This is a genomic window from Massilia alkalitolerans DSM 17462 (assembly GCF_000427785.1).
Lineage (GTDB): Bacteria > Pseudomonadota > Gammaproteobacteria > Burkholderiales > Burkholderiaceae_D > Telluria > Telluria alkalitolerans.
This window is the reverse complement of sequence record NZ_ATYR01000012.1, coordinates 57672-114871: the sequence shown is the minus strand read 5'-3', so window position 1 is coordinate 114871 and position 57200 is coordinate 57672. Positions and strand designations below refer to the sequence as shown.

At 64.7% G+C, this 57200-nt stretch carries 50 protein-coding genes (2 of these 50 cut by a window edge); 25 read left to right on the top strand and 25 right to left on the bottom strand.

All coding sequences use genetic code 11. The features are described 5' to 3' along the window. The 7 genes from YWC_RS0114215 to uraH all read right to left on the bottom strand — a co-directional run. On the bottom strand, window positions 1-644 hold the 5' portion of the coding sequence (locus YWC_RS0114215) for a type II secretion system F family protein (protein ID WP_027865983.1). Its footprint begins 592 nt before the window's first position; only the first 644 of its 1236 coding nucleotides appear in the window; its start codon is at window positions 642-644; the stop codon falls past the left edge of the window. Between the two features lie 13 nt (window positions 645-657). Then, window positions 658-2385 (bottom strand): type IV-A pilus assembly ATPase PilB, encoded by a 1728-nt coding sequence (gene pilB / locus YWC_RS0114210; protein WP_036214386.1) that lies wholly within the window; start codon window positions 2383-2385, stop codon window positions 658-660. 263 nt (window positions 2386-2648) lie between these two features. Further along, entirely contained in the window at window positions 2649-4211 is a 1563-nt protein-coding gene (locus tag YWC_RS0114205; protein ID WP_027865981.1) for a methyl-accepting chemotaxis protein, read from the bottom strand. Window positions 4212-4285: 74 nt separating this feature from the next. Then, complete coding sequence (locus tag YWC_RS0114200) at window positions 4286-4693, bottom strand: hypothetical protein (RefSeq protein WP_027865980.1); 408 nt, start codon at window positions 4691-4693, stop codon at window positions 4286-4288. A 10-nt stretch (window positions 4694-4703) separates the two neighbouring features. Further along, a complete protein-coding gene (locus YWC_RS0114195) occupies window positions 4704-5960 on the bottom strand; it encodes a hypothetical protein (protein WP_027865979.1) in 1257 nt (418 codons plus the stop codon). Window positions 5961-6150: 190 nt separating this feature from the next. Continuing rightward, window positions 6151-6708: an ATP-dependent Clp protease proteolytic subunit gene (locus tag YWC_RS0114190; RefSeq protein WP_027865978.1), complete on the bottom strand. Its 558-nt coding sequence runs from the start codon at window positions 6706-6708 to the stop codon at window positions 6151-6153. Between the two features lie 62 nt (window positions 6709-6770). Beyond that, a complete protein-coding gene (uraH, locus tag YWC_RS0114185; protein WP_027865977.1) occupies window positions 6771-7124 on the bottom strand; it encodes a hydroxyisourate hydrolase in 354 nt (117 codons plus the stop codon). 93 nt (window positions 7125-7217) lie between these two features. Between uraH and puuE the strand changes: the two genes are divergently transcribed. The 10 genes from puuE to YWC_RS0114135 all read left to right on the top strand — a co-directional run bounded on the left by puuE (window position 7218) and on the right by YWC_RS0114135 (window position 24024). Continuing rightward, window positions 7218-8159 carry an allantoinase PuuE gene (gene puuE / locus YWC_RS0114180; protein WP_027865976.1) on the top strand — a complete coding sequence of 314 codons (942 nt, stop codon included), beginning with the start codon at window positions 7218-7220 and terminating at the stop codon, window positions 8157-8159. 126 nt (window positions 8160-8285) lie between these two features. Beyond that, window positions 8286-9764, top strand: coding sequence for a xanthine dehydrogenase small subunit (gene xdhA, locus YWC_RS0114175; RefSeq protein WP_027865975.1), 1479 nt, complete (start codon window positions 8286-8288; stop codon window positions 9762-9764). Between the two features lie 13 nt (window positions 9765-9777). After that, window positions 9778-12108 carry a xanthine dehydrogenase molybdopterin binding subunit gene (gene xdhB, locus YWC_RS0114170; protein ID WP_027865974.1) on the top strand — a complete coding sequence of 777 codons (2331 nt, stop codon included), beginning with the start codon at window positions 9778-9780 and terminating at the stop codon, window positions 12106-12108. Next, a complete protein-coding gene (gene xdhC, locus YWC_RS0114165; protein WP_036214384.1) occupies window positions 12108-13196 on the top strand; it encodes a xanthine dehydrogenase accessory protein XdhC in 1089 nt (362 codons plus the stop codon). The genes xdhB and xdhC overlap by 1 nt, the downstream gene beginning before the upstream one ends. Then, on the top strand, window positions 13196-14506 hold the full coding sequence (gene guaD, locus YWC_RS0114160) for a guanine deaminase (protein WP_027865972.1): 1311 nt from the start codon (window positions 13196-13198) through the stop codon (window positions 14504-14506). Before xdhC ends, guaD begins: the two co-directional genes overlap by 1 nt. 111 nt (window positions 14507-14617) lie before the next feature. After that, complete coding sequence (locus tag YWC_RS0114155; RefSeq protein ID WP_027865971.1) at window positions 14618-16120, top strand: amidohydrolase family protein; 1503 nt, start codon at window positions 14618-14620, stop codon at window positions 16118-16120. 540 nt (window positions 16121-16660) lie between these two features. Next, entirely contained in the window at window positions 16661-20071 is a 3411-nt protein-coding gene (locus YWC_RS0114150; RefSeq protein WP_027865970.1) for a TonB-dependent receptor, read from the top strand. Between the two features lie 166 nt (window positions 20072-20237). Next, window positions 20238-21932: a bifunctional metallophosphatase/5'-nucleotidase gene (locus YWC_RS0114145; protein ID WP_027865969.1), complete on the top strand. Its 1695-nt coding sequence runs from the start codon at window positions 20238-20240 to the stop codon at window positions 21930-21932. 26 nt (window positions 21933-21958) lie between these two features. Next, window positions 21959-23020, top strand: a complete 1062-nt coding sequence (locus YWC_RS0114140) for a S1/P1 nuclease (protein WP_027865968.1) — start codon at window positions 21959-21961, stop codon at window positions 23018-23020. A 137-nt stretch (window positions 23021-23157) separates the two neighbouring features. After that, a complete protein-coding gene (locus tag YWC_RS0114135; RefSeq protein ID WP_027865967.1) occupies window positions 23158-24024 on the top strand; it encodes a MipA/OmpV family protein in 867 nt (288 codons plus the stop codon). A gap of 73 nt (window positions 24025-24097) precedes the next feature. Here YWC_RS0114135 and YWC_RS32815 read toward each other — a convergent pair whose 3' ends face one another. The 7 genes from YWC_RS32815 to YWC_RS0114100 form a co-directional block, all read right to left on the bottom strand. After that, window positions 24098-24451 (bottom strand): hypothetical protein, encoded by a 354-nt coding sequence (locus YWC_RS32815; RefSeq protein WP_051306457.1) that lies wholly within the window; start codon window positions 24449-24451, stop codon window positions 24098-24100. Window positions 24452-24654: 203 nt separating this feature from the next. Further along, window positions 24655-25620 carry an ABC transporter permease gene (locus YWC_RS0114125; protein WP_027865966.1) on the bottom strand — a complete coding sequence of 322 codons (966 nt, stop codon included), beginning with the start codon at window positions 25618-25620 and terminating at the stop codon, window positions 24655-24657. A gap of 3 nt (window positions 25621-25623) precedes the next feature. After that, window positions 25624-26709 carry an ABC transporter permease gene (locus tag YWC_RS0114120; RefSeq protein ID WP_027865965.1) on the bottom strand — a complete coding sequence of 362 codons (1086 nt, stop codon included), beginning with the start codon at window positions 26707-26709 and terminating at the stop codon, window positions 25624-25626. A gap of 1 nt (window position 26710) precedes the next feature. Further along, on the bottom strand, window positions 26711-28240 hold the full coding sequence (locus YWC_RS0114115) for an ABC transporter ATP-binding protein (protein WP_027865964.1): 1530 nt from the start codon (window positions 28238-28240) through the stop codon (window positions 26711-26713). A 96-nt stretch (window positions 28241-28336) separates the two neighbouring features. Then, complete coding sequence (locus tag YWC_RS0114110) at window positions 28337-29347, bottom strand: BMP family lipoprotein (protein WP_027865963.1); 1011 nt, start codon at window positions 29345-29347, stop codon at window positions 28337-28339. 387 nt (window positions 29348-29734) lie between these two features. After that, window positions 29735-30700, bottom strand: a complete 966-nt coding sequence (locus YWC_RS29390; protein WP_084416429.1) for an alpha/beta hydrolase — start codon at window positions 30698-30700, stop codon at window positions 29735-29737. Window positions 30701-30831: 131 nt separating this feature from the next. Further along, on the bottom strand, window positions 30832-31365 hold the full coding sequence (locus tag YWC_RS0114100; protein ID WP_027865962.1) for a DUF2231 domain-containing protein: 534 nt from the start codon (window positions 31363-31365) through the stop codon (window positions 30832-30834). Between the two features lie 138 nt (window positions 31366-31503). On the opposite strand from YWC_RS0114100, the gene YWC_RS0114095 reads away from it, so the two are divergent. From YWC_RS0114095 to pcp, 4 genes are all read left to right on the top strand, one after another. Next, window positions 31504-31806, top strand: coding sequence for a YciI-like protein (locus YWC_RS0114095; RefSeq protein ID WP_027865961.1), 303 nt, complete (start codon window positions 31504-31506; stop codon window positions 31804-31806). A 67-nt stretch (window positions 31807-31873) separates the two neighbouring features. Further along, complete coding sequence (locus YWC_RS0114090; protein WP_027865960.1) at window positions 31874-32578, top strand: DUF969 domain-containing protein; 705 nt, start codon at window positions 31874-31876, stop codon at window positions 32576-32578. Beyond that, window positions 32575-33528, top strand: coding sequence for a DUF979 domain-containing protein (locus tag YWC_RS0114085; RefSeq protein WP_027865959.1), 954 nt, complete (start codon window positions 32575-32577; stop codon window positions 33526-33528). Before YWC_RS0114090 ends, YWC_RS0114085 begins: the two co-directional genes overlap by 4 nt. After that, window positions 33528-34172, top strand: coding sequence for a pyroglutamyl-peptidase I (gene pcp, locus YWC_RS0114080; RefSeq protein ID WP_036214406.1), 645 nt, complete (start codon window positions 33528-33530; stop codon window positions 34170-34172). Before YWC_RS0114085 ends, pcp begins: the two co-directional genes overlap by 1 nt. Before the next feature lie 46 nt (window positions 34173-34218). Here the strand turns inward: pcp and YWC_RS0114075 are convergent, their stop codons facing one another. Next, a complete protein-coding gene (locus YWC_RS0114075; RefSeq protein ID WP_229413101.1) occupies window positions 34219-34593 on the bottom strand; it encodes a hypothetical protein in 375 nt (124 codons plus the stop codon). Between the two features lie 205 nt (window positions 34594-34798). On the opposite strand from YWC_RS0114075, the gene YWC_RS0114070 reads away from it, so the two are divergent. Beyond that, window positions 34799-35008 (top strand): hypothetical protein, encoded by a 210-nt coding sequence (locus tag YWC_RS0114070; protein ID WP_027865956.1) that lies wholly within the window; start codon window positions 34799-34801, stop codon window positions 35006-35008. Here the strand turns inward: YWC_RS0114070 and YWC_RS0114065 are convergent. From YWC_RS0114065 to YWC_RS29385, 3 genes are read right to left on the bottom strand one after another with little or no spacing between them, the layout of a single operon-like run. Then, window positions 34995-35906 (bottom strand): LysR family transcriptional regulator, encoded by a 912-nt coding sequence (locus tag YWC_RS0114065; RefSeq protein WP_027865955.1) that lies wholly within the window; start codon window positions 35904-35906, stop codon window positions 34995-34997. The genes YWC_RS0114070 and YWC_RS0114065 overlap by 14 nt on opposite strands. A 13-nt stretch (window positions 35907-35919) precedes the next feature. Next, window positions 35920-36828 carry a pseudouridine-5'-phosphate glycosidase gene (locus tag YWC_RS0114060; RefSeq protein WP_027865954.1) on the bottom strand — a complete coding sequence of 303 codons (909 nt, stop codon included), beginning with the start codon at window positions 36826-36828 and terminating at the stop codon, window positions 35920-35922. A 2-nt stretch (window positions 36829-36830) separates the two neighbouring features. After that, a complete protein-coding gene (locus YWC_RS29385; RefSeq protein ID WP_051306456.1) occupies window positions 36831-37952 on the bottom strand; it encodes a carbohydrate kinase in 1122 nt (373 codons plus the stop codon). Window positions 37953-38211: 259 nt separating this feature from the next. Between YWC_RS29385 and xapA the strand changes: the two genes are divergently transcribed. The 9 genes from xapA to YWC_RS32805 all read left to right on the top strand — a co-directional run bounded on the left by xapA (window position 38212) and on the right by YWC_RS32805 (window position 50807). After that, the gene (gene xapA, locus YWC_RS0114050; RefSeq protein WP_027865953.1) at window positions 38212-39054 is read left to right on the top strand and encodes a xanthosine phosphorylase; all 843 of its coding nucleotides are present in this window, start codon (window positions 38212-38214) and stop codon (window positions 39052-39054) included. A 23-nt stretch (window positions 39055-39077) separates the two neighbouring features. After that, window positions 39078-40271, top strand: a complete 1194-nt coding sequence (locus YWC_RS0114045; protein WP_027865952.1) for a phosphopentomutase — start codon at window positions 39078-39080, stop codon at window positions 40269-40271. After that, window positions 40268-41224: a deoxyribose-phosphate aldolase gene (gene deoC, locus YWC_RS0114040; protein WP_027865951.1), complete on the top strand. Its 957-nt coding sequence runs from the start codon at window positions 40268-40270 to the stop codon at window positions 41222-41224. The genes YWC_RS0114045 and deoC overlap by 4 nt, the downstream gene beginning before the upstream one ends. Before the next feature lie 18 nt (window positions 41225-41242). Further along, window positions 41243-43621: an aldehyde dehydrogenase family protein gene (locus YWC_RS0114035; RefSeq protein WP_371846334.1), complete on the top strand. Its 2379-nt coding sequence runs from the start codon at window positions 41243-41245 to the stop codon at window positions 43619-43621. A gap of 127 nt (window positions 43622-43748) precedes the next feature. Then, window positions 43749-45071: a thymidine phosphorylase gene (deoA, locus tag YWC_RS0114030; RefSeq protein WP_027865949.1), complete on the top strand. Its 1323-nt coding sequence runs from the start codon at window positions 43749-43751 to the stop codon at window positions 45069-45071. Window positions 45072-45081: 10 nt separating this feature from the next. Continuing rightward, window positions 45082-45486 (top strand): cytidine deaminase, encoded by a 405-nt coding sequence (locus YWC_RS0114025; protein ID WP_027865948.1) that lies wholly within the window; start codon window positions 45082-45084, stop codon window positions 45484-45486. A 159-nt stretch (window positions 45487-45645) separates the two neighbouring features. Further along, complete coding sequence (locus YWC_RS0114020) at window positions 45646-48552, top strand: type VI secretion system Vgr family protein (RefSeq protein ID WP_036214401.1); 2907 nt, start codon at window positions 45646-45648, stop codon at window positions 48550-48552. Window positions 48553-48610: 58 nt separating this feature from the next. After that, window positions 48611-50002, top strand: a complete 1392-nt coding sequence (locus YWC_RS32810) for a hypothetical protein (protein WP_156923673.1) — start codon at window positions 48611-48613, stop codon at window positions 50000-50002. Next, entirely contained in the window at window positions 49980-50807 is an 828-nt protein-coding gene (locus YWC_RS32805) for a hypothetical protein (RefSeq protein ID WP_156923671.1), read from the top strand. The genes YWC_RS32810 and YWC_RS32805 overlap by 23 nt, the downstream gene beginning before the upstream one ends. A gap of 5 nt (window positions 50808-50812) precedes the next feature. On the opposite strand, the gene YWC_RS33345 is transcribed toward YWC_RS32805, so the two are convergent. Continuing rightward, window positions 50813-50974, bottom strand: coding sequence for a hypothetical protein (locus tag YWC_RS33345; RefSeq protein WP_169728116.1), 162 nt, complete (start codon window positions 50972-50974; stop codon window positions 50813-50815). Between YWC_RS33345 and YWC_RS0114010 the strand changes: the two genes are divergently transcribed. Further along, entirely contained in the window at window positions 50973-51641 is a 669-nt protein-coding gene (locus YWC_RS0114010) for a DUF2076 family protein (RefSeq protein ID WP_027865946.1), read from the top strand. The genes YWC_RS33345 and YWC_RS0114010 overlap by 2 nt on opposite strands. 20 nt (window positions 51642-51661) lie before the next feature. Here YWC_RS0114010 and YWC_RS0114005 read toward each other — a convergent pair whose 3' ends face one another. The 6 genes from YWC_RS0114005 to YWC_RS0113980 all read right to left on the bottom strand — a co-directional run. Beyond that, the gene (locus YWC_RS0114005; RefSeq protein ID WP_027865945.1) at window positions 51662-52432 is read right to left on the bottom strand and encodes a LytR/AlgR family response regulator transcription factor; all 771 of its coding nucleotides are present in this window, start codon (window positions 52430-52432) and stop codon (window positions 51662-51664) included. Continuing rightward, window positions 52432-53322, bottom strand: coding sequence for a sensor histidine kinase (locus tag YWC_RS0114000; RefSeq protein ID WP_027865944.1), 891 nt, complete (start codon window positions 53320-53322; stop codon window positions 52432-52434). The genes YWC_RS0114005 and YWC_RS0114000 overlap by 1 nt, the downstream gene beginning before the upstream one ends. 3 nt (window positions 53323-53325) lie before the next feature. Then, a complete protein-coding gene (locus YWC_RS0113995; protein WP_027865943.1) occupies window positions 53326-53550 on the bottom strand; it encodes a hypothetical protein in 225 nt (74 codons plus the stop codon). A 156-nt stretch (window positions 53551-53706) separates the two neighbouring features. Beyond that, on the bottom strand, window positions 53707-54285 hold the full coding sequence (locus tag YWC_RS0113990; protein WP_027865942.1) for a GNAT family N-acetyltransferase: 579 nt from the start codon (window positions 54283-54285) through the stop codon (window positions 53707-53709). A gap of 82 nt (window positions 54286-54367) precedes the next feature. Further along, on the bottom strand, window positions 54368-56776 hold the full coding sequence (locus YWC_RS0113985) for an FG-GAP-like repeat-containing protein (RefSeq protein WP_027865941.1): 2409 nt from the start codon (window positions 56774-56776) through the stop codon (window positions 54368-54370). 81 nt (window positions 56777-56857) lie between these two features. Then, window positions 56858-57200 carry the 3' portion of a TetR/AcrR family transcriptional regulator gene (locus tag YWC_RS0113980; RefSeq protein WP_036214378.1) on the bottom strand. Its footprint extends 290 nt past the window's final position, so the window shows 343 of its 633 coding nt (coding positions 291-633); the start codon falls outside the window, past its right edge — the gene reads right to left on this strand; it ends in the stop codon at window positions 56858-56860.

The window sequence follows — 57200 nt, the reverse complement described above, 5'->3', positions numbered from 1 at the left end:
GCGGGCAGGTCGGCGCCGAAGGTCTTGAACACTTCCTTGAAGGCGGGGACCACCCAGATCATGATGATCGCGGTGACGACGAAGGCGATCGCGATGATCGAGATCGGGTACATCAGGGCCGACTTGATCTTGCCCTTGATCGCCAGCGTCTTTTCCTTGTAGATCGCCAGGCGGGTCAGGAGGTCTTCCAGGATGCCGGCCTGTTCGCCAGCGCCCACCAGGTTGCAGAACAGCGGGTCGAAGTAGACCGGGTACTTGCGGAAGGCATTGTTCAGGCTGGTGCCGGTCTCGACGTCGTTGCGCAGGTCCATGATCAGCTTGGACATGGACGGGTTGGCGTGGCCCTTGCCGACGATGTCGAAGGCCTGCAGCAGCGGCACGCCGGCCCTCATCATGGTGGCCAGCTGGCGCGTGAACAGGGTCAGGTCCTTGTCGGTGATCTTGCGTCCGCTGCGGTAGGCCTTCTTCTTGACCTTGGTGACCAGGATGCCCTGGCGGCGCAGCGTGACGTTGACGATCGCCTCGCCGCCGGCGCGCAGTTCGCCGCGCACGGTCTTGCCGGTCTTGTCCTTGCCTTCCCAGGCGTAGACCGCTTCCTTGACCTGCGCTGCGGTGCGGCTCCGGGGTTGTAGGGAGGTTGCCATATGTTCTTGTCGCCTATTCGTTGGTGCAGCCGAGCACTTCTTCGAGACTGGTGAGTCCTTGTTTTACCTTCATCAGGCCGGAGCGGCGCAGCGAGTTCACGCCTTCCTTCTCGGCCTGCTCGGCGATCTGCATCGAATTGCCGTGCGCGAGGATCAGGGCCTCGATGGCCGGGGTGATCGGCATGAGCTGGTAGATGCCGACGCGGCCCTTGTAGCCGGAGCCGAGGCAGCGGTCGCAGCCCACCGGGCCATAGGGCTTCCAGCCGCCTTCCAGGTCGCTGTCGCGGTAGCCGGCCGCGACCAGCACCTCGCGCGAGGTCTCGAGCGGCTGCTTGCAGCTGCACAGGCGGCGCGCCAGGCGCTGCGCCGTGATCAGGATGACCGAGGAGGCGATATTGAAAGGCGCCACGCCCATGTTCATCAGGCGGGTCAGGGTCGAGGGCGCGTCGTTGGTGTGCAGGGTCGAGAACACCATGTGGCCGGTCTGGGCGGCCTTGATCGCGATGTCGGCGGTTTCCAGGTCGCGGATCTCGCCGACCATGATGATATCCGGATCCTGGCGGAGAAAAGACTTCAGCGCCACCGGGAAAGTCAGGCCGGCCTTGTCGTTGACGTTCACCTGGTTCACGCCGGGCAGGTTGATCTCGGCCGGGTCTTCGGCGGTCGAGATGTTGATGCCGGGCTTGTTCAATACGTTCAGGCAGGTGTACAGCGATACCGTCTTGCCGGAGCCGGTTGGGCCGGTGACCAGCACCATGCCGTAGGGGCGCGAGATCGCGTCCAGCAGCAGCGCCTTTTGTTCGGGATCGTAGCCGAGCGCGTCGATGCCCATCTGCGCCTGGGTGGCGTCGAGGATACGCATGACGGTCTTTTCGCCGAACAGCGTGGGCAGGGTACTGACACGGAAGTCGATGCTGCGGGTCGGGCCGACGATCAGGCGCATGCGGCCGTCCTGCGGCACGCGCTTTTCCGAGATGTCGAGCTTGGCCAGCACCTTGATGCGCGAGACCAGCTTCTCGCGGATCGACAGCGGCGGATTGGCATGGTCGCGCAGCACGCCGTCGACGCGCATGCGGATGCGGTAGTACTTCTCGTAGGGCTCGAAGTGGATGTCGGAGGCGCCCAGCTGGAGCGCGTCCATCAGGATCTTGTTCAGGAAGCGCACGATCGGCGCATCCTCGACATCGCTCGCCGGGTCCGGCAGCGCGGCCGCCTGCGCTTCTTCCTCGGCGAATTCGATCTCGGCATCGTCGCCGACCAGCTCGTTCAGGCTGGCTTCGGTGCTCTTGGCCAGCTTGTCCAGCAGCTTGAGCAGGACATCGTGGGCCACGATCACCGGCTCCACCGAGGCCTCGCTCTGGAACTTGATCTGGTCCAGGGCCTGGATATTGGTCGGGTCGGACAGCGCCACCGACATCTTGTTGCCACGCTTGGCCAGCGCGATGACGCGCTGCGCCTGCATCAGCTTGGCGTCGATGGCGGTCGCCGGGAGGGATTCGGGCGCGAAGCAGGACAGGTCGAGCAAAGGGTAGCCGAAGGTCTCGGCGCAGAAGCTGGCCAGGGCGGCCGGCTCGATGATGCCGCTCTCGAGCAGGGCGTCGATGAAGGCGGTCTTGTCGGCGGCGGCTTTCTTGTGCAGCCCATCCGCCTGTCCCGGGCTCAGGCGGCCGGCCTGCACGAGCGCCCGCGCCAGGCCCGACAGGGGCGCACCGGTGATCGTGTTGGGAAGGACTGCTGCCATAAGAGAAGGGCTGAAAGGACGGAGTTTTACCCGGGATGGATTCTTTGATGATGCCTACAGGCATCAAATTTGTAAAGCTTGCCGTGCCCCGGGAGATGCGTACGCGCCACGTATATGGTGCAGCCAATAACGCTTGTGGTTGGGTCGACAAGCATTATGGTTGAGGTGGCAAGGGAATGCCTTGATGCGGCGCGCGCGGGCGCAAAAAAGCCGGCATGGCGCCGATAACGCCATGCCGGCCCGCAAGCGCGACGATCGACGGCTTACTTGAGCGCCAGCCGCCTGGCAGGCGAACCGAGCCCCGGCGTTGCCGTCTCCAGCTTGAACACCGACAGTGCGCTGGTGAGCTGCGTGGTCTGCTCCGAGAGCGACTCCGCCGCCGCCGAGGCTTCCTCCACCAGCGCCGAGTTCTGCTGGGTCATCTCGTCGATGCTGCCGATCGCGCGGCCGATGTCGTCGATGCCGGCGCTCTGGCGCGCGCCCGCGGCGCTGATCTCGGCCATGATGGTCTGCACCTTGCGCACCGATTCCACGATCTGGCCCATGGTCACGCCGGCTTCATCGACCAGCGCGCTGCCGGCGCTCACTTTGGACACCGAGTCGCCGATCAGTTCCTTGATCTCCTTGGCCGCCGCCGCCGAACGCTGCGCCAGGTTGCGCACCTCGCCCGCCACCACCGCGAAGCCGCGGCCCTGTTCGCCGGCGCGCGCCGCTTCCACTGCCGCATTCAGCGCCAGGATATTGGTCTGGAAGGCGATGCCGTCGATGACCGAGATGATCTCCACGATCTTGTTCGCCGAGCTGTTGATGTCGCCCATGGTGCTCACCACGCCGCCCACGACCTGGCCGCCGCGGGTCGCGATGCTGGTCGCGCTCTCGACCAGGGCATTGGCCTGGCTGGCGGCGCTCGCGTTCTCGCGCACGGCGCCGGTGAGTTCTTCCATCGAGCGGGTGGTACGGTCCAGGCTCTCGGCCTGCGATTCGGTGCGGCGCGCCAGGTCGGCATTGCCGCTCGCGATTTCCGAGCTGGCCAGGGCGATGGTGTCGGCCGACAGCTTGATCTCGGCGACCAGGGTCGCCAGGCGGCCGCGCATTTCCTTCAGTGCCACCAGCAGGCTGCCCTTGTCGCCGGCTTCCAGGCGGATCTCGGTCGACAGGTCGCCGCTGGCCACGGCCTGGGCGATCTCGCGGGCGTATTCCGGTTCGCCGCCCAGTTGCTGCCAGATGGTGCGCACCACGAACCACGAGACCAGCGCCAGGCTGGCGATCACGATCAGCGCGGTCACGATCATCGAGATCACGACCTCGTTCACGCTGTTCTTGCTGGCTTCGATGCCGGCCGCAAACTGTCGCTGGGCCGCCTCGTTGACCTTGGCCAGGTCGCCGTTCAGCACGGCGAGGGCCGATTGCATCTTGCCGACGACAAGCTGCGGATCGCCTTGCTCCATGTCGAGCATGATGCGCGCGGCCGACAGGGCCGGCGCGTAATAGGCGTCGAATTCCTTGCCCAGGCGCGTGCCGGCTTCCAGCTGCCCCGGGATCTGCTTGAACTTTTCGAGCTTGGCGCGCAGCTTGTCGGCCTGCTCGCCGACCTGGCCGATCTTGTCCTTGTCGCCTTCGGCGACCGCGTCCTGCAGGCCGTCGGTGACGGCTGCGACGTCGAGAATGAGTGCCTTGGAAGCATCGAGCACCGGATAGTCGACGCTCGCGGTCGTGGTAATCGAGGTCAGCGCGCCGTTCGCGATCATCGCGCTGGCGCCGGCGCCAAGGCCGAAAATAATGGCGGAAATGACGGGCAGTGCCCAGATCCTGCGCTTGATGCTCATGGTGAAGTCTCCAGAATGCATAAACCGCCGGCGGCGCATGGCCGGCGGCGGGTGCTACGTAAGGGTGTTGCCTCTTACTGTGCCGAGTAGACGACCTTGACGCTGCCGTCGACGGCGCTCTTGTCGATGTAGCCGATGGCCTTCGGGTTGGCGGCGACGGCGGCCTTCACGGCGGCGTTGTCGGCGACTTCCTTCGGCATCGTGGCCTTGCCGGTGAAGACCAGCTTCGACCACAGGGCCTTGGCCTGGGCGGCGTCTTTTTCCGCGACCTTCTTGTAGAACTCGGCGCGGACCGGGCTCGCATCGGCCTGGTCGATCGGGGTCATGGCGCTGGATTTACCCAGGAAGAACTGGGCCACCTGCTCCCTGGTCATCGAGGCTTCGGCGGCCTTCGGGTTCACCACCACGACCACTTCGGCCATCGCGGGAGCGGCTGCAAGGAGGGCGGCTGCAGCGAACAGCTTTGCAATCATCTTGTGCATGGTCCGCTCCTTAGAACACGAAGTCGAGGGCCACGGCGCCGACGACGACGTCGCCCTTGAAGCCCGGCTGGGCGTTCACGAACAGGCCGCTGCCGTTCTTCGGCTTGACGCGGTCGATCTGCGCTTTCAGGGCGACCGAGCTGGCGAAGTCCCAGCGGAAACCGAAGCTGCTGGTCGACTGCTCGCCCTGGCCGACGCCGGTGTTCGGCAGGCGGCGTACGCCGGCGCCGAGCTGCTGCATGGTCGGGGTGCAGGCGGCCGGGTAGCCGGCCGGGCAGGCTGCCGGCACGGTGTTGACGACGGCGCTGTCGATCTTCAGCACGGCGTGGCTGACGTAAGGCATGAACTTGCCGATGCGGTAGCCGCCCATCACGTACCAGGCGCTGGTGTCGTTGATGTAGGCCTTGGTCTTGCGCTTGGCGTACTCGGTCTGGACGACGATGTCGCTCCAGTCCATGGCCAGGCCCAGCGAGCTGAAGGTCGCACGCTTTTCGTTGGCCTGGATCTCATCGGCGAGGGTGAGCAGTTGCGGGAAGCGATAGCCGGCGCCGGCAGCGCGCAGGCCGCCCACCAGGGTGTTCAGCGAGGCCGAGTCGTCGACCGTGACCTTGGCGGTGGCGTGGCCGGCGCGGACGGTGAAGGGGCCGTGTTCGGCGCTGATGTTCAAGGCGGCAATCTGCTTGCCCTTGGCGTGCATGCCGCCGGCCAGCGGCGACTTCACGTTGCCGTAGGCCACCTGGGTGGTCAGGCTGGTGTCGCCGAAGCCGTGCTGCCAGGTGACATCCAGGCCGTCGATGCTGTTGAAGGGCACCTGCGAATAGACTTCCGCCGGCGGACGCACGGTGTGGTTGGCGTAGCCGACGTTGCGGTAGTCGGAGATCATGAACACCGGCAGGCCGACGCGGCCGACGCGCACGCTCAGCTCGTCCGAGATGCGGGCCTTGGCGAAGGCCCAGGTCAGCTCGGCGCCGTAGCTCGCTTCGGCATCCTTGCGCACCAGGCCCTGGGCGGTCAGCGACAGCCAGCTGTTGACCGGCATGTCGGCCTGCAGGCCGAGGTTGGAGTCGATGCCGGTGCGGAAACCGCGCGCCGAACCTTCAGCCTGGTTCGGGCGTGCGAATTCGGCGTGGCGGGTGTCGGCATAGGTCAGGGCGCCGGTGCCGAAGCCGCTGATTTTTACGGAAGGGAAGCCGGCGCCATCCTGCGCAAAGGCGGCCGGGACTGCCAGCGGAAGCGCCAGCAGGGTAGCAATTACACTTTTTTTCATCATCGTTCTTGTTGCAAAAGCTGCTCGAAAAGGCGGCGCTGAAAAGGCAGCAAGCAGGCAGCGCCGTGAAACTCTGGAAATTATTCTATCCAGCGAGCAATTTTTGATGCAACTCAAAAGACGACAATTGGTGACATTTCATTCCGAAATGTCATTACGTGTTGTGCAATTGAAACAGCGTGTTGTCAGATCAATTCCACCAATGGCATGTGGACCCGGCTGCCGGCAGCTGCGCCTGCACGGCGCGGTGGACGATGCCGGCCTTCACCGCCCCGTCGGCGTCGAAGATGCGCGCATTGCCGGTCAGGTTGCTGCGGATGTCGGTGGGGGAGCCGGCGGCGGTCGTGGCCTCGAGGAAGATGCTGGCATAGCGCTCGGCGTCGAAGTCGAGGCAGTCACGCCATTCGGAGACACGCGAGTGGTCGGCCGCAACCAGGCTGCCGAAACCCCAGTGCAGCGGGTGGATCAGGAAGCGGGTGCCGGGGCAGGCATAGCGTTTTTGCCCGGCCAGGAAGATGACCACGGCCACCGATTCCACGCTGCCGATATTGTGGGTGGTAAGCGGCACCGGCAGCGACTTCAGGAAGAAATACAGGGCGAAGCCGGCCGTCATGTTGCCGCCCTCGCTGGACATGTGCAGTTCGATCTCGGTCGCGCCGTTTTGCAGCGCCTGCAAGCAATTGTTGCGAATGCTGCTGGCGGAATGGTGGTTGATCGGTCCGATGAAATGAACGATATGCAATGCCATGGGTGCTCCCAACGCGATGAGGTCGAGCATAGCAAGTTTCAGGCGCCGGCCGCGTCCGGATGCTAGCTGCCCCGGTAGGTGGAATACGACCAGGGTGTCATTACCAGCGGCACATGGTAGTTCTGATCCAGCTCGAAGATGCCGAACGCGATGACGATCCGGTCCAGAAAGCGGGGCGAGGGCAAATCGACCCCCATCCCGGCAAAGTAATCACCTGCAAAAAACACGAGTTCGTATTGGCCTCGCTGCAGGAAGATTCCCTCGAGTAAGGCTTCGTCGCAGCGGCCATCCTGGTTGGTGACGGCAGTTTTAACCAGGCTGCGCCCGTCGGCGTGTACGGCATACAGCTCGATCTTGACCCCCGCGCCGGGGCGGCCGTGGGCGGTATCGAGCACGTGGGTGGAGAGTTTGCCCATATCAGCAGAATGAGTGGAAGTATGCGGGCAATCATATACCGTTGTGCTTCCTGCAATATATGATCCCCGATATACCTGCCTCTTTCCGAGCCCATGGACACCTACTCGACTTATCCGCGCGACCTGGTCGGCTACGGCCGCAATCCGCCGCATGCGCGCTGGCCCGGCGGCGCGCGCGTGGCCCTGCAGTTCGTGCTGAACTACGAGGAGGGCGGCGAGAACTGCGTGCTGCACGGCGACCCGGCCTCCGAAACCTTCCTGTCCGAGATCATCGGGGCGCAAGCCTTCCCAATGCGCCACATGAGCATGGAGTCGCTCTACGAATACGGTTCGCGCGCCGGCCTGTGGCGGGTGCTGCGCCTGTTCGAGGAACGCGGCCTGCCGCTGACGGTGTTCGCCGTGGCGATGGCGCTCAGGCGCCATCCCGAGGCGGCCAGCGCCTTCCGCGAACTGGGCCACGAGATCGCCTGCCACGGGCTGCGCTGGATCTCGTACCAGAACGTCGACGAAGCGACTGAGCGCGCCCACATGCTGGAAGCGGTGCAGATCCTGCGCGAGCTGACCGGCGAAGCGCCGCTCGGCTGGTATACCGGGCGCGACTCGCCCAACACGCGCCGGCTGGTGGTCGAGCACGGCGGCTTCGCCTACGACGCCGACCATTACGGCGACGACCTGCCGTTCTGGCAACAGGTCGAGACCAGCGACGGCCGGCGGGTGCCGCACCTGGTGGTGCCGTATACGCTCGACACCAACGACATGCGTTTCGCCGCCCTGCAGGGTTTTAACTCGGGCACCCAGTTCTTCGACTACCTGAAAGACGCCTTCAACGTGCTGTATGCCGAGGGCGACCCGAACGGCCTGGACCGCCCGAAGATGCTGTCGATCGGCCTGCATTGCCGGCTGGTGGGGCGGCCGGCGCGCGCCGCGGCACTGGCGCGCTTCCTCGACTATGTCCAGGGGCATGATAAGGTCTGGATCACGCGCCGCATCGACATCGCGAACCACTGGAAAACGCTGCATCCTTTCCTAAAATGAAAGGGCAGGGCGATTCATAAGATATACGAATATATTGATAATTAATATATAGATTATCTTATAAGTGGTGTGCATCCGGGTGGTAGCCTTCCGCCCTTGCCGCTTTTGCAGCCAAGAGAGAACAGAATGCCAGAGCCGATCCGCTTCTTTTACCGCGGCGCCGTCCACGAAGTACGTGACGCGCAGCCGACGCAGACCATCCTGCAGCACTTGCGGGAGGACCTGCATTGCACCGGCACCAAGGAAGGTTGTGCCGAGGGCGATTGCGGCGCCTGCACGGTGGTGATCGGCTCGCTGGAAGACGGCGAATTGCAGCTCAAGGCGGTCAATTCCTGCATCCAGTTCACGCCCACGCTCGACGGCAAGGCCTTGTTCACGGTCGAAGACCTGCAGCAGCCCGACGGCAGCCTGCACCCGGTCCAGCAGGCCCTGGTCGAGTGCCACGGTTCGCAGTGCGGTTTCTGCACCCCGGGCTTCGCCATGTCGCTGTGGGGCATGTACCTGAAGCAGGAAAGCCAAGGGCTTTCCGGACGCCGGCCTTCGCGCTGCCAGATCGACGATGCGCTCTCGGGCAACCTGTGCCGCTGCACCGGCTATCGCCCGATCATCGATGCGGCCCGCCGCATGGTCGAGCTGCCGCCCGCAAGCTTTGACCGCGCCGCGCTGGCCGAGCGCCTGCGCGTGCTGCAGCGCACCCATGGCTTCACGTATGAAGCGCAAGGCGGGCGCTTCCACGTCCCGCGCACGCTCTCCGAACTGGTGCAGCTGCGCAGCGAATTCCCGCAGGCCCTGATGCTGGCCGGCTCGACCGACGTCGGCCTCTGGGTCACCAAGCAGATGCGCGAGCTGAGCGACATCATCTACCTGGGCCAGGTGGACGAACTCAAGACACTGGCCGAATCCGGCGACACCCTGGAGATCGGCGCGGGCGTGAGCCTGAACGATGCCTACGCGGCCATCTGCCGCCACTATCCGGATGCGTTGACGGAGATGTGGCAGCGCTTCGCCTCGCTCCCGATCCGCAATGCCGGCACGCTGGGCGGCAACGTTGCCAACGGCTCGCCGATCGGCGACTCGATGCCCTGGCTGATCGCCCTGGGCAGCCAGGTGGTGCTGCGCGGCGCGGCGGGCGAGCGGGTGCTGGCGCTGGAAGATTTTTATCTCGGCTACCAGCAGAAAGACCTGCAGCCGGGCGAGTTCGTGCAGGCAGTACGCGTGCCGTTGCCAGGCGTCGGCCTGCGTTTCCGCACCTATAAACTGGCCAAGCGCTTCGACCAGGACATATCAAGCGTGTGCGCGGCCTTTGCCGTCACGCTCGACGGCGACACCGTGGCCGCCGCACGCATCGCCTTTGGCGGCATGGCGGCCACGCCCAAGCGCGCCGCCAGGGCCGAAGCGCTTCTCATCGGCCAGCCGTGGAACGAGGCCGCGCTGCGCGCCGCCATGAGCGCGCTGGCCCAGGATTACGCGCCGCTGAGCGACATGCGCGCCTCCAGCGCCTACCGCATGCTGGCTGCGCAAAACCTGCTGCGCCGCTTCTGGTTCGAGACCCGCCTCGACAATCCGCTGCCGGTCAGCGCGGTCAATGCCTTCGCGGCCGCTTGAGAGGAGAACGGACATGAACGACGCAGGCACTCCCATCCTCGACGCGGCCCAGTGGACCGAAGTCGGGCGCGCGCGCCCGCACGAATCCGCCGTGCTGCACGTGCTCGGCCAGGCCACCTATACCGACGATATCCGCGAAACCGCCGGCACCCTGCATGCGGCGCTCGGCCTGTCCGGCCGCGCCCATGCGCGCATCCTGGGTATCGACCTGGAACAGGTAGCAGCCAGCCGCGGCGTGGTGGCGGTGCTTACCGCGCAGGACATTCCGGGGCTGAACGACTGCGGCCCCATCATCCATGACGACCCGATCCTGGCCGACGGCCTGGTCCAGTACGTGGGCCAGCCGGTCTTCATCGTCGTCGCCGACAGCCACGACAACGCGCGCCGGGCCGCCAGGCTGGCCAGGATCGACTACGAAGACCTGCCGGCGATTCTCACGCCGCAGGAAGCGCGCGCCGCCCAGTCCTATGTGCTGCCGCCGATGCGCCTGGCGCGCGGCGACGCGCAAAGCGCCTTTGCCGGGGCGCCGCACCGCGTGAAAGGCGAACTGCTCGTGGGCGGCCAGGAACAGTTCTACCTCGAAGGCCAGATCGCCTACGCCATCCCCGGCGAAGACCACGGCATGCACGTCTACTGCTCGACCCAGCACCCGAGCGAGATGCAGCACGTGGTGGCACATGCGCTCGGCCTGCATTCGCACCACGTGACGGTCGAGTGCCGCCGCATGGGCGGCGGCTTCGGCGGCAAGGAATCGCAGTCGGCGCTGTGGGCGGCAGCTGCGGCGATTGCCGCGGTGCGCACGCGCCGCCCGGTCAAGCTGCGCGCCGACCGCGACGACGACATGCTGGTCACCGGCAAGCGCCACTGCTTCCATTACGAATACGAAGTCGGCTACGACGAAGAAGGGCGCATCCTCGCCGCGAAGGTCGACATGGTCACGCGCGCCGGCTTCTCGGCCGACCTGTCCGGTCCGGTGGCGACGCGCGCCGTCTGCCACTTCGACAATACCTATTACCTGTCCGACGTCGAGATCCGCGCTGCCTGCGGCAAGACCAATACCCAGTCGAACACCGCCTTCCGCGGCTTCGGCGGACCGCAGGGTGCGATCGCCATCGAATACGTGATCGACGAGATCGCGCGCAATCTCGGCCGCGACCCGCTCGACATCCGCCGCCTGAACTTCTACGGTAGGACCGAGCGCAACGTCACGCCTTACGGCCAGGCCATCGTCGACAACGTCATCCACGAGCTGGTGGCGGAGCTCGAGCAGACCAGCGAGTACCGCGCGCGCCGTGTGGCGATCGCGGACTTCAACCGCGCCAGCCCCGTGCTCAAGAAGGGCCTGGCGCTCACCCCCGTCAAATTCGGCATCGCCTTCAACGTCACCCACCTGAACCAGGCGGGCGCGCTGGTGCACGTCTACGTGGACGGCTCGATCCTGGTGAACCACGGCGGCACCGAGATGGGGCAGGGCATCAACACCAAGGTGATGCAGGTGGTGGCGCACGAACTGGGCGTGGACCTGGCGCGCGTGCGCGCCACCGCCACCAATACCAGCAAGGTCGCCAACACATCGGCCACCGCCGCCTCGACCGGCGCGGACCTGAACGGCAAGGCCGCGCAGGACGCCGCGCGCAAGATCCGCGACCGGCTGGCCGCCTTCGTCGCAGCGGAGTTCGGCGCCAGTGCTTCTGAAGTCCATTTTGCCGACGACACCGTGTTCGTGAACGGAGAAGCGCTGCGCTTCAGCGAAGTGGTGGCCAAGGCCTACCTGGCCCGGGTGCAGCTGTGGTCCGACGGCTTCTATGCCACCCCCGGCCTGCACTGGGACCCGAAGACCATGAACGGCCATCCCTTCTCCTACTTCGCCTATGGCGCCGCGGTGTCGGAAGTGGTGGTGGACACGCTCACCGGCGAATGGAAGCTGCTGCGCGCCGACGCCCTCTACGACGCCGGCAATTCGCTCAACCCGGCGATCGACATCGGCCAGGTCGAAGGCGCCTTCATCCAGGGCATGGGCTGGCTCACCACTGAAGAGTTGTGGTGGAACCCGGCGGGCAAGTTGATGACGCATGCGCCCTCGACCTACAAGATCCCTGGCGTTTCCGACTGCCCGGAAGACTTCCGCGTGCGCCTGTTCAGGAACCGCAACGTCGAGGACAGCATCCACCGCTCCAAGGCCGTGGGCGAGCCGCCGCTGTTGCTGCCGTTCTCGGTGTTCTTCGCGATCCGTGACGCCATCTCCGCGGTCGGCGGGCACCGGGTGCATCCGCCGCTGAACGCGCCGGCCACCTGCGAAGAGATCCTGAAGGCGGTGGCAGCCGTCGAAGCGGCGAGCGCTTGATGAGCGATTGGCTGCAAGACTGGTTGTCAAATGAGGAGCTGCACGCGCCGGCAGTGCTGGTGACGGTCGCCCGCGTCGAGGGCTCCGTCCCGCGCGAGCCGGGCGCGCGCATGCTGGTGGATGCGCAGGGCTTTCGCGGCACCATCGGCGGCGGGCATCTGGAGCACCGGGCGCTGGAGATGGCGCGGGCGATGCTGGAGCAGGGCGGGGGGCAGGCGCATGTCGAACGCTTTCCGCTGGGGCCCAAGCTGGGGCAGTGTTGCGGCGGGATTGCGTGGCTGGCTTTCGAGATGGCGGATGCAGAGCAGATTGCATTGCTCAACAGGCGACGTAACGAAGATACGTGGCGCGTGGTTTTTGTAGGGTGGACGGCTTCGCCGTCCGCGCGTTCAACTAACGGATGCGTAGCCGAGACTTCATCGCAAGTTGAACGCGCGGACGGCAGAGCCGTCCACCCTACGTCCTTGTTCGACGGGAGTGGGCGACTGCTTGCCGGCCGGGACGCTCCCGCATTCGACCGCGCTGCCGGCACCCACATCTTTCAGGACGCCGACAACCGCCTCTGGCTGGCCGACGCCGTCCTCGCCCCGCGCGCCCACCTGATGCTGTTCGGCGCCGGCCACGTCGGCGCCGCCATCGTCCGCGCACTGGCCGAACTGCCCTGCCGCGTCACCTGGGTCGACGAGCGCGACGAGCTGTTCTCGGCCTCGATCCCGGCCAACGTGACGGTCGAAGCCACCGACACCCCGGAGGCGCTTGTTGAAAAAGCACCACACGGCACCACCTTCCTGGTCATGACCCACAGCCACGCACTTGACCTGCAGCTGTCCCACGCGATACTGTCCCGCCCCGGCGCAGGGGATTGGTTCGGCCTGATCGGTTCAAGCACCAAGCGCCGCCAGTTCGAGCACCGCCTGCGCGAACGCGGCATCGATGCCGCGCGCCTCGACGCGATGGTCTGCCCCGTCGGCCTACCCGGCATCGAGGGCAAGGCCCCGGCCGTGATCGCGGCCTCCGTGGCGGCCCAACTGCTCCTCGTGTGGGAAGCAGCCGCCCGCCAGCCAGACGTTTCAACGGAATTTATCTAATGTCCACCGCACCCAATAACGTGCAAGCCTACCGTGCGAGCTTGCTGCATTTTCACGCCGACCCGGCTTTCGACAGCGACGCCTATGCCTGGCACGAGGACGGCCTGCTGGTCGTCGAAGACGGCCGCGTCAAGGCGGCAGGCGATTACGCCGCCCTGGTCGGCACGCTGCCGCCAGGCGTGGCCCCGCACGACTACCGCGGCCAGCTGATTACGCCGGGCTTCATCGACACCCACCTGCATTACCCGCAGACCGACATGATCGCCTCGCCGAGCCCGGGCCTGCTGCCCTGGCTGGAGACCTATACCTTCCCGACCGAGCGCCGCTTCGAGGATCCGGCGCATGCGCGCGCCACCGCCGAGTTCTTCCTCGACGAGCTGCTGCGCTGCGGGACCACGACCGCCGTGGTGTACTGCACCGTGCATCCGCAATCGGTGGACGCCTTTTTCGAGGCTAGCGAGGCGCGCAACTTGCGCATGGTGGCCGGCAAGGTGCTGATGGACCGGCATTGCCCGGACTTCCTGCGCGACCTCGAGGGCGGCGTCGGCACCAGCGCGGACCTGATCGAGAAGTGGCACAAGCGCGGCCGCCAGCTGTATGCGATCACCCCGCGCTTCGCGCCCACCTCGACCGACGCCCAGCTGCGTGCGACGGCCGAACTGGCCAAGGCCTATCCGGACACCTTCATCCAGACCCACGTCTCGGAAAACAGGGACGAGTGCAAGTGGGTGGGCGAGCTGCATCCGCAGGCGCGCAGCTACCTGGACGTCTACGAGCGCTTCGGCCTGATGCGCCCGCGCGCCCTGTTCGGCCACTGCATCTGGCTGGACGACGAGGACTTCGCGCGCATGGCGGCCACCGGTTCGGCCGCGGCGGTGTGCCCGACCTCCAACCTGTTCCTTGGCAGCGGCCTGTTCGACTTCGAGAAGGCCGACGGCGCGCGCACGCTGCTCTCGCTCGGCACCGACGTCGGCGCCGGCACCTCGTTCTCGATGCTGCAGACCATGAACGAGGCCTACAAGGTGGCGCGCCTGAAGGGCAGCTACCTGAAGGCAGAGCGCATGTTCTACCTGGCCACGCTGGGCGCGGCCCGCGCCATGGGCCTCGAAGGCACGGTCGGCAACTTCCAGCCGGGCGCGGAAGCGGACTTCGTCGTGCTCGACCCAAGCTGCACGCCACTGCTGGCGCGCAGGACGAAGCAGCTGGACTCGCTGGAAGAGTTGCTGTTCGCGCTGGCATTGCTGGGGGATGACCGGGCCATCCGGGCGACGTACTCGGCCGGCAGGCAGGTCCACGCCCGCGACGCGTGATACCAGTGCGATATTGCCAACGCTAACTCAACCGTATAGAGTTGCGCGGTCCACCGCAGGCGCGAGCCTGCGCGTATTTGCAGCAACCACCGCACCAGAAAGTCCCGATCCATGTACAAACAACTGACCGGCAGCGTCCTGCTCGCCCTGGCCGTCGCCGGCGCCCCGCAGGCCCTGGCCAAGGGCCCGGCCGCAGCGAAAACGAGCGCGAATGAAACCGCGACCGCCCGCCACTACGCCAGCCTGATCGCCGGCGAGCCGAAGACCGCCGAGCTGACCCTGTTCTTCACCCAGATGCCGAAGGGCGGCGACCTGCACCACCATTATTCGGGTTCGGTCTACGCCGAGCAGTACGTCGACTTCCTCGACAAGCAGGGCTACTGCGTCGACAAGCGTACTTACCGCATCGAGACCAGGAAGGACGTGGTGGCCGCCGAGCGCGCCAAGCCGGCGGAGGACCGCAACTGCCTGTCGACCGCCGAGGTCTATGCCGACGACTACACTTACCGCGAGCTGCTGCAGCGCTGGTCGAACAAGGACTTCAGCAACCATGGCGCGATCCAGCCTCCGCCGGACCGCCTGTTCTTCCAGACCTTCGGCTTCTTCGGCCCGGTCTCGAACGCGAACTTCCGCGAAGGCCTGCAGGAACTCAAGAAGCGCGCCATCGCCGAGAATGTCAGCTATATCGAGACCATGTTCAAGATGTCGCCGTTCGTGGTGAACAAGGACTTCGACGCCCAGGCCTGGAACAATGCTCACGATGACAGGGCTTTCGAGGCCCAGATGGGGGCCTGGCTGGCCGTGCTGGAACAGGACGCCGGCTTCAGGAGGCAGACCGAGGACTTCGTGGCGAAAATCCACGAGGCGGCCGAGGGCATCGACGACGAGCGCTTCACCATGCGCTACCAGACCTATGTGCTGCGCCTCCTGAACCCGTCGCAGGTGTTCTCCTCGATGGTCTCGGGCTTCAAGGCCGCGGCCATGAGCGACAAGATCGTGGGCGTCAACATCGTCGGCCAGGAAAGCACCATGGTCTCGATGCGCGACTACACGCTGCACATGAAGATGTTCCGCTTCCTGAAATCGCGCTACCCGGAAGTGAAGGTGGCCATGCACGCCGGCGAGCTGGCGATGGGCGACGTGCCGCCGGAAGGCCTGAAATTCCACATCGACCAGGCCTTGGTGGTCGCCAATGCCAACCGCATCGGCCACGGCCTCGACCTGGCGCACGAGAGCAACGCCCCGGCCATCATGGCCAGGATGCGCAAGGACGACATCCCGGTCGAGATCAACCTGACTTCGAACGCCTTCATCAGCGGCGTCGAAGGTGCGAACCACCCGATCACCCTGTACCGTAAATATGGCGTGCCCTACGTGATCTCGACCGACGACGCCGGCGTCACCCGGCATACGCTGTCGAACGAGTACGTGCTGTTCGCAAGCCGCTACAAACCGGACTACGCGGAGATGAAACGGACCTCGTACAACAGCATCCGCTACGCCTTCCTGCCAGTGGCAGAAAAACAACGTCTGACCCGCCAGCTGGACGAGCGCTTCGCCGCTTTCGAAGCGAAGATTGCAGCCCTGGCAAAGGTGCAGGCTGCAGCAAAGTAAGCCTGTGTACAAGGCGCTTCGCAGCCACCGCGGAGCGCCTTCAGGTCATCCTGAACGAGCGACTTTTTGACACTCGCTTAGCAATAATTCATCTTTTGTGGCCTTCCTGCTACAAAAAATCCTCTTCCTTCCTCGGTTTGGCGAATTTCTTATTAAAAAAATTTCGCCTAGGAATGCCGCCTTTATAATCCCGCCTTGTCATTTTGCTGGGTAGCAAGCCGAGTCTGTGGCGTAGCAACAACGTACTGGTCCGTATTTATACGACAAACGTATGAATGTCGAAGCCAAAACGAATTTGCCGGTTTGATAACGGTCATGCATATTGGAGTTTGATTTCCAAAAGGCATACATCGTTTGACGGGCACCCGTGTGAGGAAACGCGCGGTGTAACTTCGTTGAAATACTTGCACGTTAGACTTGCCGCCGCCAGCTGGCAGGACCGCCGGCGCACCACGCAGCAAACAAAAGATTGCAGTACTTGTAAGAGAGGGCAACCGTCGGCTGCCCGTTATAACTATTAAGTTCTTTTTGGGGTTATCAATGATCACTCAACAACAGATCCGGCTCACCAAACTGGCGCTGGCTTTGTCGGTTGCATTGGCTGCTACGCCGGCCTTCGCGCAGAACACCACCTCGGCCATCGGTGGCCGTATCTCGGCCGCAGACGGCAAGCCGGCCGCCGGCGCCCAGGTGCAGATTGTTCACACCGAGTCCGGTTCTGTCAGCAATGTCACGACCGATGCGGAAGGCCGTTACGTTGCACGTGGCCTGCGCGTAGGCGGTCCTTACACGATCATCATCACCAAGGACGGCGTCACCGAGCGCCGCGAAGGCGTGTTCACCGACCTGGCGGAAACCGCCGCCGTCGACGCCACCCTGGGCCAGCAAATGCAGACCGTCACCGTGACCGGTTCGGCGGCCCGCTCCGAAATCTTCTCGAACCAGTCGATGGGTTCGGTCACCGCGATCAGCCGCGCCGACCTCGAAACCCAGGCATCGATCAACCGCAACCTGCAGGACTTCGCGCGTCTCGATCCGCGCGTCTCGCAGACCGACAAGGACCGCGGCGAAATGTCCGTGGCCGGCCAGAACTCGCGCTACAACTCGATGACCATCGACGGCGTGGCCGTGAACGACACCTTCGGCCTGGAAGCCAACGGCAGCCCGACCGCCCGCCAGCCGATCTCGATGGAAGCGATCGCCTCGGTGCAGGTGAACGTCGCCAACTACGACGTGACCCAGCGCGGCTACACCGGCGCCAACGTCAACGCCGTCACCAAGTCGGGTACCAACGTGTACCACGGCGGCGCCTACTACGTGACCCGCGACGACCGCCTGGTCGGCAAGCGCTATGACACGACCCGCGACGAATACTTCGACGCGCCGGAGTTCAAGGACAACACCAAGGGCCTGTGGGTCAGCGGCCCGCTGATCAAGGACAAGCTGTTCTTCTTCGCCCTGGCTGAAAACTACGAAAGCAGCCGCAGCGGTCCGCAGTACGGCGCCATCGGCACCAATGCCGGCACCACCATCGGCATCAGCCCAGCCCAGATCGCACGTATCACGGATATCGCCAAGAGCCAGTACAACATCGATCTCGGCGGAACCGAAGTGCCGGCCGGCACCAAGATGAAGTCGGAAGAACGCATGTTCAAGCTCGACTGGAACATCAACGACGATCATCGCGCCAGCCTGCGCTACTCGAAGACTGCGCAGAACGAGCCGATCTTCCCTGGCTTCTTCGACGATGCCGTGGCCCTGAGCTCGTACTTCTACAACCAGGACAAGACCATCGAAACCCTGGTCGGACAGGTGTTCTCCGACTGGACGCCGAACCTGTCGACCGAGTTCAAGATCTCGCAGCGCGACTATGACTCGGTGCCGATCACCGCGAGCAAGCTGCCGCGAATGAACTTCTCGTTCACCGGCCCGCTGCCGTCGGATGCACCGGCAGGCACCCGTACCGGAAGCCGTTCCCTGAACACCGGTACCGAGAACAGCCGCCACAACAACGTGCTGGGCACCAAGACCCTGGACGTGTACGCCGGCGCCAACTACCTGTGGGGCGACCACGAATTCAAGGTCGGCGCCGACTACACCCAGAACAAGGTGTACAACGCTTTCCTGCAGAACGTATTCGGCAACTACACCTTCCAGTGCGATAACAACTTCGCATACAGCTTCGGTTCGATCAACTGCTCGACCGCGAGCGCGGCCCAGATCAACGCCGCGATCTACGAGAACTTCTCGCGCGGCCGTCCGTCGTCGTACACGGTGCAGCTGCCGGTGGTCGGCGGCTCGCTGAGCAACGCGATCGCCCAGTTCACGATGAAGAACACCGGCGTGTTCCTGCAGGATAACTGGACCGTCAACAACAACCTGACCATCAGCGCTGGTGTCCGCGTCGACGTGACCGGCGTCGACCGTACTCCGCTGCGCAATACCGCCGTGGCCCAGGCTGTGATCGCCGGCAATGCCGCCACCTTCGCGCGCCAGACCGGCGGCTTCGGTGTCGACAACACCCGTACCTTCGACGGCAACAAGCTGTGGCAGCCGCGCGTCGGCTTCAACTACAAGATCGACGCGGCGCGTCCGACCCAGCTGCGTGGTGGTGTCGGCCTGTTCCAGGGCGCGGCGGCGACCGTGTGGATGTCGAACCCGTTCTCGAACCCGGGCGTGGCTACCCGTACCATCACCTGCTCGGGCAACGGTGCAACCCGCTGCCCTTCGACCGACGGCCTGTTCACGCCTGACGTGAACGCCCAGCGCACCGTCACCGGCTCGACCCCGGCGGCCAACGTCGACATCCTGTCGCCGGACCTGCGCCAGCCGTCGATCTGGAAAGCCAACCTGGCATTCGAGCATGAGCTGCCAGTCGGCGGCCTGGTGTTCGGCGCCGAATTCCTGGCGACCCAGAACAAGAACGCGATCTTCTACCAGAACCTGAACCTGGGCGCACCGACCCGCATCGGCAAGGACGGCCGCGAACTGTACTACAACGCCAACGGTCTGTCGGCGAGCTGCTACACCTTCACCAACAACTCGGCGGGCAACGCAACCGGCTGCCAGAACACCAACAAGGCGCTGTCGAACCTGAGCTACGGCAACGTGCTGCTGGCCAAGGGCACCGATAAGGGCGATGCCCAGGTCCTGACCTTCTCGCTGACGAGCCCGACCCGCAAGGGCTTCGGCTGGTCGGTGGCCTACTCGCACAGCAACGCGAGCGAAGTCTCGCCGCTGACCTCGTCGACCTCGGGCTCGAACTACTCGGGCCGCTCGGTCTTCAACCCGAACGAGGAAGTCGCCGCCAACTCGGCGTACCTGGTGAAAGAGCGTATCAACGCCCGCCTGTCGTGGGAGAAGCGCTTCTTCGGCGAGTACCGCACCCGCCTCGGCGTCTTCTATGAAGGTCGCGAAGGCAAGCCGTACAGCTGGACCATCAACAACGACCTGAATGGTGACGGACTGGCCGGCAACGACCTGATGTACATCCCGTCGAAAGAAGGTTCGGGCGAAGTCGTGTTCTTCGGCGACACCGCGACCAACAAGAGCAACGAGGCGCGCTTCTGGGCCGTGGTCAACGCAAACGAAGTGCTGCGCAACGCCAAGGGCGGCGTGGTCGGCCGTAACACCGACTTCTCGCCGTGGACCAACAGCTTCGACGTGAAGATCACCCAGGAACTGCCGGGCTTCTTCAAGAGCCACAAGGCCAGCTTCGCGCTCGACATCCTCAACTTCGGCAACCTGCTGAACAAGAAGTGGGGTCGTATCGAGGAAGTGGCCTTCCAGGGCAACGGCGGCCAGGCGCGCAGCTTCGTCGACTACGTCGGCCTGGATGCACAGGGTCGCTACGTCTACGGCGTGCGCAACAACGTGGAAGACCAGGTCGTTCGCCAGAACAAGGGCGAATCGCAGTGGGCCATCCAGGCAACCTTCAAGTACGAGTTCTAAGAACTTGACTTGATGCCTGTGAGGTAAGAACGGCCGGTGGCGACACCGGCCGTTTTTCATTGGTTGAAGGCTCCGGTTCCTGGCCCGTAAAGATGGCTGAAGACCGGGACCCCATGTGATAATGCTGAGGGCGCTCATCGCCTCCCTCCTTGATCGAGAACACTCCATGACCGTTTCCCTGCGTGCTCCGGCACCACTCTCGCGCGCCGCATTGGCCGTCGCCGTTTCCCTGACCCTGGCCGGCTGTGCCACCACCGCCAGCCGTGAACCGGTCAGCATCAAGCTGATCGCCATGAATGACTTCCATGGCAACCTCGAACCGAGCCGCTATGTCCCGACCAATCCGGACGGCAGCAAGGCGCCCGCCATCCGCGCCGGCGGCGTCGAGGCCGTGGCCGCTGCGCTGCAGGCCTGGCGCAAGGAAGACAAGGACCTGCTGTTCGTCTCCGCGGGCGACCTGGTGGGCGCCAGCCCGGCCATGTCCTCGCTGTGGGCCGACGAGCCGACCATCGAGGCGATGAACATGCTGGACCTGCGCGTCTCCGCGGTCGGCAACCACGAATTCGACGCTGGCCGCAAGGAACTGCTGCGCCAGCAGAACGGCGGCTGCGATTCGCCGCGTCCGGCCAAGGCCTGCCAGATGGCCAGCAACTATGGCGGCGCCAAGTTCACCTACCTGGCCGGCAACGTGATCGACAAGGCCACCGGCAAGCCCTTCATTCCGGCCTTCAGGATCGAGGAAGTCAAGGGCATCAAGGTGGGCCTGGTCGGCGTAGTGCTGGAAGACACCCGCTCGGTGGTGATGGCATCGGGCATCGCGGGACTGGAGTTCGGCGACGAGGCCGCGGCGATCAACCGCGCCATTCCCGACATGCGCCGTCAGGGCGCGGACGTGATCGTGGCCCTGGTGCACCAGGGCGGCAGTACGCCGGAGAATCCGCTGACGCCCGGCTGCACCCAGCTGAAAGGCCCGATCGTCGACATCGTCAAGCAGCTCGATCCGTCGATCCGCCTGGTCATCACGGGCCACACCCACCAGGGCTACCTGTGCAAGGTCGACGGCCGCACCGTGACCCAGGCCTCGTCCTACGGCCACCTGCTGACCCGCATCTCCATGAAGGTGGAGAAAGGCGTCGGCCAGGTAGGTGAAGTCCAGGTCGAGAACGTCCTGATGAAGGGCGGCGCCTTCCCGGCCGACGAGAAAATGGCCGCCTTCATGGCCAAGGTGAAGGACAGCAGCCGCGCCGCCCTGATGCGCCCGGTGGCGCGCCTGGCGACGGCGCCGGTGCTGCGCAAGCAGAACGCGGCTGGCGAAGCGCCGCTCGGCAACCTGATCGCGGACGCGGTGCTGGCTGCTACCCGCAACGTTGGCGCCCGCATCGGCTTCATGAATGAAGGCGGCATCCGCAAGGACCTGGAAGCCGGTGAGGGCAAGGTCGCCGCCTTCGGCCAGGTGCAGGCCGTGCTCCCGTTCGGGAATACCCTGGTGGTGATGGACCTGACCGGCGCCCAGATCCGCGCGCTGCTCGAGCGCCAGTGGAACAAGGATGGTTCGATGGGCTCGATGCTGCAGGTGTCGAATGGTTTCAGCTATACCTGGGACGAGAAGCGTCCGGTCGGCAGCCGCGTGACCGCCATCAGCCTGGACGGCAAGCCGCTCGAAGACGCTAGGGCCTACCGCATCGTCGCCAACAACTTCCTGGCCGAAGGCGGCGACAACTATCCGGAATTCGGCAAGGGCACGAACCGCCTCGAGACCGGCCTGCTCGACCTCGACGCCTTCGCCGACTACCTGCGCCAGACCGAAGGGCAGGGCGCCGCCCTGGCCCCAAGCGAGCCGCGCATCGTCAAGGCCCAATGAGCCGACCGTTTCAACCAAGGATGACCATGAAAAAACTAGCCTGCGTACTGGCGCTCACCACCGCCTTCGCATCCTTCGACGCCGCGGCCTGGGGCCGCGACGGCCACAAGGCCATCGGCGCCATCGCCGACAAGCTGCTCAAGGGCAGCAGGGCGCAAAAGGAAATCGCCCTGCTGCTCAAACCCGGCGAATCGCTCGAACTGATCGCCAACTGGGCCGACTGCGTCAAGGGCACCTATTGCGGCGAGCAGACTCCGGAGATGATCGAGTACGTCAACGCCAACCCGCAGCACGACAAGTACCACTATACCAACGTGCCCTTTCAGCACGACCACTACGACGACCATGGCGTGGGCAGGACCGGGGTCGACATCGTGCAGACCCTGCGCCAGTGCATCGCGGTCCTGCAGGGCAAGACCGATCCTGAGCTGAATCCGCACAAGTTCACCAAGCGCCAGGCGCTGATCCTGCTGGCCCACTTCGCCGGCGACATCCACCAGCCGCTGCACGTGGGCGCGGCCTATGTCGGCAAGGACGGCAAGTTCGTCGCCCCGAACAGCCAGGAGGAAGTCAACGAAACCGTCATCTTCGATACGCGCGGCAGCAACAACCTGCTGCTGGACGACGCCAGGCTGGCCGAACTGGCGGCGCGCGTGATTCCCGCGGGCGAACCGGCAGTGGTGAAGGAAGGCGTGCCGAAGTCCCTGACGCGGCCCTTCCACTCGTACTGGGACAGCACCACGGTCGACTACGCGTTCCGCCGCCTGCAGACCAAAACCCCGGCGCAGTTCGCGGACAAGGTCGTCAGCGGCAAGGCGCAGCTGCCGCTGATCGAAGGCGATCCGATCACCGTGCCTTACGCCTGGGCCAACCACTCGCTGTTCGTGGCCAAGGAAGCCTTCAGGGAAGTCACGCCCGGCAAGCTGACGCCGCAGACCAGCAAGAAAGGCGAGACCTACTACACCTTTGCCCTCGAAGTGCCGGCCAACTACCCGGTGCCGAGCTCGGAGATCGCCAAGCAGCAGTTGATCCGTGGCGGCTATAACCTCGCGGCGCTGCTGCAGGCAATTTATCCGGAAAAAGGCTGATCGACCGGCTGCAGGCCAGATCAGCAGCAGACACCATCATGGGCGCCAATGGCGCCCATGATGTTTTTGGATGCGTGCGCTCGTCGCCGCCGCGGTCTTGGCATAGAATCCGTTCTCCCCGATCTTATCGAAAAGCCATGACCACTCTTATCAAGGCCGCCTGCGCCGCCTGCGCCGCCTGTTGCCTCCTCCCCCTGGCTGCCACCGCCCAGCCCGCGGACGAACGCAATCTCCCCTTGTGGGAAATCGGCCTCGGCGCCGCCGCCCTGTCCACGCCTTCCTATCCGGCCTCAAGCGGGCGCGAAACGCGCGTGCTGGTCGTGCCGAGCGTGATCTACCGTGGCGAGGTCCTGCGCGCCGACCGTTCCGGCATCAATGCGCGCCTGTTCAGCTCCGACCGGGCCGAACTCGACTTCGGCTTCGCCGGCGCCCTGCCGTCCGATTCGGACGACGTGGACGAACGCGCGGGCATGCCCGACCTCGGCCCGCTGGTCGAAGTCGGTCCGCGCCTGAAACTGCGCCTGGCCGACCTGGGTGGCAACCGGCGCCTGCGCCTCGAGCTGCCGCTGCGCGCCGTGATCGAGGCGCGCGGCGGGCTGCACGGCCGCGGCGCCACCTTCGAGCCGCGCCTGGCCTACGAGATGGCCGGTGAGCGCAGGGCCTGGACGTTTGAAGCCAATGTGTCGGCGGTGCTGGGCGACCGCCGGATCAACCGCCACTTCTACGAAGTCGCGCCGCAGTATGCAACGGCCACGCGGCCAGCGTATGCCGCCGACTCCGGCCTGCTTCTCACGCGCCTCGGCCTGTTCGGCTCGCGCTACGTCAACGAGGATGTACGCCTGTTCGGCTTCCTGCGTTTCGAGAGCTACAAGGGGACGGCGAACCGCGACAGTCCGCTGCATGTGAAGGACAGCGGCGTGTCGGGCGGGGTAGGAGTGTTGTGGACCTTCAAGCGTTCCGCGGCGCGGGCGCGCGGGGCGGAAACGGTTGATCCGAGCATGTAAGGAAGAATGCCGTGCGGGGCCGCACGGCATGGGTGAAACCCGGGCGGCAAGGCCGGCCCGGGCAATGCTGCAATTACTTGGAAGCGTCCTTGCCGTCCTTGTGCTTGGACTTCTTGTCGTGCTTGTCCTGCTTGGCGTCAGCCTTGTCGGTCTTGTCGGCGGTCGATGCCGACGCCGGAGTCGCCGGGGTGGCAGGCGTTGCCGGAGTGGCCGGCGAAGCGGCGGTGGCAGCGGTGGTGCCGGTGCCGCCGGCGGTGGCCGACGAGTCGGTGGTGGCCGAGGTTTCGGTTGCCGGGGTGGTCGGCATTGCCGGGGTGGCGGAGGTTGCCGGGGTTGCCGGAGTAGCCGGGGTTGCCGGGGTGGTGGTCTGGGCGTAGGCCGAGGCAGCGGACAGAGCGACGATCAGGGTAGCAATGGTCTTCTTCATTGGGTAAATCCTTTCTGGTTCGGTTCTGGCGTACGTTTATCGTGTCACCTAGGCATCTAACGGGCCGCCGCCGAGCCCTGTTGACGAGCCTTACAAAGCCTTACGGTAGTCACATTTGCTAACAAGCTGTGCAACAAGCGGTGACCCAGCGCAAAAAAAATGGCCTGCAGAAATGCAGGCCATTTTTGTTGCGTGCGAGCCGATCAGCGTGACTTGACGAAAGGCCTGCCCAGCGCTTTCGGGGCCACCGACTTGGCCATCAGGCCGGCCAGCACCACCACGGTCAGCACATACGGGATCATCTGGATCAGCGCGCCCGGGATACGGCCCACCACCGGCAGGTCCACGCCTTCGATCTGCACTTGCAGCGCGCCGAAGAAGCCGAACATCAGGCAGCCCAGCACCGTGTGCAGCGGGCGCCAGTTACCGAACACCATGGCGGTCAGCGCCAGGTAGCCCGCGCCGGCCGACATGTCGCGCAGGAAGAAACCGCTCTGGACGATCGACAGGTAGGCGCCCGAGAAGGAGCACAGCACGCCTGCGATCAGCATGGCGGTATAGCGGGTCTTCTGCACCGATACGCCGGCGGCGTCGGCCGCATGCGGGTTTTCGCCGCAGGCGCGCAGGCGCAGGCCGAAGCGGCTGTGGTAGAGCACCCAGTGCACCACCGGCAGCAGCAGGAAGGCCAGGTAGACCAGCACGGTATGGCCGCCGATCACGCTGCCGTACAGCCAGCCGATGAAGGGGATATCGGCCAGGGCCGCGGTGCCCGGCAGGACGATGTCGGTCAGGCGCGCTTCGCCCAGGTCCGGCGTGCGGCCGCCTTGCTGGAAGAAGTACTGGGCCACGACAAAGGTCAGGCCGGTCATGGCGATGTTGATCGCCATGCCGGCGACCAGCTGGTTGCCCTTCTGGGTGATCGATACGAAGGCCTGCACCATGGCCAGCATCACGGAGGCCACGATGCCGGCGGCGATGCCGATCCACGGATCCTGGTAGGTATAGGCGACGCCGGCCGAGACGAAGGCCGAGGCGAGGATCTTGCCCTCGAGGCCGAGGTCGATCACGCCGCTGCGCTCGGCGAACAGGCCGGCCATGGCCGCGAAAATCAGGACCGGCGCATTGCGGATCATCGTGACGACGATGCTGGCGAGTTGGAAGTCGTCCATGGCTTATTGACCTTTACGAGCATTGATCAGTTTGAGGACCGCCGGCGCGTACAGGTTCTCCATCGCGCCGCAGAACAGGATGATCAGTCCCTGGATGAAAATGAAAGTCTCCTGCGGGATGTTCGGCTTTTCCAGCGAGAGGTCGAAACCACCCTGGATCAGCGCGCCGAACAGGACCGACGACAGGAAAATGCCCACCGGGTGCTGGCGGCCCATCAGGGCGATCGCGATGCCGATGAAGCCGGCGCCGGCCGGGAAGTTCAGGCTCAGGTAGTGCGTCGAGCCCAGGATCGAGTTGACGGCCGCCAGGCCTGCCAGGGCGCCCGAGATCAGCATCGCGACGATGATCATGCGGCTGATGCGCACGCCCGCGTAGTGGGCGGCGTGCTGGTTCAGGCCCGTGGCCTGCAGCTTGTAGCCCCACGAGGAACGCGACATCACGATGCCGTACACCGCCAGCGCGATCAGCGCCAGGAAGAAGGAGATGTTCAGCGGGGTGTCGCCCAGGACCGGGAACCAGTCGACCAGGCGCGGCATCCACGAGGCTTCGCTGAAGACGCGGCTGGCCGGGTTCTGGTCGCCCTCGGGGATGAGGTACTTCACGATGATGAAGTTCATCAGGCTGGCGGCGATGAAGTTGAACATGATGGTCGTGACCACCACGTGGCTGCCGCGCTTGGCCTGGAGGTAGCCGGGCAGGAAGGCCCAGCCGGCGCCGAAGACGGCGCTGGCAAGCATTGCCAGCGGGATCAGCAGCCACGGCGACAGCGAGGCGTCGAAAGCGAGCATGGCCAGGGTGAGACCCAGGCCGCCCAGGTACATCTGGCCTTCGGCGCCGATGTTGAACAGGCCGGCCTTCATCGCCACCGAGACCGCCAGGCCGGTGAACACGAAGGTGGAGGCGTAGAACAGGGTATAGCTCAGGCCTTCCGGATTGATGACGGCGCTGTTGATCAGGATCTGCAGCGATTCGACCGGGCTTTCGCCCAGCAGGTGGATCACCAGTGCGGCCACCAGCAGCGCGGAGAGCAGGTTCAGGATGGGCAGGACGAAGCTAGATGCCCAGCGTGGGAGTTCAGTCGTTTTCATATCAGTGCTTGTGCATCCCGCCCATCAAGAGGCCAATGCGGGTGGTATCGAATTCGTCGATGTTCAGCTCACCAGTGACGCGGCCACTCGAGACGACCACGATGCGGTCGGCCAGCGCGCGCACTTCTTCCAGCTCGGTCGACACCAAGAGGATCGCCACGCCTTCGTCGCGCAGGCGCAGCAGCTGGGTGTGGATGCTTTCGATGGTGCCGATGTCGACGCCGCGGGTGGGCTGGCCGACCAGCATCAGCTTGGGTGCGGCCGACACTTCGCGTGCGATCACGACCTTCTGCTGGTTGCCGCCCGAGAGCAGGCCGATGCGCAGGTCCGGATTCTTGGGGCGCACGTCGAAAGCCTCCAGCAGGTGCGCGCAGCGCTTGGCGATGGCCTCGAAGTCGAACAGGCCCAGCTTGTTCTTGACGCGGTCCTGGTAGCCGAACACGGTGTTCTGCATGACCGAGAAATCCTTGATGACGCCGTCGCGCAGGCGGTCTTCCGGCACGTGGCCGATGCCCAGCTCGCGGAACGTAGCGGGCAGGCCGTCTGCGTTGGAGCGGCCGGCATAGGGCAGCTCCTTGCCGAGAAACTCGACTTTGCCGGAGCTCGGCAGGCGCATGCCCGACAGGATTTCCATCAGCTCGCTCTGGCCGTTGCCCGACACGCCGGCAATCGCCACGATCTCGCCGGCGCGCACCGTGAGGTCGATGTCGGACAGCAGCTTGACCTTGTTCTTGTCTTCCAGCTGCAGGCCGCTGACCTGCAACACCGGCGCGCCCGGCTGGAAAGGCTTGCGCGGCAGGTTGCCCTCGATCGGCCGGCCGACCATCATGCTGGCCAGCTGTTCTTTTGACGTGTCGCGGGTCGCGACGGCGCCGGCCACGCGGCCCGCGCGCATCACGGTCACCTGGTCGGTGATCTCCATGATCTCGCCCAGCTTGTGGGTGATCAGGATGATGGTCTTGCCCTGTTCCTTGAACAGCCGCAGGATCTTGAACAGCGAGGCGGTTTCCTGGGCGGTCAGGACGGCGGTCGGCTCGTCCAGGATCAGGATCTCGGCGCTGCGGTAGATCTGCTTGAGGATCTCGACGCGCTGCTGCGCGCCCACCGACAGGTCGTGGATGGTGGCCAGCGGGTCGACGTCGAGGCGGTACTTGGCGCAGATTTCGCGCAGCGCGCTTTCCGTCTCCTTGCGCTTGGCAGCCAGCTTGAATCCGCCCTCGGTGCCCAGCATGACGTTGTCGAGCACGGTCATGTTCTCGACCAGCATGAAGTGCTGGTGGACCATGCCGATGCCCAGGTCGATCGCCTCGAGGGACGAGCGGATCTGGCGCTCCTGGCCGTTGATCACGAGCTGGCCGCTGTCGGCATGGTAGTAGCCGTACAGGATGCTCATGAGGGTGGACTTGCCCGCGCCATTCTCGCCGATCACACCGTGGATCGAGCCTTTGGCGATCGAGAAGCTGACGTCAGCGTTCGCCTGCACGGCCCCGAAGGCCTTGCTAATGTTGCGAAATTCTACGGCTGGCTGCATTGCGATCAGTACTTATAAGAGTGGATGCTTCATTCATTCAAAAGCGCGCCGGGCCGGGATGACCGGCGCGGCGCGCTTCGGAATGGGATAGGTGAATCAGACCGGGCAGCTGCCGGCGGCGCGGTAGTCGATGACCTTGATCTTGCCGTTGATGATGTCGGTGCGCACGGCGTTCACGCGCTTTTCCATCTCCGGCGAGACAACCTTGCGGTTGTCCTTGTCCAGGACCCAGTCCACGCCGCCTTCCTTCAGGCCCTTGTAGGTGACGCCCGGTTTCCAGGTGCCGTTCTTCACGGCCATGAAGGAGTCGTAGACGGCGACGTCCACGCGCTTGACCATCGAGGTCAGCATGGTGCCCGGGTGCAGGTAGTTCTGGTTCGAGTCGACGCCAATCGCCAGCTTGCCCTTGGTCTTGGCCATCTGCAGGGCGCCCATGCCGCTGCCGCCGGCCACCGCGAACACCACGTCGGCGCCGCGGTCAAACTGTGCGCGCGCCAGTTCGCCGCCCTTGGCCGGATCGTTCCAGGCCGCGGCGGTGGTGCCGACCATGTTCTGCATGATCTCGACTTTCGGGAACTGCGCTTTCGCGCCCTGGGTGTAGCCGCAGGCGAAGGCGCGGATCAGCGGGATGTCCATGCCGCCGACGAAGCCCAGCTTCTTCGACTTGGAGGCCATGGCGGCGGCGACGCCGACCAGGTAGGAGCCTTCCTGTTCCTTGAACATCACCGAGTTGATGTTGTTACCCTGCGCGATGCTGTCGATCAGCACGAAGCGCACGTTCGGGAATTCCTTGGCGACCTTCTGGACCGCCTGGGTCTGCGAGAAGCCGATCGCCGCGATCAGGTCGACCTTCTTGCGCGCGAGGCCGCGCATCACCTGCTCGGCCTGGGTATCGCTGTTGGCCTGCACTTCGAAGACCTTGATGCCGGTTTCTTTCGTAAAGCGCTGCAGGCCTTCGAAGGCCGACTGGTTGAACGATTTGTCGAACTTGCCGCCCGCATCGTAGACCATGCCGAGCTTCGGTGCCGCGGGCGCTGCAGCCGCGATGCCTGCGCTGCCGGCGACGCACAGCGCCGCAATGGTCATGGTGAGTTGCTTGAGTTTCATGAATGAGGCTCCTGGGAATTTCGATATTGTACCCGGCCCAACAGTGAGACAGGAACGGGCTGCGCAAGCTGCATCGTCAATGGCGACGGGGAGCCGGACAATGCGAAGCGCATTGTGTCAGCCGCACGGCGCCCGTGTGGTGTCGATTTGTATCGCGGTAGTGTTTCTCTCGACAGTGCTTGATACCTGTAGCTCATCTACAACATCAATACGGCTACAAGGACAGGCCTGGAGCCGAAACCAGCCCGCAGCGCCACGCAATGAAGGGAAATCCAGGTGTACGCAGCTCAGCCTGTCAAATATGCATCAAGCGACATATTGATGACAAATACGATTTTACTTGGCAATTTATTCTAAGGAAATATAACTGCTGACAATTTTCAGCAATTATTTTGCTACGGCGCCCATCGTGTCGATGGCCAGCGCCGGCTTGGGGCCGACTTCCTTGCCGACTTCGATCTGGGGCTTTGCAGCCTCTGAAGCGTTCGGCTCGGCCGCCGGCAGCTGGGGAGGGGTGGCCGGCTTGGCGAACTGGCGCGTGAGGAAGCTGGCGATCAGGGCCTGGGTCGCTTCCAGGTAGGGGATGTTCATGTGGTCCGAGCCGGGCACGGTGTCGTCGCCCACCAGCGTGGCCAGCTTGCCCACCAGCTGGTCGGTGTGCGAGTGCGGCACCACGTCGTCGGCGGCGGCGCGCAGGATATAGGTCGGCGCCTTGAGCGAGGGCGCGTACTTGATCGACTCGAAGCGGTGGCGCAGCATGTACTCGATCGGCATCACGCGGAAGCGCCGCTTGGCGATGGCGAGGATGGAGTCGTAGGGCGTGATCAGGACCACCGAGTGCACCGGGCGTTCCTTCGCCACCTGCACCGCCACGCCCGAACCGAGGCTGCGGCCGACCAGGGCGATGCGCGCGGCGTCCACCTGGCCGAGTTCGGCGAGCCAGTCGAACAGGGTGCAGCCGTCGTCGATCATGTGGATCTCGGCCGGCACGCCATGCGACTGGCCGTAGCCGCGGTAGTTCATGGCCAGCACGGTCATGCCGGGGAACAGCTTGCCGGCGTCGCGCGCGACCCAGGACACTTCCTCGGAGCGGCCGCCGAAATACATCACCGCGGGACGTGGGCCCGGAACGAGGGGAGTGAGGAGCCAGCCGCACAGGCGGGTCCCGTCCTTGGCGCGCAGGACGACGGGGCGGGTGCGGTGCCCGCTGCTGCGCGGGCTTTCGCATTCAGGGGTGATGCAGGGATTGAACACCAGGCGACGCTGGTTGGCCGCGACCGCGGCGGTCAGGGTCAGCCACAAAAAGCTGGCAAACCCTGTGATCCCTGCCGCCATTTTCTTTGAAGTGTCCATGGTTCCAGTCTACGCCTGCCGCTGGAACTTGTTCTGTGCGGCACTTCGCTAAGTGGAACGCGATATGGATGCGTAGTGGAACAGTTGGCTTATTACAACAACAAGCTGGGAGGGCCCTGAGGGCCCACGCGTCATTCCGGTGCGTGCAGCGAGGAGGGGCCGGCGGCGACGTATTGCTCGACGTCGGGCGCGCGATGGTCGATGCGCACGTCCTGCCCGTCGGCGTGCACGCCGGCTTCGGCATGCTCGCCAGATTCGCTGTCGCCGCCCATGCGCCTGCCCAGGTATTCCGAGGCCAGCACGCCGGCGGCCGACAGGGCCGTCAGGGCCAGCGAGCCGCCGCGGGCATGGCTGCCCTGGCGGCGCAGCACCAGGTTGGCCGCGCCCACCAGCAGGGCCGCGCCGGTGAGGGCCGCATGCAGCTGGCCTTCGCGCTTGGCTTCGCCCTCGGGCTTGTCGGCCACGTAATCCGCCACACCGGCGGCGCCGGCCGCCAGGCCGCCCACGATGCCGGCCCCCATGCTCAGGTAGGAGGCCTTGGCGTAGTCTTCGTCGCCGGTGGCGCTGTGCATGGCGTCGAGGATGAAACCGAAGGGAATGAGGATGCTTGGGGCCGCGCCCAGGATCGAGTGCAGAGGTTGGCCGGCAATGGTGATCTTGTTCATGGCGTGCTCCTGGCGTTGGTTACTGTCCCGTCAAGTGTGGCATAGGGTGGGGGAGGAGCACGCACGGTTGGGAATGGCCGGATGTTCTAGTAAGATCAATCATTCCGGCCCATGCGCCGCCCTATCATCGGAGACACCGTGCATTACCTGCTCATGTATGACCTCGCCCCCGACTATCTCGAGCGCCGCGCCGAATTCCGCGACGAACACCTGAAGCTGGCCTGGGAGGCGCAGCGGCGTGGCGAGCTGGTGCTTGCCGGCGCGCTGGACAATCCCGCCGACCGCGCGGTGTTGATGTTCAGCTGCGACAGCCCGCAAACGGCCCAGATGTTCGCCGCCAGGGACCCCTACGTCACCCACGGCCTGGTGCGTGCCTTCCACGTGCGCCAGTGGAACACCGTGATCGGCGACGACGCCTTTACCCCTGTCCACCCTGGTTAAAATTCCTGCTGGCAAATCTGCACTGAACAGGTAACATTGCCCGGCTTTCAACTGAGCCGGAGAGTTCATGCATACTGCCGTCAACCTGTGGCCGCTGCTCGGCGTCGCGGTCATCGTCGCCGGGTTCCTGCTGCGCGCGCATCCCGTGCTGGTGGTGGTGGCCGCCTGCGGCGTCACCGGGCTGGCTGCCGCGATGCCGGTGGAAAGCATCCTCGCTTCGCTCGGCACGGCCTTCGTCAAGACCCGCAACCTGCCGCTGATCCTGCTGCTGCCGCTGGCCGCCATCGGCCTGCTGGAGCGCGCCGGCCTGCGCGAGCGCGCCCAGGCCGCGATCGCGCAGGTAGCGTCGGCCACAGCGGGGCGCCTCCTGATCGTCTACCTGTTCGCGCGCGAAACCTCGGCCGCCGCCGGCTTGACCAGCCTGGGCGGCCAGGCCTCGATGGTGCGCCCGCTGGTGGCGCCGATGGCCGAAGCCGCCGCCGAAACGAAGTACGGCAACCTGCCTGAAGCGCTGCGCCACCGCATCCGCGCCATGTCCGCCGCCACCGACAACGTCGGCCTGTTCTTCGGCGAAGACATCTTCGTCGCCTTCGGCGCCATCGTCCTGATGCAGACCATCCTGAACGCCGAGGGCATCGCGGTCGATCCGCTGCACATGGCGCTGTGGGGCATCCCGACCGCCATCACCGCCTTCATCATCCACGCCTGGAATTTGCGCCGGCTCGATGCGCACATTCGCCGCACGATGGGCGAGGCAGGGGTGAAGGCATGATCACGCTCGAGCTGTTCTACCTGCTGGTTGGCCTGCTGTTCGTGGCGGTGGCCGTGATGAACCTGCGTGACCGGACCAACCCGCGCCGCCATACGACCGCGCTGTTCTGGGGGCTGTATGCCTTGCTCTACCTGGCAGGCGAACGGCTGCCCCCCAGCTTTGTCGGTGCACTCATGATCCTGATGGCGCTGGTGGCCGGCTTCAAGGGCGTCACCGCGGGCAAGGCGGCCGTGCTGCCGGAAGAAGAGCGCCGCGCCTCCAGCTCTCGCCTCGGTAACCGGCTGTTCATTCCGGCACTGATCCTGCCGCTGGTGACCATGCTCGGCGCGACAGTGTTCTCAAGCGTGCAGCTCGGCGGCGTACCGCTGCTCGACCCGAAGCACCTGACCCTGGTGAGCCTCGGTGTCGCTGCATTGGTGGCGCTGGGCGCGGCCTGCTGGCTGACGCGCTCGACCCCGCTGCAGGGCGTGCGCGAGGCGCGCCGCCTGGTTGATGCGATGAGCTGGGCCGTTGTGCTGCCGCACATGCTGGCCGTGCTCGGCCTGTTGTTCACCGAGGCCGGCGTGGGCAAGGCGGTGGCGCACGTGACGACTTCGTACATCGACATGGATTCGCGCTTCGTTGCGGTGGCGGTGTTCTGCATCGGCATGGCCCTGTTCACGATCGTGATGGGCAATGGCTTCGCCGCCTTCCCGGTGATGGCGGGCGGCGTCGGCATCCCGGTGCTGGTCGGCGTGTACGGCGCCAACCCGGCCGTGATGGCGGCAATCGGCATGTTCAGCGCGTATTGCGGTACATTGATGACGCCGATGGCGGCGAACTTCAACATCGTGCCGGCCGCGCTGCTCGACCTGCCCGACAAGAACGCCGTCATCCGGGCCCAGATTCCAACGGCGCTGCCGCTGCTGGTGGCGAACATCTTCCTCTTGTACTTCCTGATGAACCGATGATCAAGACCGTACTGCTTACCGGCTTCGAGCCGTTCAACAAGGCGAACGTCAACCCGGCCTGGGAGGCCGTGCGTGCACTGGATGGGTGGAGCGGCGCGGGCTTTCGCGTCGAAGTGCGCCAGCTGCCCTGCGTGTTCGGCGCTGCCAGGGAGGCCCTGGCCGCGCTGATGGAGGAGCTGCATCCGGACATCGTGATCGCCGTCGGCCAGGCCGGCGGGCGCGCGGAGATTTCGGTGGAACGGGTGGCGATCAACGTCGACGACGCCTCCATCCTCGACAACGCCGGCCGCCAGCCGGTGGACCGCCCCATCGTCGAGGACGGGCCGGCAGCTTACTTCAGCACGCTGCCGATCAAGGCGATGGTGGCGGCGATGCGCGACAAGGGCTTGACGGCGGGCGTGTCGCAGACCGCGGGCACCTTCGTGTGCAACCACGTGTTCTACGGGCTGATGCACCACACGGCCGGCAAGCCGACCCGGGCGGGGTTCATCCACGTGCCCTTCCTGCCCGAACAGGCGGAACAACGGCCGGACGATCCGCCGTCGATGGCCCTGGACGACATCATCCTGGGCATCATGACAGCGGTCGAAACGGCCGTGCATGTGGAACGCGACGTGGCGCAGGCCGGCGGGGCGACTCACTGAGTCGCCCTCCGGGCTGCGCCACGCGCTCCGTCAGGCTACTAGGCGATTAACGCTTTTCCTGCAGCTTCTCGCCCGCACGCTCCAGGGCGGCGCCGGTCTTGTCGCCCACCTTGTCCGAGGCTTCGCGCACTTCGGCAGCGGCTTCCTTGGTTTCTTGCTTGACTTCGGCGCCAGCCTGTTCAATGTTCTCGCCAGCGCGTTCGGCGGCGGCGTCCACGCGTGCTGCTGCGTTTTCGGTCGCGTTCTCGACCTTCTGTGCGGCTTCGCGGGTTTCCTGTGCGGCGTTGGCGGCAGCGTTGTCGACGGCTGCGCCGGCTTCCTGCGCCGGGCCCATGTTCGGGTTGTCGTCGGTTTTCTTGCAGCCGGTGGCCATCACGGCGACGGCCAGCATCAGGGCGGTAATGGTAGCGGTGGTTTTCATGGTGTGCTCCTTGTGAAGAGGTTTAAGTTATTCATCTTTTGACAAGAGTTTGCACCAGAGACTTGCTGAGAACGGTGCGCGAAGTAACGCAGAATAAAGAAAAACTTGCTTCTCAAACAAAATTTATGAAAACCGCTGTTGTAATAAGTTTTGTTGAAAGGCGATTGCCTTGGAGTGCGAGCTAGGGGGATGTTAGGATCAGTCAATGGACCGACGAACTGATTACAAGACCGCACTGCTCATCGATTCCGCCATCCACGAGGCGGCCAGCGAAGGGCGTCCGCGTGCCGCCACCGAACTCGCCAAGCTCGGCGTACCGATGGAAATCACGATGCGCGTGCTGACCCGGCCCACCGACCGCCGTCACCAGATCGCCTCGCTCAGCACGGTGGCGGTCGAGCTCAAGCGCCAGTAGGCTGTTCCGGGAACAGGATGTTCAGGAAGGCGCGCACCACCGGCGCATCGCCTTCCACCGGGTAGGCAATGTAGAGGTTCGCCGAGGGCGGATTGCTCTTGATCGGCAGGAAGCGCACGCCCGGCCAGCCGATGCGGCTGGTGGTCTGGGGCAGCAGCGCCACGCCCAGGCCCGCGCCCACCATGGCCAGCAGGGTCTGCGGCTCGGCCGCTTCCTGGAAGATGGTCGGCTGGAAGCCGGCATTGACGCAGCACTGGATCAGGTAGCGCGGTTCGGCCGACTGGTCCAGGTGCAGGGTCAGCATGGGTTCGTGGGCGATGTCGATCAGTTCGATCGCCTCGTTCTGCGCCAGCGGGTGCTTCGCGTTGATCGCCACGCACACGTTCTCTTGAAAACACAGATCCTGGCGCAGGTTGGCCTGCTTCAGCACGTCCCCCTCGATGCGCGGCTCGCGCCAGAAGCCGACGTCGATCTGCCTGGCGCGCAGCGCTTCCCACTGGTCATTCGGGCCCAGTTCGTGGATGGTCCAGGTCACGCGCGGGTACTGGCTCTGGAACTGCTCCAGCAGGGACGGAATCGGCCCCCACATCGCCGAGCCGACGATGCCCACGCGCAGGCGGCCCACTTCGCCGCGGTCGATCTGGCGAATGGTGTCGATCGTCATGCGCATCTTGGCCAGCAGCTCGGCCGCTTCCACCATCAGCGCCTTGCCGGCCACCGTCAGCTCGAAGCTGCGCGTGGTGCGCGTGAACAGGCGCACCCCGAGTTCGCTCTCCAACTTCATGATCTGCTGGCTCAGCGGCGGCTGCGAGATGTGCAGGCGTTCGGCCGCGCGCGAAAAGCTTTTCTCTTCGGCCACGGCCAGGAAGTAGCGCAGCTGTTTCAGGTCGATCGACATGGCGCGTCGTGGGTCAGGCGTTCAAGGCCACGGCCAGGCGTGCGCCGACCAGGGCGTTGTGCTTGACCAGGGCGATGTTGGTCGCCAGGCTGCGGCCTTCGGTCAGCTCCTTGATGCGGGCCAGCAGGAAAGGCGTGACGGCCTTGCCCTTGACGCCTTGCGCCTCCGCTTCGCCCAGCGCCTGCCGGATGATGGCGTCGATTTCCTCGACCGGCATCGCCGATTCGGCGGGGACCGGATTGCTGACCACCACGCCGCCCGCGAGGCCGAGCTGCCACTTGGTGCGGATGAAGGCTGCCTGTTCTTCCGGCGTGTCGAGCTGGAAGTCGGCCTTGAAGCCGCTCTCGCGCGTGAAGAAGGCCGGGAAGCCCGGCTGGCCGACGCTCAGCACCGGCACGCCGTGGGTTTCCAGGTATTCCAGGGTCAGGCCGATGTCGAGGATCGATTTCACGCCGGCGCAGACCACGGCCACGCTGGTGTGGGCCAGTTCCTGCAGGTCGGCCGAGATGTCGAAGCTGGTCTCGGCGCCGCGGTGCACACCGCCGATGCCGCCGGTGACGAACACCTCGATGCCGGCCAGCTGGGCGCAGATCATGGTGGCGGCAACGGTGGTGGCGCCGAGTTTGCCGGTAGAGAGCACATAGGGCAGGTCGCGGCGGCTGACTTTCAGCGCGTCGGGCGAGGCGCCCAGCAGCTCCAGCTGCTCGTCATTCAGGCCGACGCAAATCTTGCCGCCGATGATGGCGATGGTGGCCGGCACCGCGCCGGCGTCGCGGATGATCTGCTCGACTTCGCGTGCGGTCTGCACGTTCTGCGGGTAGGGCATGCCGTGCGAGATGATGGTCGATTCGAGCGCGACGACGGGTTTGCCGGCGGCGCGCGCGCTTGCCACTTCGGGCGAGAACAGGAGGAAGGATTGCATGCTCAGTCCAATACGGATTCGTTGAGGGGGACACCCGCAGGGGTGTCCAGGTGGCCTGGTTCGAGGGCGGGGCAGACGGTCTGCTCGCATTCGATGGTCATGGCGGAGAGTTGCAGGCCGCGGCGGCAGGCCAGGCCGAGGTCGGCTTCGCCGCTGTGCAGCGACCAGCAGACGGCGGCGGCGAAGGCGTCGCCCGCGCCGGTGACGTCGACGACCTCGACCGCCGGAGCGTCGAGGCGCATCACGCCGCCGTCCGACGTATACATGACGCCGCGTGCGCCGCGCGTGACCACCACGTCCTGCACGCCCTGGCTTTGCAGCTCGCGGCAGGCGGCGCCGATGGCGGCGTCGCCGTCGAGCGCGCGGCCAACACGCGTCGCCAGCTCGCCTTCGTTCAGGATCAGGAGGCGCAGGCCGCGCAGCTGCTCCGGCAGGCGCGCCATCTTCGGTTCCGACACCGCCACCAGCACCAGCGACACGCCGTCGCGCGCCGCACCGTCGAGCAGGGCGGCAATCGTGTCGTGGGGGAGATTAAGGTCGGCCACCAGCAATGCGGCGCTGGCGCACTGCTGCTGGCGGGTGGCGAGGAACTCCGGGCTCAGGCGCTCGTTGAGGGCCATGTCGGCCAGCGCCACCACCATCTCGCCATCCTGGCCCAGCACCGCGGTGTAGGTGCCGCTGCTGGCGCCGTCGAGGCGCAGGGCGCCGCGGGTGTCGATGCCGGCATCCTCGGCGTGGGCGAGCAGGGCGCGCCCGGACGCATCGTTGCCGACCGCCGTGATCAGGGCGACCGGCGCGCCCAGGCGCGCCAGGTTCTCGGCGATGTTGCGGGCGACGCCGCCGAAGGATTCGTCCTGGCTGGCCGGATTCGAGGTGCCTAGCACCAGCTTGCCGTTGCTGCGCAGCTTGCGGTCGAGGTTGGAAGCGCCGATGCACAGGATCGGGCGCTGGTCCGGCAGCACGTAGGCACGCCCCAGGATGCGGCGCTCGCGCACCAGGGTGGCGATGTAGTTGGCCACGGCCGAGCGCGACAGCCCGAGCTGGGTCGCCAGGTCCTGCTGCGAAATGAAGGGATTCGCGCGGATCAGCTCGTACAACTGTTCTTTCTTGGGCAGCTCGGTCACGGTAGTGTGTCGGTAGGAATAAACAAATGTTTGACTATAATAGACAAATGTTTGATTGGCGTCAAAGGAAATCGTTTTCTATGTCTATACGTCAACAATACACCCAAACATTTATTTTTTAAACCAATAAATCGGCAAGAAAAATGGTATTTGCCATACATATCGCCCCTCATGCATAGTTATAATATTCCGGCTGGTATGTAGCAAACCCTGTTCCAGCCCCTCCTCACGTCTCCCGAATCCGCACACAAGGACTATCATGTTCAGCAATACCCCATTTGAAGCAGCAGAAGTCATCAAGGCCCGCAAACCCGGTTTCGCACCGCGCGCCGCATTGATCCTGGGTTCGGGACTGGGCGTGCTGGCAGAGCAGATGACGGACGCGGTGTCGATCAGCTATGCCGACCTGCCGGGCTTCCCGATCAGCACCGTGCACGGCCACGCCGGCGAACTGGTGCTGGGCACCCTGGCCGGCGTGCCGGTCGTGTGCATGAAGGGCCGCGGCCACTTCTACGAAGGCTACGGCGCGGCCGTGATGACCTCCGCCGTGCGCACCTTCAAGCTGATCGGCTGCGAGATGCTCCTGGTGACGAATGCCGCCGGTTCGCTGCGTCCCGAGGTCGATGCGGGCAGTGTCGTGGTCCTGAACGACCACATCAACCTGCTGCCGGGCAGCCCGATGGCCGGCCCGAACGACGAGCGTTTCGGCCCGCGCTTCTTCAGCATGGCCAATGCCTACGACGCCGACCTGCGCGCCATGATCAAGGAAACCGCGGCCGCCAAGGGCATCACCCTGCACGAAGGCGTGTACCTGGCCTGCCCGGGCCCGAACTTCGAGACCGCCGCCGAAATCCGCGCGTTCAAGACCATGGGCGCCGACGTGGTCGGCATGTCGGTGGTGCCGGAAGTGATCTCGGCGCGCCACTGCGGCCTGAAGGTCGCCGGCATCTCGGCGATCACCAACCTGGCCGAGGGATTGACCCCGTTCCCGCTGTCGCACGAGCAGACCCTGAAGTACGCCGCGATCGCGGCCAAGGACCTGGTCACCCTGATCCATTCCTTCATCGAGCGCCTGGGCGCGACCCCGCGCGCGGAAGCCTAATTTTTCGAAAGAGCGAGCGATCCATGTCACGCGCATTCATCCTCCTGCTTGACTCGTTCGGCCTGGGCGCCTTGCCCGACGCCGACAAGTACGGCGACGCAGGCGCCAACACCTTCGGCCACATCGCCCAGTGGGCGGCCAATGAGGGCAAGCCGATGGCGCTGCCTCATCTGGAACGTCTCGGCCTGGCGGCGGCCGCGCACAAGGCCAGCGGCGAATGGGCCACGGGCTTCAGCCGGCGCGAAGGCTTTACCGGTGCCTGGGGCGTCGCGCGCGAGCAGTCGACCGGCAAGGACACGCAGAGCGGCCACTGGGAGATCGCCGGCGTGCCGGTGCTGTTCGACTGGGGCTACTTCCCGAAGACGGTGCCGTCCTTCCCGAAGGAGCTGACCGACAAGCTCTTGGCACTGACGGGCGTGCCGGGCTGGCTGGGCAACTGCCACGCCTCGGGCACCACCATCATCGACGAACTGGGCGACGAGCACGTCGCCAGCGGCAAGCCGATCCTGTACACCTCGGCCGACTCGGTGCTGCAGATCGCCGCGCACGAAGAGCACTTCGGCCTCGAGCGCCTGTACGAGGTCTGCGAGGTCGCGTATGAGCTGGTCAAGCCCTACAACATCGGCCGCGTGATCGCGCGTCCTTTCCTGGGCGAGAACGGCAAGTACAAGCGCACCAGCAACCGCCACGACTACGCCGTGCCGCCGACCGCGCCGACCCTGCTCGATCACGTGAAGAACGAGGGCGGCGAAGTCATCGCACTGGGCAAGATCAGCGACATCTTCGCAGCCCAGGGCGTGACCCAGCTGATCAAGGGCGCCGACAACATGGCCCTGTTCGACCGCCTGGTCGAGGTGGCGGACACCGCGCCGTCCAAGTCGCTTACTTTTGTCAACTTCGTCGACTTCGACATGCACTTCGGCCACCGCCGCGACGTCGCCGGCTATGCGAACGCGCTGCACGAGCTGGACGCGCGCCTGCCGGAATTCATGGCCAAGCTGAAGGACGGCGACCTGGTCGTCATCACCGCCGACCATGGCTGCGACCCGACCGCGCCGGGCTCGGACCACACCCGCGAGCACATCCCGATGATCTTCTTCGGCCCGAACGTCGCCCCGCAGGAACTGCCAACCGCGAACACTTTCTCGGATATCGGCGCAACGCTCGCCAAGCACCTTGGCGTCAAACCACTTTCGAACGGAACCGCACTGCTATGACCCAGCCCCTGGATTTCAAACGTAACACCGCCGTCGGCCTGGACCTCGGGCTGGTCAAGCACGTCAAGGTGAACCGCAACGCTGCCGACCGCCGCGCCGCCAGCCTGGCGAACCGCCGCACCGTCAAGAAGGAATACCAGGCTGCCTGGCTGGTGCGCGCCATCGAGTGCATGGACCTGACCACCCTGGGCGGCGACGACACCCCGGGCCGCGTCGAGCGCCTGTGCATGAAGGCGATGCGCCCGCTGCGCGCCGACCTGATGCAGGCCCTGGGCCTGGAAAGTCTGACCACCGGCGCTGTCTGCGTGTACCACGAGATGATTCAACCGGCAGTGAAAGTGCTGCAGGGCCGCCTGCCGATCGCCGCCGTGTCGACCGCTTTCCCGGCCGGCCTGTCGAGCCTGGAAACCAAGCTGCGCGAGATCGAACTCTCCGTGGCCGCCGGCGCGACCGAGATCGACATCGTCATCACCCGCCAGCACGTCCTGACCGGTAACTGGCAAGCCCTGTACGACGAGATGGTGGCGTACCGCCAGGCTTGCGGCGAAGCGCACGTGAAGGCGATCCTCGCCACCGGCGACATCGTCACCCTGGACAACGTGGCCAAGGCCTCGATGGTCTGCATGATGGCCGGCGCCGACTTCATCAAGACCTCGACCGGCAAGGAAGGCGTCAACGCCACCATTCCGGTGTCGCTGGTGATGACCCGCGCGATTCGCGATTACTACGAGCAGACCGGCTTCCAGGTCGGCTACAAGCCGGCCGGCGGCGTCTCCACCGCCAAGGCCGCGCTGCAGTACCTGACCGTCATGAAGGAAGAACTCGGCAACGACTGGCTGCAGCCGCACCTGTTCCGCATCGGCGCTTCTAGCCTGATGACCGACATCGAACGCCAGCTCGAACACTACGTGACCGGCAACTACTCGGCCGCCCATCGCCACGCGCAACCATAAAACAGCATCGGATTCGTCATGCCAACTATTAAAGAGATTCTTCAGACTATGGATTACGGCCCCGCACCAGAAAGCACCAAGGAAGCGAATGCGTGGCTGGACCAGCATGGACGCCGTTTTGGCCTGTTCATCGATGGCGCGTGGACCGAAGCTGCCAGCACCTTCGCCACCAGTAACCCGGCCGATGCCAGCGAACTGGCGCAGGTAACCCAGGCCACCGCGGACGACGTGGAACGCGCCGTGCAGGCCGCGCGCCGCGCCCAGCCGGGCTGGGCGGCCCTGGGCGGTCATGGCCGCGCGCGCGTCATGTACGCGCTGGCGCGCCTGCTGCAGAAGCACTCGCGCCTGTTCGCGGTGCTCGAGACCCTGGATAATGGCAAGACCATCCGCGAAACCCGCGATGCCGACCTGCCGCTGGCCGCGCGCCACTTCTACCACCACGCCGGCTGGGCCCAGCTGCAGTCGGAAGAATTCGCCGACTACCGCGCCGTGGGCGTGGTCGGCCAGATCGTGCCGTGGAACTTCCCGCTGCTGATGCTGGCATGGAAGATCGCCCCGGCCCTGGCCGCCGGTAACACCATCGTGTTCAAGCCGGCCGAGTTCACGCCGCTGACCGCCTTGCTGTTCGCCGAGATCTGCCAGCAGGCCGGCGTCCCGGCCGGCGTGGTCAACATCGTCACCGGCGACGGCGCCGTGGGCGAAGCCATCGTCAATCACCCTGGCATCGACAAGCTGGCCTTCACCGGCTCGACCGAAGTCGGTCGCATCATCCGCAAGGCCACCGCCGGCACCGGCAAGAAACTGTCGCTGGAACTGGGCGGCAAGTCGCCCTTCATCGTGTTCGACGACGCCGACCTCGACGCGGCCGTCGAAGGCCTGGTCGATTCGATCTGGTTCAACCAGGGCCAGGTCTGCTGCGCCGGTTCGCGCCTCTTGGTGCAGGAATCGGTGTACGACCGCTTCATCGCGAAAGTAAAAGCGCGCATGCAGAACCTGCGCGTGGGCTCGCCGCTGGACAAGTCGAACGACATCGGCGCGCTGGTCGATCCGATCCAGCAGCAGCGCATCCACGGCCTGGTGGAATCGGCCCGTGCGGAAGGTTGCGAAATCTGGCAGCCGAGCTGCGAAGCGCCGACCGCGGGTTCGTGGTACCTGCCGACCCTGATCACCGGCGCCTCGACCTCGGCCGCCGTGGCGCAAGCCGAAATCTTCGGCCCGGTGCTGGTGGCGATGAGCTTCCGCACCCCGTCGGAAGCGGTGCAGCTGGCGAACAACACCGTCTACGGCCTGGCCGCCTGCGTGTGGTCGGAATCGATCTCGCTGGCGCTGGACGTGGCGCCGCAGATCAAGGCCGGCGTGGTGTGGATCAACACCGCCAACCAGTTCGACGCAGCCTGCGGCTTCGGCGGCTACAAGGAGTCGGGCTTCGGCCGCGAAGGCGGCAAAGAGGGCATGTACGAGTACCTGACGCCTCTAGCGGAAGACGCACGCCCGGCTGCGCCGGTCGTCGCTGAAAAAGGTCGCGTCAAGCCGTCGGACGAGGGCAGCCCCTTCGCTGTCGACCGCACCGCCAAGCTCTACATCGGCGGCAAGCAGGCACGCCCGGACGGCGCCTACAGCCGCGCCATCAACGGGGCCAACGGCGCCTTCCTGGCCGACGTCGGCGAAGGCAACCGCAAGGACATCCGCAACGCCGTGGAAGCGGCGCACAAGGCGTCCGGCTGGTCCAAGGCCACCGCGCACAACCGCGCCCAGGTGCTGTACTACATCGCCGAGAACCTGGCGATCCGCGCCGACGAATTCGCCCAGCGCATCGCCGCGCAGACCAGCGCCAAGGATGCGGCGCGCGAGGTGCAGGCCTCGATCGAGCGCCTGTTCTACTGGGCCGCATGGTGCGACAAGTACGACGGCCAGGCCCACCAGCCGCCGATGCACGGCATTACCGTGGCGCTGAACGAACCGGTCGGCGTGATCGGCATCATCTGCCCGAACGAGAATCCGCTGCTGGGCTTCATCTCGCTGGTCGCTCCGGCGCTGGCGCTGGGCAACCGCGTGGTGGCGGTGCCGTCGGAAACGGCGCCGCTGTCGGCGACCGACCTGTACCAGGTGCTGGACACCTCGGACCTGCCGGGCGGCGCGCTGAACATCGTCACGGGTTCGGCCTCGGAGCTGGCGCGTACGCTGGCTTCGCACTCGGACGTCGATGCCGTGTGGCGCCATGACGGTTCGGCGGAAGGTTGCGCGGAAGTCGAGCGCTTATCAAGCGAGTCGCTCAAGCGCACCTGGGTCGGCGGCGCCAAGGGCCGTGACTGGTTCGATGCGAAGCAGGCCTGCGGCCGCACGGTGCTGCAGCATGCCAGCCAGGTCAAGAACGTTTGGATTCCGTACGGCGTTTAATACCAACACCCTAAAAACCGTCATTCCCGCGAAGGCGGGAATCCAAGTTTGCTAGCGTTATGCGAACGAAATTGGATTCCCGCCTGCGCGGGAATGACGTTTTGAAGTCAACACTTAAGGAAGCATCATGTTCCTCCCCCAAGAAATCGTCCGCAAAAAGCGTGACGGCGGCACCCTGAGCGCCGAAGAGATCCAGTTCTTCGTGCGCGGCATCCCGGACGGCAGCACCACCGAAGGCCAGATCGCGGCACTCGCGATGGCCGTCTACTTCAACGGCATGACGATGGACGAACGTGTCGCCTTCACGCTGGCGATGCGCGATTCCGGCCAAGTCCTCGACTGGAAATCCCTCGACCTGCCGGGCCCGGTGGTCGACAAGCACTCGACCGGCGGCGTCGGCGACGTGGTCTCGCTCATGCTGGGGCCCATGATCGCGGCCTGCGGCGGCTTCGTGCCGATGATTTCGGGCCGCGGCCTGGGCCACACCGGCGGCACCCTGGACAAGTTTGATTCGATCCCCGGCTACAGCACCGTGCCGGATCCAGAAAAATTCCGCCAGGTCGTCAAGGACGTGGGCGTGGCCATCATCGGCCAGACCGCCCAGCTGGCCCCGGCCGACAAGCGCTTCTACAGCATCCGCGACACCACGGCGACGGTGGAATCGGTGGCCATGATCACCGGCTCGATCCTGTCCAAGAAGCTGGCTGCGGGCCTCGACGCGCTGGTGATGGACGTGAAGGTCGGCAGCGGCGCCTTCATGCCGACCTACGAAAAATCGGTGGAGCTGGCCGAGAGCATCGTCCACGTCGGCAACGGCGCCGGCACCCGCACCTCGGCGATCCTGACCGGCATGAACGAGTCGCTCTGCCACGCCGCCGGCAACGCCGTCGAAGTGCGCGTCGCGATCGACTACCTGACCGGCAAGTCGCGGCCAAGCCGACTGCACGAAGTGACGATGGCGCTGTGCGCCGAGATGCTGGTCATTTCCGGCATCGCCAAGACCGACGAGGAAGCACGCGCCAAGCTGCAGGCGGCGCTGGATTCCGGCGAAGCGGCCGAGCGTTTCGCACGCATGGTGACCGCGCTGGGCGGCCCGGCCGACCTGATGGACAAGCCGGATGCACACCTGGAAACCGCACCGGTCATCGTGCCGGCACCCGCGCTGCAAGCAGGCTACGCGACCTCGGTCGACACCCGCGGCCTCGGCCTGGCGGTGGTGGCGCTGGGCGGCGGCCGCGTGCGTCCGCAGGACACGATCGACTTCGCCGTCGGCCTGACGAACCTGGTGGAGCTGGGGGATGCGATCGCGGTCGGCCAGCCGCTGGCGATGGTGCACGCACGCTCCAGCGAAGCCGCCGAGCAGGCGGTGCGCCAGGTGCAGGCGGCCTACCAGATCGGCCTTGATGCAGCGGCGGCCGAACCGATGATCTACAAGACCATCCGTCCTTGATACCGAGACCATGAAATACGCGAAACTCATCGACGAAGCCCGCGCCGCGCGCGAACTGGCCTACACGCCGTACTCGAAGTTCCAGGTCGGCGCCGCGCTGGAATGCAAGGACGGCCGCATCTTCCGCGGCTGTAACGTGGAAAACGCCTCCTACGGCCTGTGCAACTGCGCCGAGCGCACCGCCTTCTTCAGCGCCATCGCCCACGGCTACAAGCCGGGCGACTTCACGGCCCTGGCCGTGATCGGCCAGACCGACGGCCCGATCGCCCCCTGCGGCGCCTGCCGCCAGGTGATCCTGGAGCTGGGCGGCAAGGCATTGCCGGTGGTGCTGACCAACCTGAACGGCGACGTGTTCGAAACCACGGCGGCCGAGCAGCTGCCAAACGCCTTTGTTGGCGGAGACCTCAACCGGTAAGCAGCAATCGTCCGGTCAAAAGCGCTGCACGCGGTAAACGCGGCAGCGCTTTTCTTTTGCTTGTCAAAAAGCAAGCAAGCTGAGCTTCCTCAAGAGCAACATGGCAATCCCGGCGTGTAATCGCTGAAATCGCCTTGTATGCGCGCATGGGAGGAAGCGATGTCCGAACACGTCCAGATTGCCAGTCTTCTCGCATCCTTCGGCAGCTTCACGCAAGATACCCGCCTGCTCAGGCTGACGACACCACTTGGCAGCGCGCTGCTGGCGGAATGCATGCGCGGCGAGGAAGGGATCAGCCGGGGCTTCCGTTTTTCCATCGATGCCCTCTGTGCCGAGGCCGATGTGCGTCTCAAGTCGCTGGTCGGCCAGCCGGCGCTGCTCCAGCTGCTCACTGCCTCGAGTCTCGATGCGCTCCGGCCCTTCCACGGTCATGTGACGGCGATGGAGATGAGCGGGGCCAATGGCGGTTTCGCCCGCTACACCCTGACGCTGCAGCCCTGGACCAGCTTTCTCTCGCTGGGCCGCGACAGCCGCATCTTCCAGGACATGTCGGTCTTCGACATCCTCGACGTGGTCTTCGGCAGCTATTGCGGCCGGGCCAGGCTGGCGCCGGCATGGCGCCTGGAGATCGCCGACCGCAGCATCTATCCCAAGCGCAGCCTGACGACCCAATACCAGGAGAGCGACCTGGCCTTCGTCGAGCGCCTGATGCTGGAGGAGGGCCTGTTCTACTTCTTCGAGCACAGCGGCGATCCCGACAGCCCGTCGCTGGGCGCACACACGATGGTGATCGCCGACCACAACGGCGCCTTCCAGCCGAACCCGCAGGCGCAGGTCGACTTCACACGGCCAGGGGCCGTCATGAAGGCCGACAGCATCGACCGCTGGCGGACCGAATCCCGCCTGCCGAGCAATGGAATCGAGCTGGGAAGCTGGGATTACCGGACCGTGCGCCAGCGCCAGGTCCTGGCAGCGGGCCATGCCGGCCCGGCTGAAGCCTTGATCAGCCGCGACACGCCCGGACTGTATGCGTGGGAGACCCGCGAGCAGGGCGAGCGGCTGGCGGAGAACCAGATCCAGGCCTGCGAGGCGGCGCGCCAGGTCCACATCGCCGCAGGCACCGTGCGGACCTTCACGCCGGGCACGCGCTTCACCTTGCACGGGCATGCCCGCTTCGACGAGGCGCCGGGCGACGACGCGCGCAGCTTCGTGATCACCGCTGCGACCCACCTGATGCACAACAACCTGACGGCCGACATGCTCGAGACGGTCGACAAGCTGCTGGGACAGGGGCCGGTCGCCGGGATGGCCATGCACCAGTCCGAGCCCAGGATTCCACGGCAGCTCGCCGGCGATCGTCCCCTGTACCGCAACCGGATCGAAGCCATTCCAGCCAGTGTTCCTTACCGCGCAACGGGGGAGGAAGGACATGGGCGCCTGCTCCATCCGCGCCCGACCGTGCGCGGCCAGCAGACCGCCATCGTGGTGGGGCCGCCGGGTGCGGTGGTCCATACCGACAGGGATCATCGCATCAAGGTGCAATTCCACTGGCAGCGCGGCGCGATGAGCCATAGCCGCGCCTTGCATCCGTCGCCGGATGGGCATACGGGAGCGCCAGGTGACGATACGGCCGGGACCTGGGTGCGGGTGGCGACGTCCATGGCCGGCGCCAGCTGGGGCAGCAACATGCTGCCGCGGGTGGGGCAGGAGGTGCTGGTGGATTTCATCGAGGGCGACATCGACCGGCCGGTGGTCATCGGCGCGCTCTACAACGGCCGCGGGCAGCCCGATGCCCAGCACAACGGGGTCGCGCATGGTCCCGGTGCGGCGACCGGCAATGCGCCGCCATGGTTTCCGGGCGAAGGGGGTGGGCATGGGCATGCGGCGGTGCTGTCGGGCTTCAAGTCGCAGGGCATGGGTGACAGCCAGTCCGGCAGCGGCGCCTACAGCCAGCTGGTGTTCGACGACAGCCCCGGGCAGGCGCGCACTTCCCTGCAGTGTCATATGAAGGCGCATGAAGGCACGGCGGAGCTGAACCTGGGGCATCTGGTGCACCAGACCGATAACGAGCGGCTGCAGACGGTGGGCTTCGGGGCGGAGCTGAAGACGGCGCACAGCCTGGCGCTGCGGGCAGGGCAGGGGATGTTGCTGTCCACCGATGCGCGGCAGGGGGCGCGCGGCAGCCAGCTCGATTCGCGCGAAGCGGTGTCGCAGATCGAAGAGAGCCATCGCTTGCAAGTCGATGTGGCGAAGCTGGCGCAGAAGCATAACGCCAGGCTGGAGGAGGAGCCGGCGCCGGAAGAACTCGCGGCGGTGAAAGAGATGGCGCATAGCGCCGAGGTGATCGGAGCCGCCGCCGATGGCGCCGTCGCGTACAGCGAGCCCCAGCTGCAGCTGTCGAGTCCTGCGGGCATCGTCGTTACCACGCCGGCCGATGCGGTGATTTCCGCAGGGACCACGAGCAGCATCGTTGCGGGGCAGGACATCAATGTTGTCGCGCAGGGCAACTCATCCACCCTGGTTGCGAAGGGAATCAGCCTGTTCACCTACGGCAAAGCCACCAACAAGGAAAAACCGAACCAGGAGGTGGGCATCAAGCTGCATGCAGCCAGTGGGAAGCTGAGCAGCCAGAGTCAGTCGGGGCCGACGAGGCTGACGGCGGACAAGAAGATCACCGTGGCGAGCGTGACGAAATCGGTGGCGATTTCGGCGCCGAAGAAGCATGTGTTGCTGACGGCGCAGGGGGCGTATATCAAGCTCGAAGGGGGGAATATCGAGGTGCATGCGCCGGGGAATGTGGAGTTCAAGGCGAGCAAGAAGGAGTTGGCGGGGCCGGTCAGCGTACCCAGTCCCGAATATGCAATGAAAATCTCCGAACTGAATCTAAAGCGTGATCTTGAGATCGAGTACCTAGATGCAGACGGGAACGTTCTCACCGATGAGCCTATAGCATTCAGATTTTCGAATGGGGCGCAAAGGGAGGCAGTACTGGATGGGAATGGCAAGACTGTTCTTAAGAATGTTCCGCTGGGACCGTTTGGCGCAAAACAACCACGACGTAACTAAGAAAGATCTCTTGTACTCATCTTCGATATCGAAATAAATCTTCTCTGGACGAACAGTTATGGCTCAAGGAATAGAACGCTCTGCTAACGCAAAACCGCAGACGGTCTGCATTGATCTTCCCGGCGAATCGGTCCAATGTTGGCGATCGACTGACAAAGTACAGGTGATCTTGAAAAAACATCGCGATGTCATTTTCGAACTAAGCCTAGCGCAAGAGAAAAAGTACACAGTCGAATCGACGGGGTCGGACTTTTACAACGCCAACAAGAAAAAAATTGTTGCTGGTGGCGGTAAAGAACGAATCTTATTCGCCGACGGGGAACGGCTGCATTTATGGATATCACGTGATTTCAAAGGCGAATTTTTATTAAAGTCAGCAGGCCAGTTGTTGATGAGAATAGACCCAGCGAAGCTCGACGCAAGACGGTACGACAACGACCCAAAAACAAAGCCAATGCCGATTGTTGTTGGAATTGGCTCGCCTTTGCGAAAGACACCTTCCGACACGGTCCAAACTCAGAAGTTTAATGACGGAAAATTTATGGGTTTGCCGGCTAACCTGCGGCCAGCGGCGGCGCCCATCGACGAAGAATGCGCAGCAGTTTGTGTTGTAGAGGGAGACGCAAAAGGAATGCCGGCGCGCATATGGGATAAGTTGAAAAGTGGTGGAGGGGCTGATACTGGACTGGTTGAGGTGGATCCCAATGATATTGCGACACGCAACTGGTTGCTCGGGCAGATTGCTTCTGCTGGAGCTTATGTTGGCGATAATTGGAGCTGGTTGAAATCGAGCGTCGAGGGAAAGGCTGATACAGGGTTCAAGCTCGTTAAGGCAAGGATACATTATGTAAAAGGTAAGGCAAGGTACTACTTCTCAGGCTATACCCGATATAACACTATTTTTCGAAACGGTGGATTTGGCCCTGGGAATGACCGTGTTCTAAGCATTTTTTCGGGTGCTGGCAAGGCGAGCAGCTCGTTAGCTTCCGCGGCTGCGAATATTGCCGGAACTTTCAAAAACAATGCACTTGTTGCTTTCATCTTTGGAAATGTTACCAGTTTAGCGGAATGGAAAAGCGACATTACCAAGGACGGTTATGATCTGTCAGCAGCATTACTGATGAACTTAATCAAATCGATTATCATTGCAGCGCTAACTTCGTTAATTGTCGCTTTTTTGGTATGCGTAGCAATGTTCGCGTTCAAAGTAAGCGTGTGCATCGTTGCTGTCGGTATTGCGACTATGGCGGCAGGCGTAGCCGTCTCGTATGGAGTAGCTTGGGCCGACAAGGAACTCGGCCGGATAGTAGGTGGTAAAGAAAATAACGATGGTTTGTCCGCCGTTTGGGCAAAGCAAATGCGGGAAAATGTTGAGAAGAATCACAACTTTCTTCGCGATAGAAAGTTTTGGGACAAGGAGGACTGGATTGAAAAATCTCGATTCAATTAATCCGGAATTTTTAAGGCCTTCTCGGTTCTCATGGGTCGGAGCCTCTGGCTTGTTCCTTTTGGCGCTTACAAGCATTCCGCTCGCCTGTGGCCCGGTGCCTGATATTCCAATAAAGGAAAATCCGATAGCCTTGGCGCTTTTGGGAGTGCTAATATTTTCGGTGATTTTGTTTATTCTCCCTCTAGTCTTCAGGTGGGACTGGAAAGCCAAGTATTTCGGCTGTACAGCACTCTCTATAGCAAGTTTTTCTTTCTTGGCGCTTGTCCCTTGCGCTGTGCTGGTTGTCTATGGAACGGCACCTTTAATTTTCAATACCGTCGTGATCATAATTTATGGAGTCACGCACTATCTCTGGTGTAAGAAATTTTTTGTCGTTTATGAGTGTATTTATGCCCATGAGGAATTGAGAAACATGCTCTATAAAGAAGAGGTTGACGCAGTTTATTATTTGCAGCGAGGTGATGTATACCTTCTTGAGAAGTTCTTCAAAGTCTCTCAGGCTCCTCGAGGACGCGATTTCTTGCTTTTTTCCGTTCTTGCATTTTGCCTAATTCCTGTAATGGGGTATGCGCGGGAATTCACGGGAATTCCGTTCACGCACATATTTTTGATTGTTGGCGTACTGCCGCTTAGCTGGATGTGTATAGGGCTTGCTGTTCGTGGGTATTTAATTTTTTATCAATATCCGGCAAAAATTAAGAAAAGTACCGGGAAAGAAGTATATGTAGATCTGGCGAGCAGCTGCGATTCATTAAATAAATCAACTGCAGCAGAATTGAAGAGAGAGTTAAAAAATATTCAATAATTTCTCTAAAAAACCGGGCGCAATTGTTGGGGCGGCAAGAAAAATGTCGCTATCATCTTATTAGCTACGTTGATAACGGCTTCAGCCCAATACTGCAAAGGCTTGAAATCGTCAAAAGACACACAACATGCAGCTTTGACCACGTTTTCGATGAGGAGCACCACCATGAGCCCATCCGACACTCAAATGCTGCATGACTTCCTCGGCCAGCTCGTCCAGGCCCGAGGCATCAAGAAAGACCCCGAAGCCGACGCGCTCATCCAGCGCGCGGTCGCACAACAGCCCGATGCCGCCTACTTGCTGGTGCAGCGTGTGCTGCTGATGGAGCAGGCCCTGGACAGCGCCAAATCCCAGATCGCCGCGCTGGAAAACCAGCTGCATCAACAGCAGCAACAGACCAGCCGCGGCGGCTTCCTCGATCCCCATTCCTGGGGCAGCCGCAGGCACGCCAGCCACCCGCAATCCCACCACATGCACTACCAGCACGCCATGCCGGGCTCGATGGGCCGCGGCATGGGCGGCTTCCTGCGTGGCGGCGGCGGTGGCGGCCTGCTCGGCTCGATCGCCGCGACGGCGGCCGGTGTGGCAGCCGGCAGCTTCCTCTTCCACGGCCTGGACAACCTGTTCCATGACCACGACGGAAACGGCGGCGCCCACCTGCTGGGCGGAGAAAACCTGTCAGGCGCCGACCTGTCGGGCGGCGCGCTGGCCGACCAGGCCGGCCTGAACGACATCGGCACGGGCGACGGTCTGCTCGGCGGTGGTGATTTCGGGTCGGAAGGCAGCGGCGGCTTCTTCGACGGCGACGGGTCCGACGAAGGTCTGTTCGGCTGAGCGCCAGGCCGCCAAGGGCATCACATCTGCTGGAACAGATGCCCGTGGTTGCGGCTCACTTCCAGCTCGCCGGGGAAGTTGCGCAGACGGACCATCTGGCGCCCGCGCAGGTCGCGAAACACCTCGGCGATCGCATCCACCCGCACCAGGGTCGAGCGGTGGATGCGCCAGAACTCGTCCGGGTCCAGCTCGTCCGCCAGTTCCTTGAGCGTCTTGCGGATCAGGAGCTGGGCAGTCGCGGTTTGCACGCAGGTGTACTTGTCGTCGGCCTGGAAGAACAGGACCTCGCGCGTGCTGACCATGCGCAGGCTGCCGCCCACCTGGGCCTGGATCCACTTCAGGTAGTTCGGCCTGGCCGCGCCGCCCTGCTTGAGCAGGGCGCCCAGCTCGGCCAGCTGCGCGCCGATGTCCTGCGGCGCCCTGGTGAGCCGCGCGCGCAGGCGCTCGCAGGTGGTCTGCAACCGTGCCGGCGTCACCGGCTTGAGCAGGTAGTCGATCGCTCCCTGTTCGAAGGCGTCGAGCGCGTACTGGTCGTAGGCGGTGGCGAACACGATGTGGCAGCGGTTGTACAGCTGGCGCGCGGCGTCGATGCCGCCCATGCCCGGCATGCGGATGTCCAGGAACGCGATATCGGGCTTGTGCCGGGCCGCCAGCTCCAGCGCCTCGGCGCCGTTGGCGGCTTCGGCCACGATGCGCAGCTCGGGCCAGGCCTCCGCCAGGCGCATGCGCAGCTGGTCGCGCATCGGCGCTTCGTCGTCGGCGATTAGCGCGGTCGGGGCGCCAGGATTCATCAGTCGAACTCCGTCATCCGGTAGGGCAGGCGGATCGAGGCGCAGGCGCCGCCGCCGGGTGGCATCTCGATCACCAGCTCGGCATCCTTCCCGTACAGCAGGGCGAGGCGCTCGCGGATGTTGGCCAGGCCTACGCCTTCGTCGGCGTGCAGGTCGATGCCGACACCATCGTCGCACACGTCCACGTGCAGCGTGGCTACTTCGACATGGGCGCGGACCGTGATGGTGCCGCCGGCCACCTTCGGCTCCAGGCCATGCTTGATCGAATTCTCGATCAGGGTCTGCAGCATCATCGACGGGAAGGGCGAGCTGCCCAGGAAATCGGGCACCTCGAAGCGCACCTGCAGGCGCTCCTTCATGCGCGCCTGCATGATGGCCAGGTAGGCACGCGACAGCTCGACCTGCTTGCCGAGCGTGCCGCCGCCTTTGGTGCGCATCTGCGGCAGCGAGGAGCGCAGGTATTCGATCAGGTGCGCGTGCACGCGCGCCGCTTCCTTCGGGTCGGTCTCGATCAGCTGGCCGATCAGGGCCAGGGTGTTGAAAAGGAAGTGCGGTTCGACCTGGGCCTGCAGCGTCGCCATTTGCGCTTCCATCAGCCGACGCTCCAGGGTGGCGACGTTGGCCTTGTCGGCGGCCTCGCGGGCGGTGAGCTCGGCGCGGCGCTTGCCGCCGGCCAGCACCTTGACGCCGAACGAGATCAGGATGAACCATACCGCCGGTTCGGTCAGGTTGAACGAGATGCCGAAGACGAATACCAGGAACCAGGTCACGTACAGCTTGCGCCACTCGACCAGGGCCAGCCAGTCGAAGAAGCCCCACCACAGGGCGCTGGCTTCGCTGACGGCTTCGCGCACGAAGTCGAGTGCGCGGTTGATCGGGGCGGCAGTCATGGCTTACTCCACGATCTGGGCCGGACGACGGCCGAACAGGGCGGTCGCGACGACCTTCAGCAGCAGGAAGGCGATGAACAGCGTGAGCGCCAGCGGCACGATGCTCAGGATCAGAGCCAGCCCGATCGACACCGCCAGCAGTGACGGCCAGGACAGCGACGCCAGGGTGCGGGCGCCCGAACGCAGGGCACGGTTTGCCTTGCGGGCGATGTCTTTCATGTCGGTCATGAACGTATCAAAGCGAGAGGGTTTCATGCGTGGTCCTTCGGTTGAGTTGATGGCGCCACTGTAGGCCCTGGGGCCATGTAGCGCCATGGTCATCCGACGAACGGTCGAAATCCCGGGTTTGGCGGTAGCGTGGGCGGATAAGCGGGACCGTATTTATCACTTTCGGGAGAGCGCTGCGCGGCTGCGCGCGTCCCAGTAGCTGCGCAGCAGCCCGTAGTTGACGGTGTCGGCCATCTGGCCGTGCACGAACCAGCGTTCGGGCATGTAGCCTTCCTTGCGAAAGCCCAGGCGTTCGAGCACGGCGGCCGAGGCGCCGTTGCGCGGGTCGATGTCGGCCTCGACGCGGTTCAGCCGCAGTTCGTGGAAACCGTAGTCGAGCGCCACCTCCAGCGCCTCGGTGGCGTAGCCCTTGCCCCAATGCGGGCTGCCGAGTGCGTAGCCGAGTTCACAACGGCGGTTCTGCGGGAAGAAGTGGTGCAGGTTGACGGTGCCGATGAGAAGGCCGGTCTCGGCAAGCTCGATGCCGAAGCGTACCTCGGACTGCTCCCGGTAGCCTTCCAGGGCGCGCGCAAGGGCGTTTTCGGCAAAGGAGACCGAGGTCCAGGGTTCGGCGCTCCAGTAGCGCACGACCTCGGGATCGGCGAATACGGCGAACAGGTCGGCGGCATCGAGCATGGTCATGGGGCGCAGGGTGAGCCGCTCGGTGGTAAGGATGGGCGTCGGATAGCTGGACATGGTCACCTGATTGTTTAATTGCCAATAATCATACAGAGTGGGCGCGATTTGTCTTCGTCCAGAAGAAGGATTTTTGCTTGGTTCACGCGCCGGGCAGGTAATCGATGCCGCCTTCGATCGCGCCGATGACCTGGGCGCGGTTCTCCTGGCTCTCGCTGAAGCCGGCCAGCAGCGTCGTCCGCGAGCCCCCTGCTTCGAGGTAGTCCTGCCAGTATGCCAGGCCGGCCGCATCCGGCTCGCGGTGCAGCACGTTCCGGTACACCGTCGCGACGAAAGCGGGGGTGTCCAGCGGGCCGTAGCGTCCGACAAACTCGTCGCTGGCCATGAACTGCGCCGCCACGTCGTGCAGGCCGGCGCCGCGGTCCATCGCCGCGATCCAGAAGCCGAGGCCGGCCGCGTCGGGAGCGCGGTCGAAGGCGGCCTGGTAGATGCGGTAGGCCTGTCCGGCGCTGCCGTCGATGTCGAAGGCCAGGCCGCGATCGGCGAACAGGACACGCTCGACGCCGGCCAGGGCGACGTCGATGGCCTTGCCGGACAGCGTGACGCCGGCATCGTTGCGCAGCAAGGTATACGCGTGCCGCTGTCCCGGAAGCGTGGCGACGTCGAAACCGGCAGCGCCGTCGAAGGCATTGACGCCGGGGCGGGCAAGGAACACGTCGTTCCCACTCGATCCCAGCAGCGCCTCGCCGCCGAAGTTCGCCTGGTAGACATGGCCGTTGGCGAGCTTGTTGAGCCACACCGACATCACGCCGCCGCCCGTGATGCCGACCAGGTCGCGCATGCCGTCGCCGTCGACGTCGGCCGCCTGGACGCGTTCGCCCGGCGCGGATTCCCAGGCGAGGGCAAAGCTGCCGTCGCCGCGGTTCAGGTAGAGCTTGGACCTTACCGGCGTGCCTGCCGATTCGGCCAGGATATCGACGAAACCGTCGTTGTTGACATCGACCGCCGACAGGGACATCAACCAGCCGGGCTGGCTGGTGTCCTTGTCCTGGGGGAGGCGGGCCGCGGTCTCGTCGCGGAAATTTCCGGCGCCATCGTTGACCAGGAGCTGGATGTAGTCGGCATGGTAGAACGTGGCGGAGTCTCCGCCATTCGTCACGCTCAGCATCAGGTCCGGAAACGCATCGCCATTCAGGTCGATGCGCTCGACCTCGAGCACGATTTCGCCCGGCAGGCCGGCAGCCGGCAGGGAAATCGGCGCGCTGCGCGTGAAATTGCCGGTGCCGTCGTTGAGCAGGACCTTGCTCGGCGTTTTCATGAGGTTGCCGTCCCAGGTGCCCAGGACCAGATCGGCGGCGCCGTCGCCGTTGAGATCGCCGATCCCCGAGAAGGTGCTGGTTTCAGGATAATCCACGTGGCCGAGCGTGACCGAGGGCCGCGGGAGCAGCGCACGCATTTCGGTGAAGCGCCCGCTGCCATCGTTGATCAGGAGAAGATTGCCTTCGTCGATCGCATTCACCAGCACGTCGATGTGGCCGTCGCCGTTGACGTCGCCCGCGCTGCCGCCGTGATTCGTGTCCGGACGCTGGGGCAGGCTGGCGCTGGCGTCCTCGAGGCGGCCGCTCGATACGGAAGACAGGTAGAGGCTGCTGATTCCGCCGGGGAAGGGCGGCGCGTCGTCGCCGAAATCGAGCTGGAAGATGTCGCTGCGGCCGTCCCCGTTGAAGTCGGCCACGATGGTACGGCCGCCGCCGACGATCTTCAGGGGCGGCTGCCCGAAGATCTCGGCGGTGCCGTCGCGCAGGCCGCCCTTGCGGTCGCCCAGGACGACGTAGGTGGGGGCCGGGGCGGTGCCGGTGGCGACCTGGGTGACGATCGCGAAGTCGGTGCTGCCGTCGCCGTTGAAGTCGCCCGGCTTGAACTGCGACAGCCCGGCGTTCGTGGGGAAGGGAAGCTTGAGCGTGCCGGCGCTGCGGAAGTCGCCCACGAACTGCGAGCGCAGGATGACCGCATCGTCCGCCCCTGCGCCGACGAATTCGATCTTTTCGACACCACGCAGGATATCGGTGCCGCGGTCGCCGTTGGTGAAGCGCTTGACGACGGTGAAGGTATCGCTGGCCGCGTCGTAACGCACCTCGGCCGCCGTCGATTTCTCGAAGTAGTAGCTCACGGTATCGAAGCCGGCGCCGCCCTCGACCAGGTCGCTGCCTCCGCCGCCATGAAAGTATTCGTCGGCAGCGCCGCCGCGCAGGATGTCGTCATGGCCCGAACCCTGCACGACCTTGATGCCGACCAGGCGGTCGACGGTGCCGAATCCGTCCTCGGCGCTGCCTGCGCCGAGATCGACGATCACGCCGCGCGGCGAACCCCAGTAAGCGGCCGTCGCATAGGAAGCACCTGCGACGATCTCGTCATTGCCGGGACCGCCGATGGCCAGGCCGGTTGTCACGATGATGCGGTCGTTGCCCTCCAGGCCGTAGATCGGTCCTGCGGGAAGCGACTGCTTTTCCTGGTCGATGACGTCGTCATTCGGCGTGCCGTGAAAGTCCATGTTCGTCCTGTCGTGCGGAGTTGCAAAGATGCAAGTATATGCAATCGGCGGGAAAGAACGACATTCTGGACACGGTGTCCGTCAACCGGTCGCAGTCACCGCCCGCACCACCATATCGCCGATCAGGCGCTCGGCATCCTCGAAGTCCGCGCCGGTGAGTTCCGGCTTGTCCAGCACCAGCGCCATCTGGGCCGAGAAGTCGGCGTAGGACTGGGTCATGGCCCACAGCGCGAACAGCAGGTGGGTGGCGTCCACGCGGACGATGCGGCCGTCCGCCATCCAGCGCTCGAAGACCTCGATGTCCCGGCGCAGCAGCGGCACCACGCGGGCGCGAATCTGCTCGCCGTAGAACTTGGCGCCGCCGATGACTTCCATCGCGTACACACGCGAGGCCCAGGGCTGTTCGCGCGAGAAGCGCAGCTTG

What these genes read in the sequence shown, in the direction of transcription:
- deoC (WP_027865951.1), top strand. Translation starts at nt 40,268, where the DNA reads ATGACCCAGCCCCTGGATTTCAAACGTAACACCGCCGTCGGCCTGGAC.
- pilB (WP_036214386.1), bottom strand. Translation starts at nt 2,385, where the DNA reads ATGGCAGCAGTCCTTCCCAACACGATCACCGGTGCGCCCCTGTCGGGC.
- YWC_RS0114110 (WP_027865963.1), bottom strand. Translation starts at nt 29,347, where the DNA reads ATGAAACTCAAGCAACTCACCATGACCATTGCGGCGCTGTGCGTCGCC.
- YWC_RS0114090 (WP_027865960.1), top strand. Translation starts at nt 31,874, where the DNA reads ATGCATACTGCCGTCAACCTGTGGCCGCTGCTCGGCGTCGCGGTCATC.
- YWC_RS0114100 (WP_027865962.1), bottom strand. Translation starts at nt 31,365, where the DNA reads ATGAACAAGATCACCATTGCCGGCCAACCTCTGCACTCGATCCTGGGC.
- YWC_RS0113985 (WP_027865941.1), bottom strand. Translation starts at nt 56,776, where the DNA reads ATGGACTTTCACGGCACGCCGAATGACGACGTCATCGACCAGGAAAAG.
- YWC_RS0114005 (WP_027865945.1), bottom strand. Translation starts at nt 52,432, where the DNA reads ATGAATCCTGGCGCCCCGACCGCGCTAATCGCCGACGACGAAGCGCCG.
- YWC_RS32810 (WP_156923673.1), top strand. Translation starts at nt 48,611, where the DNA reads ATGGCTCAAGGAATAGAACGCTCTGCTAACGCAAAACCGCAGACGGTC.
- YWC_RS0114000 (WP_027865944.1), bottom strand. Translation starts at nt 53,322, where the DNA reads ATGACTGCCGCCCCGATCAACCGCGCACTCGACTTCGTGCGCGAAGCC.
- puuE (WP_027865976.1), top strand. Translation starts at nt 7,218, where the DNA reads ATGGACACCTACTCGACTTATCCGCGCGACCTGGTCGGCTACGGCCGC.
- YWC_RS0114020 (WP_036214401.1), top strand. Translation starts at nt 45,646, where the DNA reads ATGTCCGAACACGTCCAGATTGCCAGTCTTCTCGCATCCTTCGGCAGC.
- guaD (WP_027865972.1), top strand. Translation starts at nt 13,196, where the DNA reads ATGTCCACCGCACCCAATAACGTGCAAGCCTACCGTGCGAGCTTGCTG.
- YWC_RS0114190 (WP_027865978.1), bottom strand. Translation starts at nt 6,708, where the DNA reads ATGGCATTGCATATCGTTCATTTCATCGGACCGATCAACCACCATTCC.
- YWC_RS0114135 (WP_027865967.1), top strand. Translation starts at nt 23,158, where the DNA reads ATGACCACTCTTATCAAGGCCGCCTGCGCCGCCTGCGCCGCCTGTTGC.
- xapA (WP_027865953.1), top strand. Translation starts at nt 38,212, where the DNA reads ATGTTCAGCAATACCCCATTTGAAGCAGCAGAAGTCATCAAGGCCCGC.
- YWC_RS0114115 (WP_027865964.1), bottom strand. Translation starts at nt 28,240, where the DNA reads ATGCAGCCAGCCGTAGAATTTCGCAACATTAGCAAGGCCTTCGGGGCC.
- YWC_RS32815 (WP_051306457.1), bottom strand. Translation starts at nt 24,451, where the DNA reads ATGAAGAAGACCATTGCTACCCTGATCGTCGCTCTGTCCGCTGCCTCG.
- YWC_RS0114140 (WP_027865968.1), top strand. Translation starts at nt 21,959, where the DNA reads ATGAAAAAACTAGCCTGCGTACTGGCGCTCACCACCGCCTTCGCATCC.
- YWC_RS0114070 (WP_027865956.1), top strand. Translation starts at nt 34,799, where the DNA reads ATGGACCGACGAACTGATTACAAGACCGCACTGCTCATCGATTCCGCC.
- YWC_RS0114085 (WP_027865959.1), top strand. Translation starts at nt 32,575, where the DNA reads ATGATCACGCTCGAGCTGTTCTACCTGCTGGTTGGCCTGCTGTTCGTG.
- YWC_RS0113990 (WP_027865942.1), bottom strand. Translation starts at nt 54,285, where the DNA reads ATGTCCAGCTATCCGACGCCCATCCTTACCACCGAGCGGCTCACCCTG.
- YWC_RS0114125 (WP_027865966.1), bottom strand. Translation starts at nt 25,620, where the DNA reads ATGGACGACTTCCAACTCGCCAGCATCGTCGTCACGATGATCCGCAAT.
- YWC_RS0114065 (WP_027865955.1), bottom strand. Translation starts at nt 35,906, where the DNA reads ATGTCGATCGACCTGAAACAGCTGCGCTACTTCCTGGCCGTGGCCGAA.
- xdhB (WP_027865974.1), top strand. Translation starts at nt 9,778, where the DNA reads ATGAACGACGCAGGCACTCCCATCCTCGACGCGGCCCAGTGGACCGAA.
- YWC_RS0114025 (WP_027865948.1), top strand. Translation starts at nt 45,082, where the DNA reads ATGAAATACGCGAAACTCATCGACGAAGCCCGCGCCGCGCGCGAACTG.
- xdhA (WP_027865975.1), top strand. Translation starts at nt 8,286, where the DNA reads ATGCCAGAGCCGATCCGCTTCTTTTACCGCGGCGCCGTCCACGAAGTA.
- YWC_RS0114200 (WP_027865980.1), bottom strand. Translation starts at nt 4,693, where the DNA reads ATGCACAAGATGATTGCAAAGCTGTTCGCTGCAGCCGCCCTCCTTGCA.
- deoA (WP_027865949.1), top strand. Translation starts at nt 43,749, where the DNA reads ATGTTCCTCCCCCAAGAAATCGTCCGCAAAAAGCGTGACGGCGGCACC.
- YWC_RS0114195 (WP_027865979.1), bottom strand. Translation starts at nt 5,960, where the DNA reads ATGAAAAAAAGTGTAATTGCTACCCTGCTGGCGCTTCCGCTGGCAGTC.
- YWC_RS0114150 (WP_027865970.1), top strand. Translation starts at nt 16,661, where the DNA reads ATGATCACTCAACAACAGATCCGGCTCACCAAACTGGCGCTGGCTTTG.
- uraH (WP_027865977.1), bottom strand. Translation starts at nt 7,124, where the DNA reads ATGGGCAAACTCTCCACCCACGTGCTCGATACCGCCCACGGCCGCCCC.
- YWC_RS0114205 (WP_027865981.1), bottom strand. Translation starts at nt 4,211, where the DNA reads ATGAGCATCAAGCGCAGGATCTGGGCACTGCCCGTCATTTCCGCCATT.
- YWC_RS29390 (WP_084416429.1), bottom strand. Translation starts at nt 30,700, where the DNA reads ATGGACACTTCAAAGAAAATGGCGGCAGGGATCACAGGGTTTGCCAGC.
- xdhC (WP_036214384.1), top strand. Translation starts at nt 12,108, where the DNA reads ATGAGCGATTGGCTGCAAGACTGGTTGTCAAATGAGGAGCTGCACGCG.
- YWC_RS0114045 (WP_027865952.1), top strand. Translation starts at nt 39,078, where the DNA reads ATGTCACGCGCATTCATCCTCCTGCTTGACTCGTTCGGCCTGGGCGCC.
- YWC_RS0114155 (WP_027865971.1), top strand. Translation starts at nt 14,618, where the DNA reads ATGTACAAACAACTGACCGGCAGCGTCCTGCTCGCCCTGGCCGTCGCC.
- YWC_RS0114035 (WP_371846334.1), top strand. Translation starts at nt 41,243, where the DNA reads ATGCCAACTATTAAAGAGATTCTTCAGACTATGGATTACGGCCCCGCA.
- YWC_RS0114010 (WP_027865946.1), top strand. Translation starts at nt 50,973, where the DNA reads ATGAGCCCATCCGACACTCAAATGCTGCATGACTTCCTCGGCCAGCTC.
- YWC_RS0114120 (WP_027865965.1), bottom strand. Translation starts at nt 26,709, where the DNA reads ATGAAAACGACTGAACTCCCACGCTGGGCATCTAGCTTCGTCCTGCCC.
- YWC_RS0113995 (WP_027865943.1), bottom strand. Translation starts at nt 53,550, where the DNA reads ATGACCGACATGAAAGACATCGCCCGCAAGGCAAACCGTGCCCTGCGT.
- YWC_RS0114145 (WP_027865969.1), top strand. Translation starts at nt 20,238, where the DNA reads ATGACCGTTTCCCTGCGTGCTCCGGCACCACTCTCGCGCGCCGCATTG.
- YWC_RS33345 (WP_169728116.1), bottom strand. Translation starts at nt 50,974, where the DNA reads ATGGTGGTGCTCCTCATCGAAAACGTGGTCAAAGCTGCATGTTGTGTG.
- YWC_RS0114060 (WP_027865954.1), bottom strand. Translation starts at nt 36,828, where the DNA reads ATGCAATCCTTCCTCCTGTTCTCGCCCGAAGTGGCAAGCGCGCGCGCC.
- YWC_RS0114075 (WP_229413101.1), bottom strand. Translation starts at nt 34,593, where the DNA reads ATGAAAACCACCGCTACCATTACCGCCCTGATGCTGGCCGTCGCCGTG.